Source organism: Selenomonas ruminantium subsp. ruminantium ATCC 12561 (assembly GCF_000424065.1).
GTDB classification, from domain to species: domain Bacteria; phylum Bacillota; class Negativicutes; order Selenomonadales; family Selenomonadaceae; genus Selenomonas_A; species Selenomonas_A ruminantium.
On the sequence record NZ_KE384127.1, the window covers coordinates 1 to 57,671 of the forward strand.

Annotated in this window: 50 protein-coding genes and 3 tRNA genes (1 of these 53 running past the window's edge); 51 read left to right on the forward strand and 2 right to left on the reverse strand. The window is 49.9% G+C overall.

The window, feature by feature from the left end; genetic code table 11:
- Positions 1-323, reverse strand: a 323-nt coding sequence (locus G598_RS0115490) for an RNA-guided endonuclease InsQ/TnpB family protein (RefSeq protein ID WP_026766930.1), incomplete at its 3' end; no start/stop codon positions are given.
- 225 nt (positions 324-548) lie between these two features.
- Here G598_RS0115490 and G598_RS0115495 point away from each other — a divergent pair.
- Complete coding sequence (locus G598_RS0115495) at positions 549-1,430, forward strand: DMT family transporter (RefSeq protein ID WP_026767685.1); 882 nt, start codon at positions 549-551, stop codon at positions 1,428-1,430.
- Positions 1,431-1,663: 233 nt separating this feature from the next.
- Positions 1,664-2,020, forward strand: a complete 357-nt coding sequence (locus G598_RS0115500) for a cupin domain-containing protein (RefSeq protein WP_026767686.1) — start codon at positions 1,664-1,666, stop codon at positions 2,018-2,020.
- A 121-nt stretch (positions 2,021-2,141) separates the two neighbouring features.
- Here G598_RS0115500 and G598_RS0115505 read toward each other — a convergent pair whose 3' ends face one another.
- Entirely contained in the window at positions 2,142-2,345 is a 204-nt protein-coding gene (locus G598_RS0115505; protein ID WP_026767687.1) for a DUF1858 domain-containing protein, read from the reverse strand.
- 170 nt (positions 2,346-2,515) lie between these two features.
- Between G598_RS0115505 and G598_RS0115510 the strand changes: the two genes are divergently transcribed.
- From G598_RS0115510 to G598_RS0115750, 49 genes are all read left to right on the forward strand, one after another.
- Positions 2,516-3,346, forward strand: a complete 831-nt coding sequence (locus G598_RS0115510; protein WP_026767688.1) for a polysaccharide deacetylase family protein — start codon at positions 2,516-2,518, stop codon at positions 3,344-3,346.
- 440 nt (positions 3,347-3,786) lie between these two features.
- Positions 3,787-4,224, forward strand: a complete 438-nt coding sequence (gene mraZ / locus G598_RS0115515) for a division/cell wall cluster transcriptional repressor MraZ (protein WP_026767689.1) — start codon at positions 3,787-3,789, stop codon at positions 4,222-4,224.
- A 26-nt stretch (positions 4,225-4,250) separates the two neighbouring features.
- On the forward strand, positions 4,251-5,222 hold the full coding sequence (gene rsmH / locus G598_RS0115520) for a 16S rRNA (cytosine(1402)-N(4))-methyltransferase RsmH (protein WP_026767690.1): 972 nt from the start codon (positions 4,251-4,253) through the stop codon (positions 5,220-5,222).
- Positions 5,212-5,592, forward strand: a complete 381-nt coding sequence (locus tag G598_RS0115525) for a septum formation initiator family protein (RefSeq protein WP_026767691.1) — start codon at positions 5,212-5,214, stop codon at positions 5,590-5,592. The genes rsmH and G598_RS0115525 overlap by 11 nt, the downstream gene beginning before the upstream one ends.
- Positions 5,593-5,725: 133 nt before the next feature.
- A complete protein-coding gene (locus tag G598_RS0115530) occupies positions 5,726-7,225 on the forward strand; it encodes a UDP-N-acetylmuramoyl-L-alanyl-D-glutamate--2,6-diaminopimelate ligase (protein WP_026767692.1) in 1,500 nt (499 codons plus the stop codon).
- A 3-nt stretch (positions 7,226-7,228) separates the two neighbouring features.
- The gene (locus G598_RS0115535) at positions 7,229-8,596 is read left to right on the forward strand and encodes a UDP-N-acetylmuramoyl-tripeptide--D-alanyl-D-alanine ligase (protein WP_026767693.1); all 1,368 of its coding nucleotides are present in this window, start codon (positions 7,229-7,231) and stop codon (positions 8,594-8,596) included.
- 27 nt (positions 8,597-8,623) lie between these two features.
- Complete coding sequence (gene mraY, locus G598_RS0115540; RefSeq protein WP_026767694.1) at positions 8,624-9,574, forward strand: phospho-N-acetylmuramoyl-pentapeptide-transferase; 951 nt, start codon at positions 8,624-8,626, stop codon at positions 9,572-9,574.
- Positions 9,575-9,590: 16 nt separating this feature from the next.
- The gene (gene murD / locus G598_RS0115545) at positions 9,591-10,952 is read left to right on the forward strand and encodes a UDP-N-acetylmuramoyl-L-alanine--D-glutamate ligase (RefSeq protein ID WP_026767695.1); all 1,362 of its coding nucleotides are present in this window, start codon (positions 9,591-9,593) and stop codon (positions 10,950-10,952) included.
- Between the two features lie 11 nt (positions 10,953-10,963).
- The gene (gene murG, locus G598_RS0115550; RefSeq protein ID WP_026767696.1) at positions 10,964-12,079 is read left to right on the forward strand and encodes an undecaprenyldiphospho-muramoylpentapeptide beta-N-acetylglucosaminyltransferase; all 1,116 of its coding nucleotides are present in this window, start codon (positions 10,964-10,966) and stop codon (positions 12,077-12,079) included.
- A gap of 1 nt (position 12,080) precedes the next feature.
- A complete protein-coding gene (gene murC, locus G598_RS0115555) occupies positions 12,081-13,472 on the forward strand; it encodes a UDP-N-acetylmuramate--L-alanine ligase (protein WP_026767697.1) in 1,392 nt (463 codons plus the stop codon).
- A 21-nt stretch (positions 13,473-13,493) separates the two neighbouring features.
- On the forward strand, positions 13,494-14,426 hold the full coding sequence (locus G598_RS0115560) for a D-alanine--D-alanine ligase family protein (RefSeq protein WP_026767698.1): 933 nt from the start codon (positions 13,494-13,496) through the stop codon (positions 14,424-14,426).
- Between the two features lie 44 nt (positions 14,427-14,470).
- Positions 14,471-15,277 carry a cell division protein FtsQ/DivIB gene (locus G598_RS0115565; protein ID WP_080657067.1) on the forward strand — a complete coding sequence of 269 codons (807 nt, stop codon included), beginning with the start codon at positions 14,471-14,473 and terminating at the stop codon, positions 15,275-15,277.
- Positions 15,278-15,559: 282 nt separating this feature from the next.
- A complete protein-coding gene (gene ftsZ / locus G598_RS18275; RefSeq protein WP_245582842.1) occupies positions 15,560-16,702 on the forward strand; it encodes a cell division protein FtsZ in 1,143 nt (380 codons plus the stop codon).
- Positions 16,703-16,779: 77 nt separating this feature from the next.
- A tRNA-Tyr gene (locus G598_RS0115575) sits at positions 16,780-16,865 on the forward strand.
- A 4-nt stretch (positions 16,866-16,869) separates the two neighbouring features.
- Positions 16,870-16,946 (forward strand) — tRNA-Met (locus tag G598_RS0115580).
- A gap of 564 nt (positions 16,947-17,510) precedes the next feature.
- Entirely contained in the window at positions 17,511-18,125 is a 615-nt protein-coding gene (locus G598_RS18280; protein WP_037364790.1) for a peptidoglycan recognition protein family protein, read from the forward strand.
- A 14-nt stretch (positions 18,126-18,139) separates the two neighbouring features.
- Positions 18,140-18,478, forward strand: coding sequence for a hypothetical protein (locus G598_RS0115590; RefSeq protein WP_026767700.1), 339 nt, complete (start codon positions 18,140-18,142; stop codon positions 18,476-18,478).
- Positions 18,479-18,828: 350 nt separating this feature from the next.
- Positions 18,829-19,983, forward strand: a complete 1,155-nt coding sequence (locus G598_RS0115595; protein ID WP_026767701.1) for a glucose-1-phosphate adenylyltransferase — start codon at positions 18,829-18,831, stop codon at positions 19,981-19,983.
- Positions 19,984-20,030: 47 nt separating this feature from the next.
- Positions 20,031-21,137 carry a glucose-1-phosphate adenylyltransferase subunit GlgD gene (gene glgD, locus G598_RS0115600; RefSeq protein WP_026767702.1) on the forward strand — a complete coding sequence of 369 codons (1,107 nt, stop codon included), beginning with the start codon at positions 20,031-20,033 and terminating at the stop codon, positions 21,135-21,137.
- 107 nt (positions 21,138-21,244) lie between these two features.
- Positions 21,245-23,719, forward strand: coding sequence for a glycogen/starch/alpha-glucan phosphorylase (locus tag G598_RS0115605; protein WP_026767703.1), 2,475 nt, complete (start codon positions 21,245-21,247; stop codon positions 23,717-23,719).
- A 21-nt stretch (positions 23,720-23,740) separates the two neighbouring features.
- Entirely contained in the window at positions 23,741-25,924 is a 2,184-nt protein-coding gene (glgB, locus tag G598_RS0115610) for a 1,4-alpha-glucan branching protein GlgB (protein ID WP_026767704.1), read from the forward strand.
- A gap of 35 nt (positions 25,925-25,959) precedes the next feature.
- A complete protein-coding gene (glgA, locus tag G598_RS0115615) occupies positions 25,960-27,396 on the forward strand; it encodes a glycogen synthase GlgA (RefSeq protein WP_026767705.1) in 1,437 nt (478 codons plus the stop codon).
- 75 nt (positions 27,397-27,471) lie between these two features.
- Entirely contained in the window at positions 27,472-30,945 is a 3,474-nt protein-coding gene (gene malQ / locus G598_RS0115620) for a 4-alpha-glucanotransferase (protein WP_037364793.1), read from the forward strand.
- A 621-nt stretch (positions 30,946-31,566) separates the two neighbouring features.
- Positions 31,567-33,099, forward strand: a complete 1,533-nt coding sequence (gene guaA / locus G598_RS0115625) for a glutamine-hydrolyzing GMP synthase (RefSeq protein WP_080657072.1) — start codon at positions 31,567-31,569, stop codon at positions 33,097-33,099.
- 104 nt (positions 33,100-33,203) lie between these two features.
- Positions 33,204-33,560 carry a hypothetical protein gene (locus G598_RS0115630; protein WP_026767708.1) on the forward strand — a complete coding sequence of 119 codons (357 nt, stop codon included), beginning with the start codon at positions 33,204-33,206 and terminating at the stop codon, positions 33,558-33,560.
- A gap of 229 nt (positions 33,561-33,789) precedes the next feature.
- Positions 33,790-34,452 carry a trimeric intracellular cation channel family protein gene (locus G598_RS0115635; RefSeq protein ID WP_026767709.1) on the forward strand — a complete coding sequence of 221 codons (663 nt, stop codon included), beginning with the start codon at positions 33,790-33,792 and terminating at the stop codon, positions 34,450-34,452.
- A 336-nt stretch (positions 34,453-34,788) separates the two neighbouring features.
- Entirely contained in the window at positions 34,789-35,931 is a 1,143-nt protein-coding gene (ftsZ, locus tag G598_RS0115640) for a cell division protein FtsZ (protein ID WP_026767710.1), read from the forward strand.
- Entirely contained in the window at positions 35,912-36,697 is a 786-nt protein-coding gene (locus G598_RS0115645; protein ID WP_051180431.1) for a tRNA threonylcarbamoyladenosine dehydratase, read from the forward strand. Before ftsZ (G598_RS0115640) ends, G598_RS0115645 begins: the two co-directional genes overlap by 20 nt.
- A gap of 11 nt (positions 36,698-36,708) precedes the next feature.
- Positions 36,709-37,674 (forward strand): NAD(P)H-dependent glycerol-3-phosphate dehydrogenase, encoded by a 966-nt coding sequence (locus tag G598_RS0115650; RefSeq protein ID WP_026767712.1) that lies wholly within the window; start codon positions 36,709-36,711, stop codon positions 37,672-37,674.
- Positions 37,675-37,719: 45 nt separating this feature from the next.
- Positions 37,720-39,471 (forward strand): sensor domain-containing diguanylate cyclase, encoded by a 1,752-nt coding sequence (locus G598_RS18285; RefSeq protein WP_080657068.1) that lies wholly within the window; start codon positions 37,720-37,722, stop codon positions 39,469-39,471.
- 114 nt (positions 39,472-39,585) lie between these two features.
- Positions 39,586-39,858 carry a DUF4321 domain-containing protein gene (locus G598_RS0115660; protein WP_026767713.1) on the forward strand — a complete coding sequence of 91 codons (273 nt, stop codon included), beginning with the start codon at positions 39,586-39,588 and terminating at the stop codon, positions 39,856-39,858.
- Between the two features lie 16 nt (positions 39,859-39,874).
- Positions 39,875-40,465 carry a Maf family protein gene (locus G598_RS0115665; protein ID WP_026767714.1) on the forward strand — a complete coding sequence of 197 codons (591 nt, stop codon included), beginning with the start codon at positions 39,875-39,877 and terminating at the stop codon, positions 40,463-40,465.
- Positions 40,434-41,123, forward strand: a complete 690-nt coding sequence (gene radC, locus G598_RS0115670; protein ID WP_026767715.1) for a RadC family protein — start codon at positions 40,434-40,436, stop codon at positions 41,121-41,123. The genes G598_RS0115665 and radC overlap by 32 nt, the downstream gene beginning before the upstream one ends.
- Before the next feature lie 158 nt (positions 41,124-41,281).
- Positions 41,282-42,322, forward strand: coding sequence for a rod shape-determining protein (locus G598_RS0115675; RefSeq protein WP_026767716.1), 1,041 nt, complete (start codon positions 41,282-41,284; stop codon positions 42,320-42,322).
- Between the two features lie 11 nt (positions 42,323-42,333).
- Positions 42,334-43,284 (forward strand): rod shape-determining protein MreC, encoded by a 951-nt coding sequence (mreC, locus tag G598_RS0115680; RefSeq protein ID WP_026767717.1) that lies wholly within the window; start codon positions 42,334-42,336, stop codon positions 43,282-43,284.
- Positions 43,281-43,781 (forward strand): rod shape-determining protein MreD, encoded by a 501-nt coding sequence (mreD, locus tag G598_RS0115685; RefSeq protein ID WP_026767718.1) that lies wholly within the window; start codon positions 43,281-43,283, stop codon positions 43,779-43,781. Before mreC ends, mreD begins: the two co-directional genes overlap by 4 nt.
- Positions 43,782-43,825: 44 nt before the next feature.
- Entirely contained in the window at positions 43,826-45,619 is a 1,794-nt protein-coding gene (gene mrdA / locus G598_RS0115690) for a penicillin-binding protein 2 (protein WP_026767719.1), read from the forward strand.
- 42 nt (positions 45,620-45,661) lie between these two features.
- Entirely contained in the window at positions 45,662-46,333 is a 672-nt protein-coding gene (gene minC, locus G598_RS0115695) for a septum site-determining protein MinC (RefSeq protein WP_026767720.1), read from the forward strand.
- Positions 46,330-47,121 (forward strand): septum site-determining protein MinD, encoded by a 792-nt coding sequence (gene minD, locus G598_RS0115700; RefSeq protein WP_026767721.1) that lies wholly within the window; start codon positions 46,330-46,332, stop codon positions 47,119-47,121. Before minC ends, minD begins: the two co-directional genes overlap by 4 nt.
- Positions 47,122-47,134: 13 nt before the next feature.
- A complete protein-coding gene (gene minE / locus G598_RS0115705; RefSeq protein WP_026767722.1) occupies positions 47,135-47,407 on the forward strand; it encodes a cell division topological specificity factor MinE in 273 nt (90 codons plus the stop codon).
- Between the two features lie 16 nt (positions 47,408-47,423).
- Positions 47,424-48,527, forward strand: a complete 1,104-nt coding sequence (rodA, locus tag G598_RS0115710) for a rod shape-determining protein RodA (protein ID WP_026767723.1) — start codon at positions 47,424-47,426, stop codon at positions 48,525-48,527.
- A gap of 77 nt (positions 48,528-48,604) precedes the next feature.
- Positions 48,605-51,217, forward strand: a complete 2,613-nt coding sequence (locus G598_RS0115715; protein WP_026767724.1) for a TIGR03960 family B12-binding radical SAM protein — start codon at positions 48,605-48,607, stop codon at positions 51,215-51,217.
- A 235-nt stretch (positions 51,218-51,452) separates the two neighbouring features.
- A complete protein-coding gene (locus G598_RS0115720; protein WP_026767725.1) occupies positions 51,453-52,898 on the forward strand; it encodes an Rne/Rng family ribonuclease in 1,446 nt (481 codons plus the stop codon).
- Between the two features lie 15 nt (positions 52,899-52,913).
- On the forward strand, positions 52,914-54,281 hold the full coding sequence (locus G598_RS0115725; RefSeq protein WP_245582840.1) for an SGNH/GDSL hydrolase family protein: 1,368 nt from the start codon (positions 52,914-52,916) through the stop codon (positions 54,279-54,281).
- 133 nt (positions 54,282-54,414) lie between these two features.
- Positions 54,415-55,431, forward strand: coding sequence for a hypothetical protein (locus tag G598_RS0115730; protein ID WP_026767727.1), 1,017 nt, complete (start codon positions 54,415-54,417; stop codon positions 55,429-55,431).
- Between the two features lie 99 nt (positions 55,432-55,530).
- The gene (locus tag G598_RS0115735; protein WP_026767728.1) at positions 55,531-56,556 is read left to right on the forward strand and encodes an HD-GYP domain-containing protein; all 1,026 of its coding nucleotides are present in this window, start codon (positions 55,531-55,533) and stop codon (positions 56,554-56,556) included.
- Positions 56,557-56,661: 105 nt separating this feature from the next.
- Positions 56,662-57,231 (forward strand): hypothetical protein, encoded by a 570-nt coding sequence (locus G598_RS0115740; RefSeq protein WP_026767729.1) that lies wholly within the window; start codon positions 56,662-56,664, stop codon positions 57,229-57,231.
- 71 nt (positions 57,232-57,302) lie between these two features.
- Positions 57,303-57,378 (forward strand) — tRNA-Thr (locus G598_RS0115745).
- 133 nt (positions 57,379-57,511) lie between these two features.
- Positions 57,512-57,671, forward strand: the 5' end (the start) of a protein-coding gene (locus G598_RS0115750; protein WP_026767730.1) for a coiled-coil domain-containing protein. It continues 827 nt past the right edge of the window; 160 of the gene's 987 nt are visible here — the first part of the coding sequence; its start codon is at positions 57,512-57,514; its stop codon lies off the right edge, out of view.

Here is a 57,671-nt window from a genome sequence, read left to right on the forward strand (position 1 = left end):
GTAGAGTATGAGCAGTGTCCTGTCTTCTTAGACTTGAAGTGCGGTTTGCCGAAATGTTTTCGGTTGCTAAAAAAATTGTTGTATGCCTTGTTCAGGTTCATCTGTGCATTTGCAAGAGCAAGACTGTCAATTTCCTTCAGCCAAGGAAATTCTTCCTTATATTGTGCCGGGGTATTGTTCAGTTTCTTACCTGTCTCTTTGTAGTAGTCAAGGCGGTCGCCAAGCATCTTGTTATAGATGAATCGAACACAGCCGAAAGTCTTAGCAAACATATGCTTTTGTTCAGGTGTTGGATATAACCTATATCGGTATGCCTTATTCACTATAATCACCGCCTTCCTACCAATATTTTATCACAAAAAAGTCACAAAGTATCGTATGGCTCAATTACTTACGTAAATTCGCCATACCCGCCTTCATCCCCCACCTAAGAGGTTGAGGACTTCTGGCGGATTAGGTTAAATATGTTGCTGGGATAGGGCTGGACTTATCGGCAACTCCTTGTTACGATAAGGATGGATTTATACGAGGACGAAAGGTGTACAGTTATGAATGAACGGAAAAAAGGCTTGCTTATGGTGTGCCTGGGGGCGTCCATGTGGGGAGCCAGCGGCGTAGCCGGACAATATCTGCTGCAGGATTGCGGCCTTACCGCGGGCTGGCTGGTGGTGTCGCGTATGCTGCTGGCGGGTGTGATTTTGCTGGCGGCAGATGTTTTTCAGTATCGGGAAAGCATTTTGCGTGTCTGGCGGGACAAGAAGGATGCGTGGGATTTGGTGCTGTTTGCAATTTTAGGCTTGCTGGCTGTGCAGTATACCTATTTTGCCAGCATCAAGTGCGGTAATGCGGCGGCAGCTACGGTGCTGCAATATCTGATGCCGATATTCATTGTGGGTTATACGGCGGTGACTGGCCGCAAATGGCCGCAATTCATTGAAGTAATCTGTGTGACGATGGCTATAGGCGGTACGTTTTTGTTGGTGACGCATGGCAATGTGCATGAGTTGTCCATACCGTTGCCGGCTTTGTTATGGGGGCTGTCTTCGGCGGTAGCGGCAGCGGTTTATACCATGAAGCCGAAACGACTGATTCGCAAATGGCGGCCGACACTCATTATCGGCTGGGGCATGCTGGTGGGCGGCGTTTTTCTGACACCGTTCTGCCCGCCCTGGCAGGTTCCTGGGGCATGGACAGTTCTTTCGGGGCTCATCTATGCGTATGTCATTATTTTTGGTACGGTGGTGGCCTTTGGCTGTTATCTGGGCAGCATCAAGTATATTCAGCCGGCAGAAGCGTCCATTCTGGGGGCGGTGGAGCCGTTGGCGGCTATTCTGTTGTCTATAACGTTTCTGCATGCCAGTTTTGGATTTATGGATATTTTGGGAACGGCATTGATTATCAGCACAGTATTTTTGCTGGCAAAAAGATAGATACGGCTATTATTTGGCAACAGCCCGTGACAGCTTATTCCTGCGCTGGTACGCGTTAGGCGCGTAAAGTGCATAGGAACAAGCCGCTGCGGGCTGTTGAATTTATATATTTTTTCGATGTAAGTGTTGACATTACAGCTAAAAGCTGTTATTCTTACATTGTAATCAATTTGCTTACAACAAAAGCGTATTTTATAAACGTATGATTTCATGTGTATTTGGAGGAGAATAAGATGGCAAATTTCAACAAAGTAAGCGTATCCAATGAGACAAGAACGGAACTGCATGATAAATTGCAGCTGACCGGTGCCGAGGTAAGCATAAACAATCTGCCCGCAGGTGCAGGCGTTCCTTTTGTGCATTACCACAAGAAGAATGAGGAAATCTATTTCATCACGGCCGGCAAGGGCAAGGCTGTGATTGACGGGGAAACGGTGGAACTTTGCGCAGGTGACTGGCTGAGTATTTCACCGGCAGCACGCCGTCAGTTCTTTGCCGCAGAAAATGAAGGCATCAGTTATATCTGCATGCAGGTGAAGGAAAATTCACTGGAAGAATATACGGCGGCTGATGCTGGCATCGAACAGTAAAACTGCATAGACAAGACCGGCGCATTGTAATACGAGGTATCTCAATGCGCCTTTTTTCTGCTGGCAAAAAAAGACTGCGGTTCCCAATAGGTGGAATCGCAGTCTTTGGGGTTATATCCAATCAGGCTTCAGCACCAACAGCTTCGTTCAGGTTGCTGATGAGGGCCTCGATGTCAATACCATGCGCCAGAGCGCCCTGTTCGATGTTTTCGAAGTGAGCGGCAGCACAGCCCAGGCAGCCCATGCCGGCGTTAACGAATACTTCAACGGTATCCGGGTACTTCTGTACAACTTCGATGATGCTCATATCTTTAGTAATAGCCATTATAACCTCCTGCGCTAAGCGCGATAAAACAAATTAACTGACACAGGAATTATAACATAGTTGTACGGGGGTTACAAGAAACAAATGTTACGGAAAGCCGTTATTTTTTTGTGGTTTTTTGGCGGGAAATGCGGTAGAATGACAGATGACTATAGATGTGGAGGCGGATTATGGTTTTGCGGCGAAGATTTGGTTGGCGCTATATTATAATGATAGTTTTTATGCTGATTGCGGCGGGGGCGGCTTTTTTTTGGCAGCAGCCTAAGCCATTGCAGGCGACTATGGTGGCCGATAGTGAAAATGGCACGAAGGTTTTGGTGCTTAACTACCATAAGATAGACCATACGTTTATTTCGTTGGCGGTGCGGCCAGAGGATTTTGATAACCAGATGAAGTATCTGCGGGATAATGGCTATCATACCATCAATCCGGATGAGCTTTATGAGGCGTTGGCGGGAAATGGAACGCTGCCGGAGAATCCGGTTCTCATTACGTTTGATGATGGGTATGAGGACAACTACGCCAATGCATATCCTATCCTCAAAAAATACGGGTTCAAGGCAACTATCTTTGTGGTGACCGGCTTTTTGGATAAACATAAGAAGGGATATCTCAGTTGGGATGAGGCTCGTGAGATGAACAAGAATGGTATCAATATCGAGTCACATACAGTTAATCATCGTTCGATGACTGACCTCAGCGATGATGAACTGCGGGCTGAACTGGTGGAATCCAAGAAAAAGGCGGAAGCTGAGCTGGGGCATGAGGTGAATTACATTGCCTATCCCACCGGCACCTATAACCTGCATATCGCGCAGATGGTGAAAGAGGCAGGTTATAAGGCAGCCTTTACCATTAAGTATGGGAATGTGGATAAGGCCAGCAATATTTATGCGCTGGAACGAGTGCCGATTTTCCATACGGAGGAGACCAATAAGGACTTTATCGAACGGATAAGGTATCAGCCGATATTTGAGAGTTTTGGGTGGATGAAGAATTAAGACTCGTTCATTACATCGTAGTATAAAGACGCCCGCGGGGCTGATAATATTTTTCCTTCGCCATAGACAAGCTTGTCAAAAGCTGCGGAAAAACATTATCAGCCCCGCGGGCTTAATGCGTACATTATTACAGCGATTTAGCTAACATCTATATGGAAAGCCGCCGTGAGGTGTCAAGTCGGGGGGACACAACTACTTATCTGGAAGTGCAAAGCCAAAGGCAGGAGGGGGCGGGGATGGCTTTCGGCAGCGTTTGACAAGCCTGTCTAAGCAGCCGAAAGTTATCCCCGCCCCCTCCTGCCGGTCTGGTGTATCGAACAATTTTTAGTTGCCTGCAAGGAAGTCTTGCTATTCGTGTAGATATGCTATAAAATATAAGAAGGAAAGTGGAGAAAAGTGGTAGAAAGTGGCAGGCAGTGTACTAAAGGTGGTGTGGCAGGATGTTTATGGGAGAATATACCCATGCTATTGACGCGAAAGGGCGTATCATTCTGCCGGCGGATTTTCGTCAGGAGTTGGGCGTTACCTTTATCATCACCAAAGGGTTTGACAAGTGCTTGTTTCTCTATGGCCAGCAGGCTTGGGAGGAATTGGCGGGCAAACTGCGTGCGCTGCCGATTTCCAGACCAGAAGCGCGGGCGGTGAACCGCTTTTTTTTCTCCGGGGCGCGTACGCTCGAATGTGATAAGCAGGGAAGGTTTTTGATTCCCGCCAACCTGCGCAACCATGCACAGATTGCCTTAAAGCAGGATGTTATCCTGACTGGTGTGGACAATCGCATTGAGGTATGGAGCAAGGATAATTGGAATGCCTACAGTGGTGAGGTAGAGCCTGAGGTTACGGCGATTGCTGCGACACTGGCCGACTTAGGCATATAAGGACAAAGGAAAGGATTACAGAAAGCATGGAGTTTCATCATATCAGTGTGATGCTGGAGGAGACGGTAAAAGGTCTCGTGACAACTAAAGACGGAACCTATGTGGACTGTACTTTGGGTGGCGGCGGTCATTCCAGTCGGATTGCCTCAATGCTTACGGAAAATGGGCGCCTTATCGGTATTGACCAGGATGCGGCAGCCATCAGTGCCGCATCGGAACGGCTGAAAGATGCAAGATGCCGGGTGGATATCGTTCACAGCAACTTCCGCAATCTGGAGCAGATTCTTGCGGATGAGAATGCTCCTCTTGTGGACGGTGTGGTTTTTGATTTAGGGGTTTCTTCCCATCAGATTGATACGGCAGAACGCGGGTTTTCTTATATCCAGGATGCACCGCTTGATATGCGCATGAACCCCGAGACCGATTTCAGTGCTTATGATGTGGTGAACAGTTACGAGGAAAAAGAACTGAACCGTATTTTCAAAGAATATGGCGAGGAGCGCTGGAGCAAGCGTATTGCGCAGTTTATCGTGCAGGAACGGGCGAGTAAGCCGATTGAAACCACCGGGGAACTCGTGGATATTATCTGCAAGGCTGTGCCCAAGGCCGTGCGGCAGGCAGCGGGTGGCCACCCGGCAAAGCGAGTTTTTCAGGCTATCCGCATTGAGGTCAATGACGAGCTGGGCATTTTGGAAACGGCATTCCGTACGGCAGTGAACCATTTGAAGCCGGGCGGGCGCATTGCCATTATCACGTTTCATTCGCTGGAAGACCGGATTGCCAAGAACGTGCTGAAGGAGCTTTCCCGTGGCTGCATATGCCCGCCGGAACTGCCGGTATGTATGTGCAATCATCAGCCGGAGATCAAGATAATCGGCAAGCCGATCCAGGCAACGAGTGATGAACTGGAACATAATTCCCGCTCCAAGAGTGCGAAGCTGCGCATAGCAGAAAAGTTACCATTAAATGAAAAGGGGGCAGATGACCATGCTGGCTAGACAGGAAGAATATTACGAAGAAGAACAGCGTGTCCTTACCCCTGAAGAAGAGGAAAAGGAGCTGCGAAAAACACCGAAGGAACCGCTGTTTAAGACGGTTCTGGATACACGGTTGCGTTCGCATGGCCAGTTGCTGTTTTTGACCATGACGGTCCTGGCACTTTTGGTTACGGTGGGCAGCGGCATCAGTGCCAGCCGCGGCTATGAGCTGGTGGCTATCCAGCAGCAGGCTGACCAAAAGGAACAGGAAAATGAGCGGCTGAAGATTGAGATTGCCAAGCTGAAGTCACCAGACAGAATCAAGGCCATTGCACAGGATCAGCTGGGCATGGAAGTGCCGCGTCAGACGTATTTTAGCAGTGAGAAATAAAATATGAGTAAAAAGCGCAAAGTTACAGGATTTTTAGTAGAAAAATCCTGTAATTTTTTTTGCCTATGGCAAAATTTATGCGTTGGCGTTATAATAAAAAACGGTTCGCATTATCAGGCGAGGGAGGATATATATGAAGACTTTGACGCAGTTAGCAGAACTCGTGGAAGGTTCTGTAATTACAGGCGATGGCAATATAGAAATTACGGGGATTGAACACGATTCCCGTAAGGCCGGCGAGGGCACATTGTTTGTGTGCATTGCCGGTTTCCATGTGGATGGACATAAGTTTATTCCGCAGGCCGCAGCGCAGGGGGCAAAGGCCATTTTGACCACCCGCTCTGTAGATGAAGTGGAAGTGCCGGAAGGTGTGGCGGTACTGCAGGTGCCGGAGCTCAAAACGGCTCTGGATACGATTGTGCCGTTTTTCCATGATTATCCTGCACAAAAGATGCGGGTAATCGGCATTACGGGGACGAATGGCAAGACCACGACCAGTTATCTTATCCGCGCGATTTTGCGCGAGGCCGGTTACAAGGTGGGCCTTATCGGCACGATTCAGATTATGATGGAGGAAGAAGTATTCCCCATTCACAATACAACGCCGGATGTGGTGGAATTGCAGCACACGCTGGCCATCATGCGGGACAAAGGCATGGATTATGTCGTGATGGAAGTTTCCTCTCATGCCCTCGACCAGAACCGCGTGGCCGGTATCGAATTTGATACGGCGGTGTTCTCCAATCTCACGCAGGACCATTTGGACTATCATAAGACGTTGGAAAATTACAAGCTGGCCAAGGCCAAGCTTTTTGACCTGCTCGGTAAAGCAGGTGTCAAGGAAAACAAGACGGCCGTGGTCAATGCCGACGATGAAGCTGGCAAGACCATGCTCGAGCATGCCAAGTGCCGCCGTTTGACCTATGGTATCGAAAACAAGGCTTCCCTGCAGGCAACCAATGTGGAAGTTTTGGCCAGCGGGGCAAATTTCACCCTGACTGAAGACTTCCTGGGTAAGCTGGATTTGCAGCTGCATATCACGGGTATCTTCAATGTTTATAATGTCATGGCTGCTGTGGGCGCTGCCATTGCGGAAAAGATTGACCCCGCAGTAATTGAGAAAGCCCTGCTGAATTTCACCAGTGTGCCGGGCCGCTTTGAACTCGTGAAGGCGGGACAGGATTTCTCCATTATCGTGGATTATGCGCATACGCCGGACGGAGTGGAAAATGTGCTCAATACGGCCCGCCGCATTGCCAAGAAGAAGATTATTGCGGTGTTTGGCTGCGGCGGCGACCGCGACCGCACGAAGCGTCCGATTATGGGCAGACTGGCAGCAGAACTTGCCGATGTGGTTATTGCGACTTCTGACAATCCGCGCAGTGAAGACCCGGCGTTTATCCTGAGCGAAGTCGAAGCCGGCGTGAAGGAAACCATCGGCGATAAGCATCATGAATGCATTATCGACAGGCGCGAGGCCATCTTCCGTGCCGTGGAACTTGCCGAAACGGATGATATCGTGATTATCCTGGGCAAGGGCCATGAGGATTATCAGATTCTGAAGGATAAGACGATTCACTTTGACGATAAGGAAGTTGCCCGCGAGGCCGTGGCAGCGAAAAAAGGAGCCTGACGGATGTTTACGCTTAATGAGATTGTAAAGGCCACTAGCGCCAAAGTATATAAGGAAGAGAAGAAAGAATTCAGCGCCATTGTTACCGATACGCGCAAAATCAGCGAAGGTGTGCTCTTTGTGGCCCTCAAGGGCGAGCGCTTTAACGGTGAGGATTTTGCGGCTGAGGCTTTGGAAAAAGGCGCAGCCGGTGTGGTGGTCAGCGAAGCTTGTGATGAAAAGCAGCTGGAAAAATGTCAGGGCACGGTTCTGCAGGTAAAGGACACCTTGCTGTCTTATCAGCTGATGGCCAAGGCATGGCGTGAAAAGTTCCCGCAAATCCCCGTGGTGGCGATTACCGGTTCCAACGGCAAGACTACGACGAAGGATTTGACGGCGGCTGTGCTGTCGGCCAAGGGCGCGGTGCTCAAGACGCAGGCCAACTTCAACAACGAAATCGGCCTGCCGCTGACCCTGCTGGGACTAAAAGCAGAACATACGGCCGCTGTCGTGGAAATCGGCATGCGCGGTTTCCATCAGATTGAAGCGTTGGCGCCGATTGCCGCCCCGCAGATTGGCATTGTGACCAATGTGGGCGAAACCCATATGGAACTTCTAGGCTCTTTGGAAAATATCGCCAAGGCCAAGCAGGAACTCGTGGAGGCGATTCCTGCCGGCGGCACGGTTATTTTAAATGCCGATAATAAATATGTGGCTGGTATGCGTGCAGCGGTTAAGGAGGGCGTAAAGGTCATCACCTTCGGTCTGGAACAGGAAGCCGATGTCAAGGGCGAGGCTATTCATACGGAAGGCAATGTGACGAAGTTCATGGTGACTTACGCCAATGAACGCCATGAATATGAAGTTAATATGGTGGGCCGTCATAATGTTTACAATACGCTGGCCGCCATTGCCGCAGGTTTTGCTATGGGCTTGACGCCGTCTGAGGTGCGTGAAGGTCTTTCCCATCTTGAAGCCACAAAGATGCGCTTTGAACTGCAAAAGGTTAAAGAATGGAACGTCGTAAACGATGCTTATAATGCCAGCCCCATGTCGATGACGGCAGCCATCAACACCTTGTCGGAACTTACAAAGGGCCGCAAGATTGCGGTGCTCGGCGATATGCTCGAATTGGGCAGTGTATCGGAAGAGGCACATCTGCATGTGGGCGAGGAAGTGGCTGAACATGGGTTCACGGCGCTCGTTACGCGCGGCGAAATGGGTGAATTTATCGCTAAAGGTGCCGAAAACAAGGGGATGACGGCAGTTTACCGCTGCGCAAGCCATGAAGAAGCGGCAGAAAAGCTCCATGAACTTCTGCAGCCCGGCGATACGCTGCTCTTTAAGGGCTCCCGTGGCATGACTATGGAAAAGATTATTGATTTACTTTGATGAAATTTAGATAGTGAGGCATTACAATTGGATAGCTTTATATTGGCGGCGCTTATTGCCGCAGGTTTCGTTTTGCTGACCGGGCCGTTTTTCATCCCGGAACTGCATAAGTTGAAGTTCGGTCAGAGCATTCGTGAGGAAGGTCCGGCAAGCCATCAGGCAAAGAGCGGCACGCCGACTATGGGCGGCATTATGATTATCCTGGGCATTACCATTGCGACTTTGGTTGCAGCACCGCTTTCCACGGAAATCATATTGGCACTCTTTATCATGCTGGGGCATTTCCTGCTGGGCTTTCTGGATGACTACATCAAAGTGGTCAAGAAGCGCAACTTAGGCTTAAAGGCTAAACAGAAACTGTTGGGGCAAATCATCATTGCCATCGTGACCATGATTATTGGTACGCGCATGTTGGGCATTGATACGACGATTTGGGTGCCGGTGCTCGACAGCCATATCAATATTGGCGCAGGCTATTATGCCTTTGTGCCCTTTGTGATGGTGGGCATGAGCAATGCCGTGAACCTCACCGATGGCCTGGATGGGCTGGCTTCCGGTACGGTGGCCATTGCCGCCAGCTCCTATGCGGTGGTCTGCACGCTCTTAGGTCATAGCGATTTGGCCATCTTTGCCACGGCGGTTGCCGCCGCCTGTGTGGGCTTCCTGCGCTTCAATGCGCATCCGGCCAAGGTGTTTATGGGCGATACGGGGTCGTTAGCTTTGGGCGGTGCTATGGCGGCGCTGGGCATTCTAACCCATACGGAGCTCTTGCTGGGGCTTATCGGCATTATATTTGTCTGTGAGGCAATGTCGGTTATCATTCAGGTGGCATCCTTTCAGTCCACGGGCAAGCGCGTTTTCCGCATGAGCCCCATTCATCATCATTTTGAATTGGGCGGCTGGTCCGAATGGAAAGTGGTCTTTGTCTTTTGGACGGTAGGTCTTATCGGCAGCATTATGGCACTGAAACTGTTATGATTTAGGGGGATTCACAATGGATTTAACGGGCAAAAAGGTACTGATTATCGGGGCAGGCATCAGTGGTTTTGCAGCGGCGAAAATCACCCGCCGTTTAGGAGCGCAGGTGACCTTGAGCGACGCCAAGAACGAGGCGGATTTGACCGATGATTTTGATGAGCTGCGGGATATGGGGATTAACTGTGTGTTCGGCCCGCAGGCGGAGGAACTCTTGGACGGGGTGAGCCTCGTCATCGTTTCTCCTGCTGTGCCGGCCCGTATTCCCTTGATTCAGGCTGCTTACAAGCGGAAAATCCGGGTGGCCAGCGAAGTGGAACTGGCCTATCGGCTCAAAAAGGCACCCATCTGTGCCGTAACGGGGACCAATGGCAAGACGACTACCGTTACGCTCTTGGGCCTGCTGCTCGAAAGCCATTATAGCAAGGTCGGCGTGGGCGGCAATATCGGCGTGCCGCTTTCGGAGGTGGCGTTGGAGATTCCGGCAGACGGCTATATCGCCGCTGAGATTTCCAGTTATCAGATGGAGGTCACCGAGGAATTCCATCCCCATGTGGCCACAGTCTTAAACGTCACACCTGACCATATCGTGCGCCATGGTTCGATGGAGGAATATCAGCGCATGAAGGAGCGCATGTTTGCGCAGCAGAAGGGCAAGGATTTCCTCGTGCTCAACTACGATGATGAGCGGGTGAAGGATATGGCAAACCGCGCCAGTGCCCATGTGGTCTTTTTCAGCCGTCAGGTGCATCTCCATGAGGGGGCATATCTTGAAGGCGATATGCTGACCATTGCCTGGAAGGGTGAAGATTATCCGCTGTGCAGCATTGGCGAGCTGGGCATCAAGGGCGCGCACAATGTGGAAAATGCGCTGGCGGCAGCCATGACGGCCTTTTTGGCCGGCTGCACGGCGGACGAAATGATTCCGGTGCTCAAATCCTTCCGTGGCGTGGAGCACCGTATTGAATACGTCCGCACGCTGGACGGCGTGGAGTACTATAACGACTCCAAGGCGACGAATACGGATTCGGCTATCAAAGCGCTGGAAACCTTCGAAAACGGCATTGTGCTGCTGGCAGGCGGCGACGATAAAATGACGGATTTGACGGATTTCCTGACCCGCGTAAAAGAGCGTGTCACGGATTTGGTGCTGCTTGGTGCTGCTGCTGACCGTTTTGAGCAGGAAGCCATAAAGCAAGGGTACCCCGCTGAGCATATCCACCGCGCAGGCTTTTCGATGGACGAGGCGGTCAAAATCGCGCATTCTTTAGCCAAAGCACCGCAGGTAGTACTGCTGTCGCCTGCCTGTGCCAGCTTTGATATGTATAACGGCATGGCGGAACGCGGCCGTAACTTCAAGGATTTAGTAAATAAATTGTAAGAGGGATGAAGATGAAGATAATTATTTCCGGTGGCGGTACTGGCGGGCATATTTACCCCGCGCTGACCATTATGCGCACCATTGAGGAAAAATATCCGGAGGCCAGCTTCCTGTATGTCGGTACGCACAAAGGGCTGGAGGCCGATATTATCCCCAAGGAAAATATCCCTTTTGCGACAGTGGATATTCAGGGGTTCAAGCGCAGCCTGTCGCCTGCTAACTTCGTGCGGGCAGGCTTAGCGGCTGTGGGCGTGGCCAAAGCCATGAATGTGGTTAGAAAGTTCAAGCCCGATGCGGTCATTGGTACGGGCGGCTATGTCTGCGGGCCGGTACTCATGGCGGCCAGTATGCTCGGTATTCCGACACTGATTCAGGAGCAGAATGTGGTGCCGGGCATCACCAACAAGATTCTTTCCAAGTTCGTCACCCGCATTGCGGCGGGCACGCCGGAGGCGGAGAAGCATTTTCCGGCAGGCAAGGTAACCTGCACCGGCAATCCCATCCGCAAGGCCGTGCTCACGGCGACAAGGGAGGAAGGCGCCAAGGCCTTTGGCTTTGACCCGGCAAAAAAAACGGTGCTGATTTCCGGCGGCAGCCGCGGCGCGCGCAGCATCAATAACGCTATGGTGGATGTGCTGGCAGCGGCGGCTAAACAAACCGAAGTACAGTATCTTCATGTGACCGGGAAGCTCGATTATGAGGACATCATCAGCCGCCTGCAGGAAAAAGGCGTAAATCTGGCTGAAACGCCTAATGTAAAGGTGGAGCCCTACCTCTACAATATGCCGCAGGCCATGGCTATGGCGGATTTAGTGGTGTACCGGGCAGGCGCGACAGGCCTTGCCGAACTCACCGCACGTGGGATTCCGTCAATCCTGATTCCCTATCCTTATGCGGCGGAGAATCATCAGGAACACAATGCGCGGGCTTTGGAGGCGGCTGGCGCAGCCAGAGTAATTTTGAATCGGGATTTAAAGAGCGATATTTTGCAAAGCACCTTGCAGGAGCTTTTGGCAGATGAAGATAAACTTGCGGCAATGGCCAAGGCCAGCAAGGCGTTGGGCAAGCCGCAGGCGGCAGAGGATATTGCCGAAATGGTTATTGAGATGACACAGGGGAGAAAATGAAATGAAACGGCTGAAAGAGCTAAAGGATATTGAGAAAATTCATTTTGTAGGCATTGGCGGTGCCGGTATGAGCCCGCTGGCCAAGATTATGGTGGAACTGGGCTATGAAGTCACCGGCTCCGATAGGGCAGATTCCGAAGTGATTCAGAACCTCAAAAAATTGGGGGCAAAAATCACATTGGATGGTCAAAAGGGCGAAAACGTCAAGGGAGCCGATGCCATCGTGGTATCCACGGCGATTCCCTTTGACAATCCCGAAGTGCTGGCGGCTCGTGACCTGGGCATTCGCAAGCTGCACCGCTCCGATATCAATGCGGCGCTCGTCAATGAGTACAAGGGGATTGCCGTAGCCGGGGCGCATGGCAAGACCACGACGACCTCTATGCTTGGCGTGGCACTGACTAAGGCCGGCGTATCCCCGACGGTGGTCGTGGGCGGCGAAATGCCGGACCTCGGTACGAATGCGATTTTGGGTGAAAGCGAATACCTGACTTCGGAAGCCGATGAAAGCGATGGTTCCTTCCTGAAGCTGCACCCGCATATCGCGGTGGTCACCAATGTGGAAGATGACCATATGGATCACTACGGCACGATGGAGAACATCATCAAGGCCTTCACGCAGTTCATTCAGAATGTGGACAAGGAAACGGGCTATGCCGTGCTGTGCTTCGATAACGAAAACCTGCGCAATATCGCCAAGGTCGTTGACCGCAAGTTCTACACTTATGCCATTGATCATGAAGCCGACTACACGGCCAAGAACATCAAGACCAATGGCAAGGGCATTGCCTTTGATGTGATGCATGGTGAGGAGATGTTAGGCCATGTTTCGCTGAACATTCCGGGCCGTCATAACGTGCTCAATGCGCTTGCCTGCATTGTGACAGGACTGAGCATGGGCGTGGAGTTTGAGAAACTTGCCGCCGGTTTGGCTGAGTTCCACGGCGCAAAACGCCGTTTCCAGACCAAGGGCCGTGCTAATGGCGTTTGGGTGGTGGACGATTATGCGCACCATCCGACGGAAATCGCGGCTACGCTCAAGGCAGCCAAGGAACTTAATCCCAAGCGTCTGGTATGCGTGTTCCAGCCGCACCGCTATTCCCGCACGCAGCTTTTGCACGAGGAATTTGGCAAGGCGTTTGTCTCCGCTGATTTGCTTATCCTTACAGATATCTACAGTGCCGGTGAAGCACCGATTGAGGGCATCAACGGGGAAACTATCCTGAATGAAGTGCGCAAGCAGTCCGGTCAGGATGTCATCTACATTCCACAGAGGGAACGGCTGGCGAAGTATTTGGAGGACGAAGTGCAAGATGGCGATTTGATCATCACCATGGGGGCCGGGGATATCTATAAGACCGGTGAAGAATTAGTGGAATTACTCAATAAGTAAGATTGGAAAGCAGGATTATAAATGAAGCAGGATAAAATCGTAGTTGTTATGGGTGGTACTTCCACCGAAGCCGAAGTTTCCCGCCGTACGGGTGCAGCAATTCTCTCAGCACTGCAGCAAAAGGGCTATAATGCCGAAGGCATGGAGCTCAACCCCAAGACCTTTGCTATGGATATTCAAAAAGCCGGTGCCAAGATGGTCTTCAATGCGCTGCATGGCAAGTTTGGTGAAGACGGTCTGCTGCAGGGAACGCTCGATATGCTCGGTATTCCCTACACGGGTTCCGGCGTGCTGGCAGCAGCTGTCACCATGGACAAGGCTGCCTCCAAGCGTGTATTCATCAGCGAAGGCATTTCCACGCCGAAATGCCATACCTATAACAGCTTCGAGCAGAAGCGGGACTTGGCTGGCGAAATCCTCGCTGAATTCGGCCTGCCGGTCGTGGTCAAGGCTGCTTCCCAGGGCTCGAGCATTGGCGTGTATATCGTGGAAAAAGAGGAAGAACTGGCCGGTGCCATCAAAGAGGCCTTTTCCTATAATGATGAAGTTCTCGTGGAAGAATTCATCAAGGGCCGGGAAATGACCGTAGCCGTTTGGGGTGATGAAGATAAGAAGGAAGCCTTCCCGATTATCGAAATCACGACCACTTCCGGCCGTTATGATTACAACAGCAAATATACCAAAGGCGCCTCGACGCATATCATTCCGGCACCAATCAGCGAAGAAAAGACCCGTGAATTGCAGGATCTGGCCATCAAGACCTATACGGCCTGCGGCTGCAAAGGGGTAGCTCGCGTGGATATGATGTACAGCGAGGATGAAACGCCGTACGTTATCGAAGTGAATTCCGTACCGGGCATGACGGAAGTTTCCCTGGTGCCGGATGCTGCCCGGGCTATGGGCGTTGAATTTCCGGAACTGTGTGAACGCATTCTGCAGTTGGCCGGTTTCTAAAACGGTTTTAGCGGCAGGGCATGGAAAGGAGGCAAAGCAGCATAATGGATGAAAAAGAAATACCGGGAGAGGTACATGTTCCGTCAAGAAAGCGTCGCCGCAGTCCCCGCCGTTTAATAAAGGGACTGGCATTTCTGGCGATTTGCGGCGGTTTGATGTCCATTGTTGTGTACTCGCCTCTTTTTACCCTGCAGCGGGTGGTATTGCATGGCAATGCTTACCTGAATGAGGAAGATATTCTCACCAGCGGGCGGTTGCATAAAGGAGAACCTATCTTCCAATTGGAAACCGATGCAGTCACCCAGAATCTTATGAAGGATTTGCGGATAGAAAGTGCGATGGTACGGCGGCGGTTTCCGGATACTTTGGAAATTGAGCTGAAAGAGCGGATGCCGGTGGCGACCGTTGCCTGTGACTATGGTTATCTGGATTTTGACCGGCAGGGAAAGGTTATCGGCAGTTATAAATCTCTGCGGAAGATGCCGATTCCCCTGATTGCCGGCGTCAAGATGCATGATATGTATATCGGCGATGACAATAAGGACCCGAATGTCGGCAAAATCCTGGAATTTTTGTCGCTGTTGGATGCGGATTCGCTGAACAGCCTGTCCGAGGTCAATGTCACAAATCCCAATGCGGTTATGGCTTATACCAATCAGGCTGTGCAGATTCGTCTGGGGAATTTTGACCGTTGGGAAGAAAAGGCCAAGCTTACGCGTGATTTTTTGCTGAGCTTGCCGCATGCCCGCCATCAGATTGAGTATGTGGATTTTAGTTATACGGCGCCGTTTATCCGGCTGAAGGAACAGCTGAAGGATGCGGAGATACAGGTGAATAAAGGGGCTCAGTAGGGCTTACATCGATGTGGTAAGACGCCTGGTGACGGATAACTTTTCCTCTGCGCAGGCTTGTCAAACGCGTTGGGAAAGCATCATCCGTCACCGGGCTTTTTTCGTATTCGATGGCGACAGTCCCTATGTTTGCGGAGATTCCTCTATTGCTTTTTTTGTATTTTTTTTGTGAAAGTTATAGCATTATGCGCTGATAAATGATAGAATTAAGGAGTATATTTGTGTAAGTTAGGAATCCTCGTGGACGCAATACCGTTTCCACAGGATATAGATACAATCATCATGGGGGTTAACGCTGTGTTTGAATTAGAGGAAAATGGCCTTGATCAGTTGGCCAAGATCAAAGTAATTGGTGTAGGCGGCGGCGGAAGCAACGCTGTCAACCGCATGATAAATTTTGGACTGCAGGGGGTCGAATTTATTGCGGTGAATACAGATGCACAGGCGCTTTTGAAGTCCTTGGCTCCAAAGCGCATGCAGATTGGCGAGAAACTCACCCGGGGATTAGGTGCTGGTGCTCGTCCGGAAATTGGACAGAAAGCGGCTGAAGAAAGCCGTGATGATATTTTGGAAGCCCTGCGCGGGGCTGATATGGTATTTGTTACCGCAGGTATGGGGGGCGGTACGGGCACTGGTGCGGCACCTGTAGTTGCAGAGTGTGCCCGGGAAATCGGTGCCTTAACGGTAGGTGTTGTCACGAAACCCTTCGGCTTTGAAGGGAAAAAACGTGGGCGTAACGCAGAATCCGGTATTGCCAACCTGAAGCAGCATGTTGATACGATCATTACCATTCCCAATGACCGCCTGATGCAGGTGGTGGACAAGAAGACGCCAATCACGCAGGCTTTCCAGCTCGCAGATGATGTTTTGCGCCAAGGCGTTAAGGGCATTTCGGATTTGATTGCCCTGCCTGGATTGGTTAACCTGGACTTTGCTGATGTGCAGAGTGTTATGAGTAATGCTGGTTCGGCGTTGATGGGTATTGGTGAGGCTTCCGGCGAAGGGGCTGCTATTGAAGCTGCTAAGGCGGCAATCGCTTCTCCGCTTCTGGAAACCAGCATTGATGGTGCAAGAGGCATTCTTCTCAATGTTACTGGTGCTGAAGAAAATCTCAGCATGTATGAAATTCAGGAAGCTTCGGAAGCAATTCATGGTGCTGCCGATAGTCAGGCCAATATCATTTGGGGTGCATCTATTGACAATACGATGGGCGACAAGGTACGCGTTACCGTTATTGCCACAGGGTTTGATGCACCGGAAACGCAGGCAGCACCCGCAGCGGATCAGCCGATTATGCCCAATACGGGACTCAATCTTGGCGGCATGCCGAATCCGGCAGCGCCAGCCGCTCCGGCTGATACACAGCAGACGGTTACCCCGACTGCTGATTTCATCGATATTCCGGTGTGGATGCAAAAAAAATAATTATTTAAAAATATTATTGACAAGCGTTAAGAATGAAGATATAATATATCATGTTCTTAACGCTTGTTGCGTTATATGGGTAGGTGGCCGAGTGGTTAAAGGCAACAGACTGTAAATCTGTCATCTTCGGATTACGATGGTTCGAATCCATCCCTGCCCACCACTTTGGCGGCATAGCTCAGTTGGCTAGAGCATGCGGTTCATACCCGCAGTGTCAGGAGTTCAAATCTCTTTGCCGCCACCAAATAGAAGTCATGAGCACATCGCGAGGTGTGCTTTTTCTTTGCGCAGCTATAAGGTTTACATCGTTCTGCGAAGGACGCCCGTGGGGATAATATTACTTTCGTTCACTTAGACAGGCTTGTCAAACGTTCCCGAAAGCAATATTATCCCCACGGGCTGGGGCTTGCGTGATAGTGCGTGCTACGAAGAACGCCCACGGGGATAGGATTACTTTCGTTCACTTAGACAGGCTTGTCAAACGTTCTCGAAAGCAATCCTATCCCCGCGGACTGGTGCTTGCCTTGTATGAGCACTAATTGTGTCTGCTGATGAAGGATGGTTTGTTGGTGCAGATATGCGAATGAGCTTGTCGCCGGGGGCGGGTGGGGGATGTTTTTCCGACGCGTTTGACAAGCCTGTCTAAGCAGAGGAAAAATATTCCCCACCCGCCCCTGGCGACGTCACGAATTATGTCACGAACTTAAATTAGTTCTAAAGTCCCTAATACATAAGCGCTTTTTATCATTTTTTTTTCAGAAATGAGGGCTATAATATATAGCGTTATTGGTAAGATTGGGATGGTGGCATGAAGCGCAGAGATTTCTTAAAGAATTTAATACTGTTAGGTACAGGTTCGGTACTGCTGCCACAACTGTGGACTGTGAAGGCAGCAGAGGCGGCCTGGAAGACGGATGGAAATGCTCTGGGGGGACGTGACCCCTTGCTGGGCATTCCTATTCAGGAGACGGATTTTGAATTTTCTTCTCTGCAGAATCGTGAAACGACCGATGCGATTGTCATCCATCATGTAGGTAACACCAATCGGGATGTGTCAGCTGCAGAAATTGACCGCTGGCATAAGAATAATGGCTGGGCGGGCATCGGCTATCACTTTGTTATCCGCAAAGATGGGACCATTGAGCGGGGACGTCCTATGGATATGCTGGGAGCACATTGCTATGGTGAGAACTGGCATACCATTGGGGTGAATATCGTAGGCGAGTTTGATAATCATGAGCCGGAACCGGAGCAGATGCAGTCGGCGGCAAAACTATTGGCTGCTTTGTGCCACTACTATGGGATTGAACCGAATCGTCAGCATATTGTTGGCCATCGGGATTTTAATGCTACGGCATGTCCGGGACAGAACCTTTACGATAAGCTCCCGCGCCTGGTAACTTTAACGCGTAAATACTATTAAAGGCTGGTGGAGAAATGCATTACCGCTGGTTTGTCGATGAGGAAAAGCAGACCGATGCGTATGGTATGCCGGTGAGTCGGGCAGAGTATGATGAGGCTCTGCATCCGCAGAAAACACCACTATACCAGCCCAAGGAAATGCTGGCAATTGCTGTTGTGGCTGGTATTTTGCTTTATGAGTGGTTCGCTGGTGACAGTGCGCCGGTCATGTATATGTGCGTGTCGTTTTTGACTTTTGAATTGCGTCCGCTGGCCAAGCTATGCCTGGGGAAAAACGGACGTGCTGTGAGCAATGCGCTGACAGGCTTCAGTGTAGCTATGTTTATGGGGACTTTGGTGTGGACTTTTTTTTAGGGCATATATTCGATTAAATTTTCACACATTTACCAAAAATAAATATAAAAAATTATTTATATTTTTTATTGCACTAGCAGGAAAATACGGATGGACAGCGAATAATGATAAAATAGAGATTAGTTATTAGTGAAAGGCAGTCTGTTTATCGTTGCGTTCTGTCTCTACCATGATATATGTCATAATAGCATGACAAATGTAATATTTTTATTTTCTGCAGAAAATACATAGAAAATAGCAGAAAAATTGTATACTAACAGATGAAAATCTGTTAAAATATATATAAAAAGTAAACCGTAGTCGAATAAGGGGAGATTATTGTTTACTATGATATCCAAGGGGGATTTTTTATGAGAAAGACAGAATGCTTGGCCATGATTTTGGCTGGTGGTCAGGGCAGCCGCCTCGGCGCGCTAACAAAGAAAATTGCAAAACCAGCTGTACCGTTTGGCGGAAAGTATCGCATTATCGACTTTCCGCTTAGTAACTGTGCAAATTCCGGCATAGACAAGGTCGGTGTACTGACCCAGTATCGCCCGCTGGAACTGCATAACTATCTGGCTTCCGGCAGCGCTTGGGACTTAGACCAGAAAAATGGCGGTATTTTCATTCTGCCGCCGTATGCCCGTGAAAAAGGTGCAGATTGGTATCAGGGTACTGCTGATGCAATTTATCAGAACCTTAACTTCATTGACTTAGCCGATCCTGAGTATGTTCTCATTCTGTCTGGTGACCACATCTACACCATGGATTATTCCTGGATGTTGGAAGCGCATAAGATGAACAAAGCTGAGGCAACCATCGGTGTTATCGAAGTTCCTTGGGAAGAAGCACCGCGCTTCGGTATCATGAACACGGACAAGACGGGCCGTATCGAAGAATTCGAAGAAAAACCCGCCAACCCCAAGAGCAATTTGGCTTCCATGGGTATCTATGTATTCAATAAGAATTTCCTCAAAAAATATTTGGAAGAAGATGCTAAGGACGAAACCAGCAGCCATGATTTCGGTAAGAACATCATTCCGAAGATGCTGAAGGATAAGGCCCGTCTGTATTCCTATGCTTTTGAAGGTTATTGGAAAGATGTGGGCACGATTGAAAGCCTTTGGCAGGCCAATATGGACCTTCTGCAGGATCAGCCGCCATTTGATCTCAAAGGCGAAAAGAAAATTTATTCCTCCAATGAGTCCATGCCGCCACACTATATTGGCCCCGATGCCAAGGTGAAAAATTCCATGATCAGTGAAGGTTCCATGGTTTTGGGTGAAGTAGAAAACTCGGTTATTTTCCCTGGCGTGCGCATTGGCAAAGGGGTTAAGGTAACGAATTCCGTTATCATGCCCTCTACGGTCATCCGCGATGGCGCAGTAGTGGATTATGCAATTCTGGCGCAGAATTGTGAAGTAGCTGCTGGTGCCAAGGTTACGGGACAGCTGGGTGCTATCACGGTGGTAGCTGAAGGCGAAACCGTTGAAGCAGAAGCCAGCGGCAAACAGGCCGGCTGAGCCTTTCCCTATCGTTACAGCCTAGATACAGCAAGGAGTGGAAGAAATTGAAAGATGTAATGGGGATTATTAATCTTCAAGAAGATAATAAATTAATTCGTGAACTTACGGATAAACGCGCTGTGGAGTCCATGCCATTTGCAGGCCGGTATCGTCTGATTGACTTTACCCTGTCGAGTATGGTCAATTCCGGTATTTTGAACGTGGGTGTTATGCTTCCGGACAAGCCGCGTTCCGTGCTGGATCATCTTCGTTCCGGTAAGGATTGGGATTTGGCCCGTCGTCATGACGGCCTGTTCTACCTGCCGTCCCCAAGTGAAGAAGAGAGCATCCGTAAAGGCGATTTGAAGAATTTTTATCATAATCTGGATTTCTTCGAGCATAGCAGTCAGAAATATGTACTCCTGACCAGCGGCAGCTTCGTTTATAACGTAGACTTCTCCCAGATGCTGCGCTTCCATCAGAACACCTCGGCGGATATCACGATGGTGTACTACACGGCAAAGGAAGAGCAGCCGGGCCGCAATGTGGTCTTAGAGACAGCAGAGAACGGACTGGTAACGGATATGGCCGAAAAACCGGCCATTTACGATGACTCCAAGGTAGCGATGAACGTTTACCTCATCGAGAAGCGCATTTTTGTTGAACTGGTGCGTTATACCTACGAGCATGGCGGTCAGGACCTTCTGATGGACGGCATTATCCGCCGGGCAAATGAGTATAATATTTATGCTTGTGAGCACGATGGCTATGTTGCCCATGTGGATTCTACCACTGCATACTATAAAGCGAACATGGATCTTCTGCAGCCGGAGGTTTGGGAGGAGCTCTTCATGGGCAATAATTCCATCTATACCAAAGGCAAGGATGAAGTACCAGTTCAATATAAGGAGACAGCAAAGGTTAAAAATTCGCTGATTGCCAATGGCTGCGTTATTCGCGGCGAGGTCGAAAACAGCATTTTATTCCGTGGTGTCACCGTAGGCAAGGGCGTAAAAATCAAGAATTCCATTATCATGCAGAAATGTGATATACAGGATGGTTCCTTGGTGGAAAATGTCATCTGCGACAAAAACGTGGTTATCTCGAAGGAAAAATGGCTTAAAGGGGCCAATAATTACCCGCTGATTATCACGAAGAACGTCGTAATCTGATATTTAGGAAGGCCGTTGTAATGAGGCAATATGCCTGTAACGGGCATAGAACCAAGTTATGACGGCCTTTATTGTTGTGTTGAGGCTGAAAAAAGGGAGTGTTTTTTTTGGCAAAGAAGAAAACTAATGCTAATGATGCAGAGTTTAAAAAAATCAAGGAGAATTTGAAAGCCCGGTTCATCAATGCTGCACATATCATGTGGGGACGTGAACTGGACGAATTGTCGGAAAACGAAATCTATCAGACCGTAGCCGCTGTGGCGAAGATGTATATTTCGGAAAATTGGATTAAGACCAACAAGGCTTATATGGAACGTGAGGAAAAGCAGATTTACTATTTCTCCATTGAGTTCCTGATGGGCCGTCTCTTGAAATCCAATCTGATCAATCTGGGCATTGAGGAAGCGGTTAAGGAAGCGCTGGGCGACTTCAAGCTGAATCTGGACAAGGTTTATGAAGAAGAACCCGATGCGGGCCTTGGCAACGGCGGTCTGGGCAGACTTGCTGCCTGCTTTATCGATTCCATGGCAGCACATCATCTGCCGGGCCATGGCTGCTCCATCCGTTATCAGTACGGCTTGTTTGAGCAGAAAATCATTGATGGCAACCAGGTAGAAATCCCTGACAATTGGCTGAAGAACGGCTTTGCCTGGGAGTACCGCAAACCGGATAAAGCGGTTGATGTCAAGTTCTACGGCAATGCCTACATGAAGGAAATGCCGGACGGCAGCCTGAAGCTCGTGCATGAGAACCCCATGGTGGTTATGGCTGTTCCTTATGATGTGCCTATCGTTGGCTATCATAACAGCACGGTCAACAATCTGCGCCTTTGGAATGCAGAAGTTAATCGTGACTTCTCCGATTATGGCTATCTCACGCAGGAGCAGATTCGTCAGAAGAACGAATACCGCCTGTTCGTCGAGAGTATTACCCGTTACCTCTATCCGGATGACAGCACCTGGGAAGGCCGCAAGATGCGCCTGATTCAGGAATACTTCATGACCTCTGCCGGCGTGCAGAGTATTGTCCGTCACTACAAGAAGACGGGTATGAAGATCAAGGATTTCAGCCAGAAGATTGCTATTCATATCAATGATACGCATCCGGCAGTAGCTGTTCCGGAACTCATGCGTATCCTGATTGATGAGGAAGGTCTGGAATGGAGTGAGGCATGGGCAATTACCAAAAATACCATTGCTTATACGAACCATACCATCATGCCGGAAGCACTGGAAACCTGGCCGGTGGATATGTTCAAGGAACTGCTGCCGCGCGTCTACATGATTATCGAGGAAATCAATCGCCGTCATCTCGAAGATGTGCGCGACCGCTATCCGAACAACGATGCCAAAGTACAGGCACTGTCCATTCTGGAAAACGGCATGGTTCATATGGCCAGACTCGCCATCGTGGGCGGTCACAGTGTAAACGGTGTGGCCAAGATTCATTCCGATATCTTGAAGGCTTCCACGCTGCATGATTTCTACGAATACAATCCGAAGATGTTCAACAACAAGACCAACGGCATCACGCATCGCCGCTGGCTGATGGGCGCTAACCCGGAACTGGCTGGACTCATTGATGAGACATTGGGCAGCCGCCGTTGGCACCGTTATCCGGAACAGCTGGATTTGTTGAATGATTTCGTCAACGATAAACCGTTCCTGGCTGAACTGGGCAAAATCAAACATCTGCGTAAAGAGCGTCTGGCACAGTATATCCTGGAGCATAACCTCATTAAGGTAAATCCGGACAGCATCTTTGATATTCAGGTAAAGAGAATCCATTCCTACAAGCGTCAGCTGATGAATATTCTCCATATCATGCATCAGTATCATATGCTGAAAACCAGCAGTGGTTATGATATGCTGCCGACTACCTATATCTTCGGCGGGAAGGCTGCACCGGGGTATTACATCGCGAAGGAAACCATTCGCCTGATTAATGCCGTAGCAGCGAAGGTCAACAACGACAAGTCCATCAAGGATAAGATGAAGGTTGTTTTCATTGAGAACTTTGGTGTGTCGATTGGTGAAATCGTCTATCCGGCAGCGGATGTCAGTGAGCAGATTTCTACGGCTTCGAAGGAAGCTTCCGGTACCGGCAACATGAAGTTCATGATGAATGGTGCGATAACCCTGGGGACTATGGACGGTGCTAATGTAGAAATCCGTGAAGCAGTCGGCGGCGACCATGGCGGTGATGATCATTGCGTTATCTTTGGTCTGCGGGCAGAAGATGTATTGACTTATTATATGACGGGTACTTATTCTGCCTGGGATGAATACAACAACAATGAGATGGTGCGTTTCGTCATGAATCAGCTCATCGATGGCACCTATGGGGATTTCCGTTCCCTCTATGATTACCTTATCCATGGCAACGATGAGTTCTTCATTTTGAAAGATCTCAGTTCCTATGCCTGGGGGCATGAAGAAATCATGCGCCGCTATAAGGATAAGCTTGGCTGGCTGAAATCTTCGGCTATGAATATCGCCAACTCCGGTCAGTTCTCGTCTGACCGCACCATTGACGAATATGCAAACGAAATCTGGCATGTGAAACCCGTCAGAATTTCGTAAACCAATCCAAGGGGGATTACTTTGAAAACGTCTGATTTGAGCGAGTTCGACCGTTATCTGTTTCATCAGGGAACAAATTATCACGCCTATGAAATGCTGGGAGCGCATTTTGTCAAACATAAAGGCAAAAAGGGAATCCGTTTTGCTGTTTGGGCGCCTCATGCCAAATCGGTAAGCGTGGTGGGAGATTTCAACGGCTGGGATACCCGGGTAACGCCCATGCATAAAATTGGCGATGGGGAAATATGGACGGCTTTTGTGGAAAAACTGGGGGAAGGCGAGCTTTATAAGTACGCTATTGAACCCCAGTGGGGCGGTCCCCATATCATGAAAGCAGACCCGTATGGGTTTTATGCGGAAAAGAAGCCGCAGACGGCTTCCCGCACGTTCGATATGAACCATTATAAATGGGGCGATGATGCCTGGAAAGTACAGAAAAACAGAGAATCTTCCTACGAGCGTCCTATGCTGACCTATGAAGTTCATTTAGGTTCCTGGCGGCGTACTGCAGAGGGGGAATACCTCTCCTATCGCGAAGCTGCCGACCAGCTTATCGCTTATGTGAAGGATATGAATTATACGCATATCGAATTCATGCCATTATGTGAGCATCCCTTTGACGGTTCCTGGGGCTATCAGGCCACGGGCTATTATGCCGTGACCAGCCGCTACGGTACGCCGGATGATTTCCGTTATCTGGTGGATACTGCCCATCAGCAGGGAATAGGCATCATCATGGACTGGGTGCCGGGCCATTTCTGTAAAGATGAGCAGGGGCTGCGTCACTTTGATGGTCAGAATCTATACGAGTCTGATAATGTGCAGCGGGCGGAAAACTGGGAGTGGGGAACCACGAACTTTGACTACGGCCGCACGGAGGTGCAGAGCTTCCTTATCTCCAATGCCATGTTCTGGTTTGAGGAATTCCATATTGACGGCCTGCGCATCGATGCGGTGGCCAATATGCTCTATCTCGACTATGGCCGTAAGGAAGGCGAATGGATGCCTAACAAATACGGCGATACGGGAAATCTGGAAGCAATGGATTTCCTCAAGAAGCTCAATGAAGCCATTTTTAAATTCCATCCTCAGGCGCTGATGATTGCGGAGGAGTCTACTTCCTGGCCGCTTATCTCCAAGCCTGTCTATATGGGAGGCATGGGCTTTAATTACAAGTGGAACATGGGCTGGATGAACGACATGCTGAAGTATGTGAGCCTTGATCCCGTTTATCGCAAATGGAACCATGATAAGGTTACGTTCTCCTTTATGTATGCTTTCTCGGAAAACTTTGTGCTGCCGCTTTCTCATGATGAAGTGGTGCATGGCAAGTGTTCGCTCATCGGCAAAATGCCCGGTGATTACTGGCAAAAATTTGCCGGACTCCGTAGTTTCTTTGGCTATTGGATGGCTCATCCGGGTAAAAAACTGCTCTTTATGGGGGGCGAGTTTGCCCAGTTTATCGAATGGAATTTTGATGATGAACTGGATTGGAAACTCATCAAGGAATTTGACATGCATCGCCGCATGCAGGCCTATTCCAGAGCCTTGAACAAATTCTATGTGGATACCCGTGCTTTTTGGCAGGTGGATTTTGACTGGAATGGCTTCCAATGGATTGATCCGAATGATAATAACAACAGTGTTGTGTCCTTTATCCGCAAGGCGGAGGACAGTAATGACTTCGTTATCGTCATCAGCAATTTTACACCGGAAGTTCATGAAGGATACCGCATCGGCGTTCCGGCAAAGGGAAGCTATATCGAGGTCTTCAACTCAGACGGTGAGGACTTTGGTGGCAGCGGCGTAAGGAATGTCGGAGAGATTCAGAGTCAGGACAAACCCTGGCATAATCGGGAGCAATCCATCAAGCTGACGGTTCCGCCGCTGGCAACCATTTATCTGCGGCTCAAGCGGCAGGATGGTTCTGGCGTTTCCTTTCCTGAGGAATCTGAGCAGGTAGAGGCAAAAGGCTTTGAAGATGATGGGGAAAAATCCTCGTCCTCGACAGCTGCTCAAGCGGAAAAAGCGTCAGCAAGAAAAGCAGCCCCCAAAAAGAAAACAACAAACAGAAAGACTACTGGAAAAACAAGCAGAAAACCTGCGGCTGTTCCTAAAGCCACCCGGGCAAGGGCAGCCTCGAAGACTGCAACCCGTAAGAGTGCGGCTAAGACTCTGGTGGAGGAAGCCGCTGTTAATGCCTGATATAGAGGCAATAAAGGTTAGGGAGGAAATCCGAAATGAAAGTTCTTTATGTAGCATCGGAAGCAGTACCTTTTGTCAAAACGGGCGGCCTGGCAGATGTAGCCGGGTCCCTGCCCAAAGCACTTCTGAAGGAAGATGTGGACATTCGTGTCATCATGCCGAAATACGGCGCGATTGGCAAGGAATATATCGACAGCATGGAACATATCTATGACGGTGAACTGGAAGTTGCCTGGCGCAGCAAGTACATCGGCCTGGACAAGCTTGTTCTGGAAAATGTTACCTATTATTTCGTCGATAATCAGGAATACTTCAATCGCGAAGGTTTCTATGGTTACGATGATGATGCCGAGCGCTTCTCCTTCTTCAGCCGGGCTGTGCTGAACCTCCTGCCCGCAATGGATTTCTGGCCGGATGTCATTCATTCCAATGACTGGCATGCAGGCCTTGTCAACGTGTTCCTGAAACTGGAGCATATGGATGATGAACGCTATCAGAACATCAAGACGCTCTACACCATCCACAACCTCAAATATCAGGGCGTGTTCCCGAAGGATATCATGCCGGACGTTTTGGGGCTGGATTGGAAGTATTTCAACAATGGCGATTTGGAATTCTTCGATGCCGTAAACTTCATGAAGGGCGGTATCATCTATGCCGATTATGTTTCCACGGTCAGCAAGACCTACGCCAAGGAAATTCAGTATGAATACTTCGGCGAGCATTTAGACGGTCTGCTGCGCAGCCGCAAGGATGACCTCTTTGGCATCGTCAACGGTATCGACTATGATGTCTATAACCCCATGACGGATAAGAACCTGTTTGAAACCTATGATGTGGACAGCCAGGACCGCAAGATGGACAACAAAGTGGCGCTGCAGAAACTTTTGGGCCTGCCGGAAGGCCGCCGCACGCCGGTGGTTGCCCTCGTTTCCCGTCTCGTTGCAGCCAAAGGTCTTGACCTCATCGTGCGCATGATGGATGAAATCCTCATGCATGAAGATATTCAGTTCATCGTACTGGGGACAGGCGACAAGGAATACGAAGACTGGTTCAAGGGGCTGGCTTGGCGTTTCCCGCATAAGGTTTCCGCTAACATCCGCTTCTCCAATGAACTGGCGCAGCGCATCTATGCTGGTGCGGACATCTTCCTGATGCCGTCCAACTACGAACCCTGCGGCATTGGTCAGATTGTAGCTATGCGCTACGGCACGATTCCGGTGGTTCGTGAAACGGGTGGTCTTAAGGATACGGTACAGCAGTATGATAAATACACGCAGACCGGTAATGGTTTCGTATTCAGTGATTACAATGCGCACGAAATGATGTACGCACTGAAGAAGGCACTTGGTTCCTATGGCAACTATGCCGAGTGGAATCAGATTGTGCATAATGCCATGGCTGCGGACTTTAGCTGGACCAATTCGGCCAAGGAATACAAGAAGCTCTACGAGCAGCTGGCAAACAAATAAGATTGGTATACATGAAGCGGGGCGGCAATTATTTGCCGCCCTTAATCACAAGTGAATGTGGAAGGAGGGATTTCATTGCTTACACGAAATGAGGTAGAGCATAACTCCCACAATGTGTACTATCGCAGTCCGTCAGGGGCTGCTGAAGCAGGAAGTACAGTGCGGCTGGGATTGAAAATCAAGTCGAAACAGCAAATCAATCAGGTATTGCTCAGATTGTGGCAGGACCAGCAGGGAGAGAAACTTCTGCCCTTGACCAGTAAAGAGCCTCAAGGGGCGGAAACCCGTTATTTTTCACTGAATTTGGAGATGCCGGAAAAAGGCTGTCTGCTTTGGTATTATTTTATTATTTCCTGCAGTGATGGCACCTGCTATTATGGCAACAAGATGGAACACTGGGGCGGACAGGGCGATGTGTATCCCAATGTGCCGCCATCTTATCAGATTACTGTTTACAATAAGGGGGCCAAGACGCCGGACTGGTTCAAGCATGCGGTCATGTACCAGATTTTCCCGGATAGATTCTATCGTCAGGGCGATAAGCTCATCGAAAAAGAAGGTGCGGTCTATCATGCCAGCTGGACAGATGACCCCGTTTATTACAAGGACCCCGATACCAAGGAAATCGTAGCCTATGATTTTTATGGCGGCAATATTGCCGGTATAATGGCCAAGCTGGACTACTTGAAAGAATTGGGCATCAGCGTCATTTATTTTAATCCGGTGTTTGAATCGGAAAGCAATCATCATTATGATACGGGGGATTATCATAAGATAGATCCCATTTTAGGGACGAATGAGGAGTTCCATGATTTGGTGGAACTGGCTAAGAAAAAAGGAATCCGCATTATTCTGGATGGTGTATTCAGCCATACGGGCAGCAACAGCCGTTATTTTAACCGCAAGGGCAAATATGAGGGCGTAGGGGCATTTCAGTCAGAAAAATCACCTTATTATGAATGGTATAACTTCCGCAATTTTCCCTATGAGTACGAGTGCTGGTGGAATTTTGACACCCTGCCCAATGTGACGGAAACCACGCCATCATACATGGACTTCATCTACCGCGCTCCGGACAGCGTGCTCCATCATTGGCTGAGAGAAGGCATTGCCGGCTGGCGTCTGGACGTTATTGATGAACTGCCAGAGCCTTTTTCACAGGGCTTCTATGCAGAGCTGAAAAAGACGGACAAAGATGCCGTGATGATTGGCGAGGTCTGGGAAGATGCATCCAATAAAATCGCTTATGGTTCGCAGCGGAAATACCTCTGCGGGCAGGAAATGGATTCGGCGATGAACTATCCCTTCCGCAAGATTTTGCTCGATTTTCTGCTGGGCTATATCACGGCCCATAATGCTATGATGCAGTTCGAGAGCCTGCGGGAAAATTATCCGCCGGAAAACTTCTATGCCATGATGAATCTGATTGGCAGCCATGATGTACAGCGGGCGATTACCATTTTGGGTGAGACGCCTTACTATGATGGCATGCCTGCTGTTGAACAGTGCCGGGCCAAACTTTCGCCGGAAATGTATAAGGTGGGCAAGGCACGTTTAAAGATGGCGGCGCTGTTCCAGATGTCCTATCCCGGTGTTCCCTGTATTTACTATGGGGACGAAATCGGCATGGAAGGGTTCAAAGACCCGACCAACCGCCGTCCTTATAAATGGACGGGCGGCGATGAAGAACTGCGGGGATACTACCGGACCATCATCAAGGCCCGCAATGAACATGATGCTCTGCAGACTGGCGAACTTTTGCCGCTTACGGCAGAGAGAGATGTGCTGGCCTTTGCCCGCGTGGTGCGCAGCGGCCATGATGTCTTTGGCGCGGATGCGGATAACGGCGCTTATATTGCCATCTTTAACCGCAGCTGTACGGAAAAACATACGGTTACTTTAGATATCAGCGATTTTGCTGATGGCACTTTTGTTGATATGGTAATGGACAAGGAGCATAAGCCAGAGCGGCTGGTTTCTGTTCGGGGAAAACTTACCGTAAAGGTGCCGCCACTTACCGGCAGATTGCTGGAATATGAGCCTATGCCTAAGAAATATGAACGTGGTGCAGGAATTCTCCTGCATCCGACATCGTTGCCGTCTAAGTATGGTGTGGGCGATTTTGGCAAGGAAGCCTATAAATTTGTGGACTTTTTGGCGGCAGCCGGACAGAAAGTTTGGCAGATTTTGCCGCTGGGGCCTGTGGGCTTTGGTTACTCGCCGTATCAGTCGCCGTCGGCCTTTGCGGGTAATCCGCTGCTAATTGATATAGATGACCTGCTGAAAAATGAATGGCTGACTCCGGCTGAAGCGCGGGTGCCTTATACCAGCAAGTCGTCCTTTATCGACTTTGAACGGGTCATGGCCTTTAAGCTCAAATGCTTCAAGCGGGCTTGGACAGCATTCCAAAAATCTAAGGACATAGAGCTAAAAGGGCAGTTCGAGGCCTTTGTGGAAGAAGAAGCATACTGGCTGGACGATTATGCACTCTTTGATGCAGCCAAGAAGGAGTACAAAAACAAGGCCTGGTTTGAGTGGCCGGAAGCTATCCGCAGCCGTGATGCCAAGGCGCTTAAGAAACTGGCCGAACGTCTGGAAGAGAATATCGGTTATGCCAAATTCGTGCAGTTTATCTTCCATAAACAATGGCAGAAGCTTCATGAATACGCCAAGAATAAAGGCATCAAGATTATGGGGGATATGCCCATTTTCATCTCGCATGACAGCGCTGATGTATGGGCCAACCAAAAACTCTTTGACCTGAATGTGGATGGTACGGCTAAAACAGTAGCGGGTGTACCTCCCGATTATTTCAGTGCCACCGGACAGCTTTGGGGCAATCCGCAGTACGATTGGAAGGCCATGGAGCAGGAAGATTATAGCTGGTGGAAGAAGCGCTTCAAGAATCTGTCCAAGCTGGTGGATATGGTGCGCATTGACCATTTCCGCGGCTTTGAGTCCTATTGGGAAGTGGACGGCAAGGCAGAAACGGCCATCAACGGCCATTGGCGTAAGGGGCCGGGCAAGAAATTCTTCAACATCATCAAACAGGAAATCGGCGATATGGAAATCGTGGCTGAAGATTTGGGCATCATCACCGATGAGGTGGAGGCCCTGCGGGAGGCCTGCGGTTTCCCCGGCATGAAGGTGCTGCACTTCACCCTGCATTTCAACGAGCAGGGGAGGCTCGGCTGTGTGGCGCCGGAAAACAGCATCGTCTATACCGGTACGCATGACAATAATACGACTGTGGGCTGGTATGAACACGATATTGACGAATCCACCCGTGCGGCGGTGGCATCACTGTTGCACAAGAAGATTGACCGGCCCAAGGATATCGCCAAAGGATTGCTAAGGTTCGCCTGGGCCTCCGAGGCACGGCTGGCCATTGCGCCCATGCAGGACATCTTGGGGCTTGATGAACGCGGCCGTATGAATACGCCGGGTACGGTGGGACTCAATTGGAAATGGTGCCTGAAGCCTGATTATCTGCTGGAATTGGAACCGGCAGAACTGAAGGCTATGTGTAAGAAGTATGGGCGCTGTTAGGGTGTCAGGTTGACATCGAGGTGCTAAGGCGCTCGCCGGCTGATAATACTTTCCCTTTGCTTAGACAGGCTTGTCAAAAGCTGCGGAAAGGTATCACCGGCCGCCGCGCTTAGTGCCTACAATTACATCTATATGCTAAGACGCCCGAGGGGGCCGGTCATATTTTTCCTTTGCTTAGACAAGCTTGTCAAACGCGACGGAAAAACACGACCAGCCCCCTCGGGCTTAGTGCATGCATTACATGGATATGTAAAGGCGCACGTCGGCCGGTAATATCTTTCCTTCGCCATAGACAGGCTTGTCAAAAGCTGCGGAAAGGTATCACCGGCCGCCGCGCTTAGTGCGTACAGAATTACAGCGTGGTGCTAAGGCGCCCGGTGGCTGATAATGCTTTCCCTCTGCTTAGGCAGGCTTGCCAAACGCGACGGGAAAGCATCATCAGCCACCGGGCTTATTGCGTACAGGATTACAGTGTAGTGCTAAGACGTCCGTCGGCTTGTATTCGTATCGTTTGTTGACGCTTTTGGCTTTTATTTCCGTAGTCCTTATGTTATAATCTTAAAAAAGCTTTATGGATATAGTACACAGGAGGACGATATTTTGAGCAAGCCGGCAAATGAAATGATTTTGGTGTTGGATTTCGGCGGGCAGTACAATCAGCTGATTGCCCGGCGGGTACGGGAAAATCATGTTTACTGTGAGGTGCATCCGCATACCCTGTCTTTGGATGCGATTCGGGAAATGGCGCCCAAGGGGATTATCCTCACCGGCGGCCCCAATAGTGTTTATAAGGAAGATTCTGCTACCTGCAGTGAAGAACTTTTTAAGCTGGGTATTCCTGTATTGGGCATTTGCTATGGCTCCCAGCTTATGGCACACAAACTGGGCGGCAAGGTAGATACGGCTCCGACCAGCGAATACGGCAAGACGGAAGTTACGGTAAAAGCACAGGATTCAAAACTCTTTGCCGGTGTCGATACGAAAACCATCTGCTGGATGAGTCATACGGACTATATCGCCAAGGCACCTGCTTCCTTTACGGTGACAGCGGATACGCCGGTATGTCCTGTGGCGGCTATGGAAAATGCAGCCGAAAATCTTTATGCTGTCCAGTTCCATCCGGAAGTTATGCATACGGTGCAGGGGCAGATTATGCTCAAGAACTTTGTCTATAATGTCTGCGGCTGCGTTGGCGATTGGAAGATGGATTCTTTTGTGGAAAAGACCATTGCTGAACTCAAGGAAAAAATCGGTAAGGGCAAGGCACTCTGCGCCCTGTCCGGCGGCGTGGATTCTTCTGTCGCTGCTGTGCTCATGTCCAAGGCAATCGGCAAGCAGCTGACCTGTGTATTCGTTGACCACGGTCTCTTGCGCAAGGATGAAGGCGACCAGGTGGAAGCTGTGTTTGGTGAGAACGGCCCCTATGATGTGAACTTTATCCGCGTTAATGCCAAAGACCGTTTCTATGCCAAATTGAAGGGCGTAACCGAACCGGAAGCCAAGCGCAAGATTATCGGCGAGGAATTTATCCGCGTGTTCGAGGAAGAAGCCAAGAAGATTGGTGCCGTAGACTTTTTGGTACAGGGTACCATCTATCCGGATGTGATTGAAAGCGGTCTGGGCAAATCGGCTGTGATTAAATCCCATCACAATGTAGGCGGCCTGCCGGACTTTGTGGACTTCAAGGAAATCGTAGAGCCTTTGCGCCTGTTGTTTAAGGACGAAGTGCGCAATGCCGGCCGTGAGCTGGGCATTCCCGAATATCTCGTCAGCCGCCAGCCGTTCCCCGGACCGGGACTCGGCATCCGCATTATCGGTGAAGTCACCGAGGAAAAGGTAAAAATCGTGCAGGAAGCCGATGCCATCTATCGTGAGGAAGTGGCCAAGGCTGGTGCCGATAAGAATCTGGGGCAGTATTTTGCCGCGCTTACGAATATGCGTTCTGTAGGTGTTATGGGCGATGGCCGTACCTATGATTATGCTATTGCTCTGCGGGCGGTTATGACTTCGGACTTTATGACCGCGGAAAGCGCTCAGCTTCCGTGGGAAGTGTTGCAGGCGGTTACGACCCGTATCGTCAATGAAGTCAAGGGCGTAAACCGGGTGATGTATGACTGCACCGGCAAACCGCCTGCAACCATTGAGTTTGAATAATTAATTTTGGATTAAAATTTGTGAACAACTATTAATTTTTCCTGCATTTATGCGATAGTATAAGTGCAGGATTTTTTTCTGACTAGGGAAGAAAGGAGGCCCTTATGAGTATCAATACCATTGCTGCCGCCAGCAGTCTGAATTATTGGCAGCAGCAGGAGCATGTCCGTACAGATTACAATCTGCATTCGGCGGCAGGTACCTTTGGTCAGATTCTGGCTAAGCTCACAGCTGCGCAGACAGAAACAGGCGCAGATGTGGAACGCGGAGTTGCACCGGTGACACTGACCAAATTGCTTTCGGATGGTTCGTTGGTTATTCTGAAGGTGGAAGGCAATCAGGTGATTTCCGAAGCCAAGCTGGATGGAACGAACGTATTGGCACAGCAGCTTATGCGGGGATACGCTGCGCCGCTTGCCGATGGTACAGCAGCTGATGCGGGCATTAACACAACTGTTTGATTTTGCTCAAATCAGACTAAGGGATTGATAAGGCAAGACTCGCCGTGTGGATGCGGTGGGAAAGGGATTTCGTGATAATGGAATATCGTATGTGAAGGCAGCACGCTCGTGAGGTGATGAGGGTGCTGCCTTTTTCGTGTATCATTATAAATAAGTAAGAATGGCTTGACTCGTTAGATTTTCATAGTACAATAGCAATGATGATTTTTAGAAAGGACTCAAAAACTTTATGGATAGTCTGACCTGGGGAATTTTTGATATTATGGGCACCATTGCGTTTGCGATATCGGGAGCGATGGTGGCTATTCAGCGCAAGATGGATATTTTTGGCACGATTGTGCTGGCGGTGCTTACGGCCGTGGGCGGCGGTATGGTGCGTGATGTGCTTGTGGGGATTACCCCGCCGATGGCGTTGTGCAATATTACGGACTTTATGCTGTCGATGATCATTGCGGTTGTGGTGTCCCTGGTCTATAGTTTTTGGCCGTATTCCCCGCCGCATAAATATTTTATGCTCTGGCTTTATAATATGTTTGATACGGTAGGCTTGGCTTCCTTTACGATTACGGGAATGCTGACCGGCCTGGCGCGGGAGGCGGGCAATCCCTATGTGCTGCCGGTGCTGTTGGGGGTAATCACCGCAGTAGGCGGCGGTGTTTTGCGGGATTTGATGGCGCATCGCATGCCGGGGGTGTTGTATAAGGATATTTATGCGACAGCGGCACTCATTGGTGCGGTGATTTCCTGTGCACTGCAGAATTATGTGGATACGGTGACTATGGCCTGGATTTGTTTTGTGCTGGTGATTGGCATCCGCTTTGGAGCCTTGTACTATGGCTGGCATCTCTTTCATCCGCGGGCTAATTGGCGGCGGCACAAACGGACGGGGTAAATTTTATTATTGCTATTTCAGATGGACAAGAGTATAATAAATGCAACGGTTTACACAGGGTGCTAGATGCGAAAAACTTTGCTGGATGCACGGTAAGGAGTGTGTAACGTGAAGCTTGACAGCTTGAAGTTGGTTTTAGCTTGTTTGGCAGTAGTTCTTTTTAGCTGATACTGTGGACGGGCAGCTGAGAAGGGGAGCAGGGGACACGCAGGTACCCTGCTCTTTTCATTTGCAGATAATGTCCGTGTATGGTAAAATTTTCACTAGTGGGCAGGAATCTGCTCGGGCAATGACGAATAATTGTTAAGATATGAGCCTTAGAGAGGGGAATACTCCATGACCACAGAGGATATATTGATTAAACCGAAAATCAAAATAAAGGTATTTGGTGTTGGCGGCGGCGGCAACAGCGTTCTCATGCGCATGGGCCAGCATAATGAACTGGATATTGAATTGTATGCGGTAAATACGGATGCGAAGCAGTTGCGGCAGGTTGAGCAGTTTGGGGTCAACTGCATTCAGATTGGTGAATCACTGACGCGTGGCCGGGGAACTGGTGGCAATATTCAGCTCGGTGAGCAGGCTGCAAAAAATGATGCAGCCAAATTACAGGCTGCCTTAAACGGCGCGGATATGGTTTTCATTACGGCTGGCATGGGGGGCGGTACCGGTACAGGTGCTGCGCCGCTTATCGCTCGTCTGGCCAAGGAAATGGGAATCCTTTCTGTGGGTGTGGTAACCGTACCATTTTCCTTTGAAGGCAATCGCAAGAAAAAGGTGGCACAGGATGGCATTACCAAGATGCAGTCTCAAATGGATGCCTTGATTGCTGTGGAGAATGACAATCTGTCCAAGCTGCCGGAAAATCGAAAAATGTCTTTGGTACAGGCTTTTGAATGTGCGGACAATATCCTCAAGCAGGCCATTAACTGCGTAGCAGAACTGATTCTTACTACCGGGGTCATCAATGTGGACTTTGCCGATGTCACCACCATTTTCCGCCAGAGTGAGAGCAGTGATGCGCTCTTAGGCATTGGTGTCAGTCAGCGCAGTGCTGTTGATGCGGTGAAGATTGCAGCAGAAAGCCCGCTTATTGACAAGGAACTGTCCGGAGCAAGGGGCATTATTCTTAACCTTACCGGGGATTGCAATTTGAGCCTGTTTGATGTTGATGAAGCTTCCCGCTATATTGTGAAACATACGGACCCTGAGGTGAATATCATCCTGGGTACGGTGGAAAACAATGAGATGGACGGCGCTGTACAGGCGACCATCATTGCTACGGATTTTGCCGATAGTGTAGTGATGAAAGCGCCCACGGTAAAGGTACCGGAAAGCACCCTTAAGCAGGAGACTTTACAGGAGAAGAGCTTCCAAATGGAGGTGCCTTCTTTTATGAATAAGCAAACGGCGGGGGGAACTTCAAGACCATTCGCTATTCCCGCCTTTAAATTGACAGATGGGCTGGATAAGAAGTAAGTGGCAGAAAGGTAGAATATTGAGTTCGATACATAGATTTTCCCGTTCTGAGCTGATTTTGGGACGGGCCGGACTGGAGAAACTGGCTAAGGCCCGTGTGGCTGTATTTGGCATTGGCGGTGTTGGTTCGTATGTTACAGAAGGGCTGGCCAGGGCCGGTGTCGGTCATTTCGTGCTGGTGGATAATGATGTGGTGAGCCTTACCAACATCAATCGTCAGCTGCATTCCCTGACCTCCACGGTAGGACAGCAAAAGACGGAATTGATGAAAGCACGGATTATGGACATCAATCCGGAGGCAGAAGTGCAGGTAATCAATGCGTTTTATCTGCCGGATACTGCCGACCGTTTTTTTGTGGACAAGTATGATTATGTGGTCGATGCCATTGATACAGTGGCGGGGAAAATCAGTCTGGCCGTGGAATGCCAAAAGCGGCAGCTGCCGCTCATTGCCAGCATGGGCGCAGGCAATAAGGTAGACCCCACGCGTTTTGAGGTGGCGGATATCTATAAGACCAGCGTTGATCCACTGGCCAGAGTCATGCGCAAAAAGCTCAAGGAAAAAGGCATAAAAAAACTCAAAGTGGTGTATTCGAAGGAAGAACCGCGTAAAATCATTTTGCCCGCTGATGGGCAGGCTGAGAAAAAAGGCAGTGCCGGCAGAACCGCACCGGGGAGTATTTCGTTTGTGCCATCGGTAGCCGGCCTGATTATTGCCGGTGAGGTCGTCAAAGATTTGACGGGAAATTTTGGTAGTAGTAAGTGAGGGACAGATCAATGAAGGTTGCAGTGTTAGGCTGTGGACGTTGGGGCTCTTTTCATGCCTGGTATGCCCAGCGGATTGGTCATCAGGTCATGCTGTGGGGGCGCGAAGGATCAGCCCATTTAAAGGTCCTGCGGGATACGCGGCAAAATGAATATCTGACCATGCCGGAAGATGTGGAACTTACGGACGATTTGGCCCGTGCTGTGGAATTCGGTGAAGTGCTGATTATCTCCATCAGCTCGCAAAAACTCAGGGAGTTCTGTGGCCGCTTAAAGGAATTGCCGAATCTTGGGCAAAAGAAGTTTGTTCTCTGCATGAAGGGGCTGGAAATTGGTACGGGCAAACGCCTGACCACGGTTGTGGGAGAGGTGCTGGGCACAGATAAACAGGTCGCTGTCTGGGTAGGCCCCGGTCATGTACAGGATTTTGTACGGGGGATTCCCAACTGTATGGTGATTGCTTCCAAGGAAATGCAACTGACCCGGGATTTGGTGACGGCATTTGCCAGTCCCTTGATTCGCTTTTATTATGGTGAAGATTTACTGGGGACGGAAATCGGCGCTGCGGCGAAAAATGTGATGGGACTGGCTGCAGGAATGCTCGATGGTCTGGGCTATAGCAGCTTAAAGGGCGCTTTGATGGCCCGAGGGACGAAAGAGCTTTCCCGCCTGATTGAAAAGATGGGCGGCGATAAGATGACGGTGTATGGCCTGTCCCATTTGGGGGACTATGAAGCAACCCTCTTTTCTCCGTTCAGCAATAACCGCCGCTTTGGTGAGGAATTTGTCAAGGGCGAGACTTTTGGCAAACTGGCCGAAGGCGTGTATACGGTAGCGGCACTTATGGATATTGCCCGGGAGTATCATTTGGAGCTGCCTATTTGTGCGTTGGTTTATGCAATCGTTCATGAGCATAAAGAACCCAAGGACGAACTATTGAAACTATTTTTGCGGGATACAAAGACGGAACAGGAGTGAGCCTGTCAGCTGCTGATTGAGGGCAGACACGAGGGCTGAAGACAGATGAAACAAATACCATACGCGATAAATACAATTAAAGAATTGCAGGTTTGCGTGGAACAGGTGCGGGAAGAAAGCCGCAAGCTGAACGTGTCCAGCATGCTGGTATCGGTATTTACGGATACAGCCAAGAAAGCGATGCTGGAGGATATTCAGAAGAATATCTTGTCCGTGTTTCCTGAAGCCCAGTTAATAGGTTCTGTTTCCAGCGGGGAAATCGTCAATGGCCAGCTTATGGATCAGGGCGTAGTGGTGAATTTTACCCTTTTTGAGGAATCTGTGGTACGAGTTTTTGCCTATGATTTTCATGAGAAAAGCAGTAATACATCAGGACGTGAATTGTTGTCTGTCTTACAGGCCGATAAGGAAGCAGCGGCAGTGGAAATCATCTCGGCCGGCTTCCATTTGGACATCAATCCGTTCTTTAAGCAGCTTTCGTCAGCCCGGCGGAAAATCTGTTTCTTTGGCGGTCTGGCTGATGATGGCAGTCTGGGCAAGAATGGTATGGTGTTTACGCAGAATGCGCAGCTCCGCAATGGCGTGGTGGCTGCTGTGTTCAGCGGGAGCAGTCTCCATGTGCAGACAGCTTCCAGCTTTGGCTGGAAGCCTTTAGGGCGTACGATGACGGTAACCAGAATGGAAGGCGATTTTTGTCTGCAGGAATTGGACGGCCGTCCGCCGCTGGAAGTTTTTGAACGCTATTTGGGGATACGGAATACAGAGCGCTTTTTGGTAGAAGCATTAACCTTTCCGTTTTATTTTGAGCGCCATGGCACTGTGCTTGCCCGTCACCCCCGCCGCTGCCGGGAGGACGGCAGCATGATGTTCGGCGCTGATTTGCGGGTCGGTGAGCAGCTGCGGCTGGCTTACGGCGACCCTGGAGACATTATCGATAATGCCATGGCACTGCAGGAGAAAATGGCCAGCTTTAAGCCGGAAGCCATCTTTGTGGTGAGCTGCGTGGCCCGGTGGATGCTTTTGGGCAGCGATACGGAAAAGGAACTGGCCATCAGCAAGCATCTGGCTCCTTCGGCCGGGTTTTACGCTTATGGTGAATTCATGCGTGACGATAATGGCGATATCATGGTATCCAACATGACGTTGATGACCGGAGGCATGCGGGAAGGGATGCAAATGGGCAGACAGTCCAATATCATACCGCCCCGGCCAAAACTCAACAAGCATCGTATACTTATGGCGCGGCTGGTGCATTTCCTTGAGCGAACGACTCAGGAATTAGAGGAGTCCAACCGTCAGCTGACCCATCTGGCACAGATGGACCGGCTTACGGGGCTCTTTAACCGTGGTGAAACGGAGCATACATTAAAACAGATGCTGTTGCAGGCGCATGAGCTTGGTGAACCGCTGTCTGTGTTGATGATGGATGTGGATGATTTCAAGACCATCAACGATACTTACGGACATGCCGTAGGCGATGAAACCTTAAAACTTATTGCAGCAGTGCTGCATAAGAATACCCGCCGGGGGACAGATGTTCCCGGACGTTGGGGCGGAGATGAGTTCTTCGTTATTTTTTCCGGCATTGCCAGTGATAAAACACGGGAGGTTGCCGAGCGCATTGCCCATTTGATTGAACATAAGTCTGCGCTGCCTGATGGTTCGCGGGTTACGGTCAGCATTGGCGTAGTGACGGCAGCTTCGGATGATACACCGGATACACTCTTTAAGCGTGCGGATGCGGCGCTTTATGATGCCAAATTGATTCGTGGCAAAAATAATGTGGTCGTACATTGAGGTAAGCCTGTGGGTTCGGTGAGAATCCATGGGCTTAATTTATAATTATTGTCTTTTTAAGCAGGACTATTTACGGTAATATCGTATAAATGTACATTAAAGGAGGATTCTTTTGTGGTAAAATTAGGTGGACATGATTATGGCATGGCCATTTTATTTGTGGGAATTGGTGCAATTTCAGGTGGCGTTTTTGGGCAGCTGCTTACTGGTGTGGAGGCCTTGAGCAGTATAATGCCTTATCTAATCAATACCTTTCCGGTGTTTGAAACCCAGACCTTTACGATTAATCTGTATGTGCTTCAGCTGACTTTAGGTCTGGGCTTTGCCCCGAATCTCATGAGTATTTTGGGGATTGTGATTGCGCTGATTCTATTTCGCCGTTATTGATTAAGGAGGTTATATTATGTTTATTTTGGCATCAGGTTCGCCACGGAGAAAGGAACTCCTTCAGCAGATTAATGTTCGTTTTGACATCCGCATCAGTACCGCAGAGGAATTTTCCGGGGATGAATTTGCACCAACGGAGCTGGTGGTAAAAAATGCCGCCGCCAAGGCTAAGGCTGTGGCACGGCTCTATCCTAATCAAGCGGTTCTCGGCGCGGATACGGTGGTCGCACTGGACGGACATACTTATGGAAAACCGAACAACCGTGAAGAGGCTGTGCAGATGCTCAAGAAATTTTCCGGCAGAACCCATCAGGTACACACGGGCATTGCCTGGATGTACAATGGCCATCTGTTTACCGATGTGGTGACGACGGATGTGGAGTTTGCCCTCATGGCCGATACGGAAATCGAGCGCTATGTGGACAGCGGTGAGCCGATGGATAAGGCCGGTGCTTATGCTATTCAGGGCGGCGCGGCAGAATTCATCGTGGGCATTCATGGCTCGTATTCCAATGTTGTAGGATTGCCACTCAATGCGGTTGTACGGCTTGCGCGAAAGGCAGGCGTAAATTTGTATGGCGATTATGGTGAGGGATTTGCCCCCTGAGGAACGGCCAAGAGAAAAGCTTTTACTGCAGGGGCCGCGGGCGCTTAGCAATGCAGAGCTTTTGGCCATTTTATTGCGCAGCGGCACGAAAAAGAAGTCGGTGCTGCGCATAGCTGAGGAGATTTTGGCGCATATCAAGGAGCAGGGGCTTTCCGCTATGGTGCATATCTCGGCAGTAGAACTGGCTAAGATTGACGGTGTGGGAAAAGTAAAGGCAGCCACCCTGCAGGCTGCTGTTGAACTGGGGCGGCGGCTGTCTATGCAAAGTGCCGGAAAAATTCAGGTGATTCATGGCCCTGAAGATGTAGCACAGTTTGCCCTGCCGCGGTTTCGTTTTGAGCAGAAGGAACATTTTGCGGTCATGCTCCTGAATACCAAGAATCATATCATCGGTATGCCGGAGGTATCGGTGGGCAGTTTATCGGCCTCGGTAGTACACCCCCGCGAGGTCTTTCGGGCTGCCATTGACTATGCGGCGGCCGCTATGATTCTGCTGCACAATCACCCCAGCGGTGACCCTACGCCCAGCCGGGAGGACATTGCCGTAACGGACCGTCTGGTCAAGGCGGGCAAGGTGATGGATATTCCCGTTCTTGACCATGTGGTGCTGGGCAGGGAGACGTTTACCAGCTTCAAGGAGAAGGGGCTTATACATTAATGAAATTTGTTGTAATTTTATAGGAAAAAAATACATTTGCCTGTTATCAAAATAACTATCTTGTGTTACAATAAGATAGTTATTTTTTTATGAAATATGCGCGGCAGAAGATGCGGCATACATATATGGTTTTTTTCTGAAGGGAGTTTTTGGACAAAATGTGGAGTCTGTTTGGTGGTTTTTCACACGATATGGGCATTGACCTGGGCACGGCGAATACGCTGGTTCATGTGAAGGGCAGAGGAATTGTACTGCGTGAGCCTTCCGTAGTGGCAATCAAGAGTGACTCGGGAGAAGTTCTGGCTGTAGGCGAGGAAGCAAAGCAGATGATTGGGCGTACTCCGGGCAATATCGTTGCTATTCGTCCGATGAAAGACGGCGTTATTGCGGACTTTGATGTAACGCAGGCTATGCTTAAGTATTTCATTCGCAAGGCCATGAACACGAAATCCTTTGTACGTCCCCGGGTAGTTGTAGGTGTGCCCTCTGGTGTCACGGAAGTGGAAAAACGTGCGGTAATCGATGCTGCTCAGCAGGCTGGTGCCCGTGAGGCGTATCTTATCGAAGAACCTATGGCAGCAGCTATTGGTGCAGGCCTGCCGGTAGAGGAAGCTACGGGCAGCATGGTGGTCGACATCGGCGGCGGCACGACGGAAATCGCCGTTATTTCGCTGGGCGGTATTGTTACCAGCCGTTCCATCCGCATTGGCGGCGATGAAATGGATAACGCCATCATGCAGTACATCAAGCGCATGTACAATCTCATGATTGGTGAGCGCACGGCAGAAGAAATCAAGATGACCATCGGTACGGCTATCGTTACGCCGGAAGCCGATAAAACCATGGACATCCGCGGCCGTGATCTGGTATCCGGTCTGCCGAAGAACCTGACCATTCAGGCCAAGGAAATCCGTGAAGCCCTCAACGATCCCATCTATAAGATTATCGATGCAGTGAAGGGCACGCTCGAAAAGACTCCGCCAGAACTGGCTGCTGATGTCATGGATCACGGCATCATGATGACGGGCGGCGGTGCGCTTCTCACGAATCTGGACAAGCTCCTCTCCCATGAGACGGGTATGCCGGTACTCGTCTCGGAAGATGCGCTTTCCTGCGTAGGTGAAGGCACGGGCCGTTCGCTGGAAAACATCGAGCTCTTGAAGCGCGTGGTCATGATCAGCAAGAAGCTGAGAAGTTAAGAAGCTGAAAAATGAGTAATCATGTAAGAAAAGATAAGGAAGACGGACGCAAGGGCTGGGCCATGGCGTTTGTTGTGGTCAGTCTCTTTTGCATCATTTTTTTTGCAGCCCGGGGACGTTTTCAGGCACCGGTGAGCAGTCAGGCGGTATCTTTGGCATTGTCGCCTTTTCAGCAGGCCGTGTCCTGGGTGGCCAATGAAATTCGTTATGTAACGGGCGCAGTCTGGGAAATATCCACGCTTTACGAACAGAATAAAATGCTGCGTAATGAAGTGGAGCAGCTGCGAGGGATAAATCTGCAGGCCAATGAAGCTTTGGCAGAAAATGAACGGCTTAGGAAGATGATTGGCTACCAGCAAGCGGCACATCAGTTTGATATGGTGGCGGCCAGAGTTATCGGCCGAGAATCGGATACCTGGTCCCGCATGATTGTCATTGACCGGGGAACCATGAACGGCATTGCCAATGATATGCCGGTCGTTACGCCGCAGGGGCTGGTCGGCCGGGTGGTGGAAGCTGGCATGAATTCCTCGAAGGTGCAGTTGATTCTTGACCCACGTTCTTCGGTAGGGACAATCGTGCAACGGGCAGAATCACGCGTAACGGGAATTGTGCAGGGGGATATGGATAATCCGACCATGCCCCAGATGGTGAATATTCCCAAGAATGCCGATGTCGTGGAAGGTGATGTCATTGTCACCTCCGGCTTTGGTGGCATTTACCCCAAAGGAATTATCGTCGGTTTGGTGAGCAGCCTGAAAAATGATGATGGTGGCTTGTTGAAGATTGGCATTCTGGAATCTGCGGTGGACTTCCAAAAGCTGGAAGATGTGCAGGTTATAACGGCTTCCCGTGAGGCTCCGCCAGAACCAATCAAACCGCCCATGCAGACGCCTGGAACAGAAACCGATCCGGTAACGGGAGAAAAACTGACCAATCAAAAGGCGGAGGAGCAGAAATGAGTTATTTTGGCAAAATGGTGATTTTTGTCGTGGCCCTCTATGTTCTGCAGACGTCGTTTTTCCCCTTGATTGCTTATCATTGCATCAGCCCGGATTTTATGCTGCTCATTACGGTATCCTTTGCTTTTTTGCGGGGGACGGAAAAGGGCACACTGATGGGCTTTATCACGGGCCTAATGACGGATTTGGCGACGGGAACGTTTTTTGGCATACATGCTTTTTCCTATATGCTCATGGGAAATCTGTGCGGGCGCTTTGCCAATCGTGTTTACAAGGAGCAGTTTTTCTTGCCGGTGTTTGCATCTTTAGGGGTAACTGCGCTAAACTATTTTATTTTGGCGTTACTTATGGTATTATTAGGTTATCGCTTTAATCCAATCAGCAATGTGCAGACGACACTGCTGCCTATGCTGATTTATCAGCTGGCGTTTGCCTATCCGGTGCATTATTTGACCTACAAATTGGATAAAAACATCAGCATAAATGAAACAAATTGATTAAGGCACCGACACGGTGCCTTATTTTATGGGAGAGATACTTTTTGGTCGAAAATGACGAATTTGGCGGCCGGCTGAAAGTTCTTGGCTGGCTGTCTGTGCTGGTGATTGCTGTGCTTATTGGCCGGGCCGGTTACCTGCAGATTTATGAGGGCGAATATTATTCCCGGCTGGCGGAGGGCAACCGTATCCGCATTATTCCCACCATGGCTCCGCGGGGAACCTTCTTTGACCGCAATGGGGAGCTTTTGGTGCAGAACCGTCCGGGGTTTGCCGTATCCCTTATGCCGGTAATGACCAAAATCGATCCGGTGGTGATTGACCGTGTCGCGGAACTTTTGAAGGTGCCGGTGGAGGAAATCAACAAAAAAATCGAATCCCATACGGGGTTTGACCCCATTCGGATTAAGGCCGATGTTACCCCGGATATTGTCACCATCATCGAGGAACAAAAGACGAACTATCCTGGTGTCATCATCGAGGTACAGCCTATCCGCGACTACATGAACAAAGAAGAAGCGGCGCATACCTATGGCTATGTCAGTGAAATAAATGACATGGAACTGGAAAAGAAAAAAGATGAGGGCTACAAGAGCGGCGATATCATTGGTAAATTCGGTCTGGAAAAGATTTACGATAAAGAGCTGCGCGGGGAAAATGGCGGTCAGCAGGTGGAAGTCGATGTGACGGGCAAGCCCGTACAGATTATTGGCAATAAACCGCCGACGCCCGGTGATGACCTTTATCTGACCATTGACAAAAATCTTCAGACGGCAGCAGAAAAGGCCGTGGACGAGCAGTTAAAGCAGATTCATGCCAATGCGGCAGCCGTAGTGGCGATGAATCCGCAGACCGGTGAAATCCTCGCGATGGTCAGCCGTCCCGCCTTTGACCCGAATCTGTTTGCGCATGGGATATCCTCGAAGGATTGGAATAAGCTGAACAACAATCCCTATCATCCTATGGATAACAAGGCCATAACCGGTGAGTATCCGCCGGGCTCAACGTTCAAGATCATCACGGGTACGGCAGCGCTTACGGAAGGCGTGGTAAGTCCTTCGGAACTGATTATGGACAGTGGTCATCATTGGATTATTCCCAAGGGCAATGCCGAGGGCGAAGCATTGGGCCTTATCAACTTCCAGCAGGCTATGGCGCATTCCGATAACGTGTATTTCTATGAAATGGGTAACCGTCTGGGCATTGACCGTTTGGAAAAATACGCCCGGATGTTTGGCCTAGGAAAGACTACGGGGATTGACCTTCCCTATGAAGCGGATGGCCTGGTGGCTAACCGCCGCTATAAGGAAAAGAACTTCGAAGACGGGGAATGGTATCTGTCGGAAACCTTCGATGCGGCCATCGGGCAGGGGTTCAATCTGGTAACTCCCTTGCAGGCGGCTATGGTCATGGGGGAGATTGCGGCCAATGGCAAGCGTTATAAGCCGCATTTGGTCAATCGCATTGTAGCCCCCGATGGCAGTACGGTAAAGGAGTTCCAGCCGGAACTTTTGGGAACGCTGGATGTACGTCCGGAGGTTATCTCTTTGGTACAGGCCGGGCTGCATGATGTTACCAAGTATGGTACGGCAGCCGGTATTTTCCGGGGCTTTCCCATTGAGATTGCCGGTAAGACTGGTACTGCGGAGAATTCCCATGGCCGTGACCATGGCTGGTTTGTGGCCTATGGCCCCTTTGACAATCCCGATATCGTAGTGGCGGTAATCGTGGAACAGGGCGGCTTTGGTTCGCAGTCGGCCGTGCCAATTGGCCGTAAAGTATTGGAAGCCTGGTTCGGTTTGAATAAGCCGGAGCCGGCGGCCAAACCAAAACAATAAAGATGTAAGTAAGACTATATTGATATAGAAATGAGGGCAGCCATGAGTGAGGATATTGTAAAAATCAAGGGAACTTCCCTTGGCTTACAGCTGAGCTTTGCCCCGGAAGCATCCTTTGAAGATGTGCGGGAGAACCTGAGGGCGAAATTGGAATCAGGCACGACATTTTTTTTGCGGGGAACACTGGTGCTCATTCCGCGGGATGTTTTTATGGGCAGTGAGCGTGATGAACTTCAACGGCTTTTCCATGATTATGGCCTTATCTGCCGTACGCAGAAGCCGGAGCCACAGCCGGAGGAAAAGTTTGAACTGCGGCCTGCAGTGAGGCCGCAGTCTGCTCCGTCAAGCAGCCAGCCGGAGGAATTAAAGCCTCAGGAAATGGTGGTCATAAACAAAACCTTGCGGGGCGGTCAGGAAATCCGCACAAAATCATCGGTGCTGGTTTGTGGCAATGTGAATCCCGGTGCACAAATCATCGCTGGTGGCAGCATTGATATCCGGGGGACCTGCAGAGGTCTGGTACATGCTGGTGCTTATGGGGACAGTACAGCCTTTATTATCGCTGACCACTTGATGCCGACACAGATCCGGATATCGAATTTAATCGCTCGTTCTCCAGATGAAATGGAAAAGACAGAACATGCAGAACGCGCATCCATAAAGGATGGTCAAATCGTAATCGAACCAATAGAAAGGCAGGATAAGACAATATGAGCGAAATCTATGTAATTACCTCTGGCAAAGGCGGTGTTGGCAAGACTACGACCACGGCTAATCTGGGTATGGGACTTGCTATGCGGGGCAAGAAGGTTGTATTGGTGGATACCGATACGGGCCTTCGCAATCTCGACCTGTTGTTGGGGCTGGAAAACCGCATTATGTACGACCTTATTGATGTAACGGAGGGACGGGTGGCTTACAAGAAAGCTTTGGTACGCCACAAAAAATACGATAATCTGTTCCTGCTGCCGACTTCCCAGGTCAAGGACAAGATGGCCGTAAATCCGGAACAGCTCGTAAAGCTCTGCAGCGATTTGCGTCAGGAATTTGACTATATTCTCATTGACTGTCCGGCAGGTATTGAACAGGGCTTCAAGACGGCTATCGCTGCTGCCGACACGGCACTTGTGGTTACGATGCCGGAGATTTCCGCTGTGCGCGATGCCGATAAGATTATCGGCGAACTCGGCCGTGCTGACAAGGATAACATCAAGCTTATCGTCAACCGCATTCGTCCGCAGATGGTCGAAGACGGCGATATGCTCGATATGGAAGCCATTAACGATATCCTCTCTCTGGACTGCATCGGGCAGGTGCCTGATGATTTGAAGGTTGTTACCAGTACCAATAAGGGTGAACCTTGCGTGACCATGAGTGACAGTGAAGCCGGTCAGGCTTACCGTAACATCGTAGGCCGCATGCTGGGTGAAGATATTCCCTTTATGGAATTCCATAAAGAAGGCGGCTGGTGGAAACGCCTTAAACGTATGTTCAGACGATGAGAGGAGGGGTTATATGTTGGAGGCATTGATGAAAATTTTTGGCAAGAAAGAAGAAACCGGTAAAATTGCCCGGGATCGCTTAAAGGTAGTGCTTATCCATGACCGCGCCAATATCTCTCCCGAAGTTATGGACAACCTGAAAAACGACATCATCAAGGTGATTTCCAATTATATGGAAATCAATCAGCAGGATATGGATATCTCTCTGGCTAACGATGATGATTCCGTGGCCTTGGTGGCCAATATCCCGGTCAGCCGTATGAAGCATGACAAGGGGGAGCACTGAGAGAAGATAGAGTGGTATGACAAAATCGATTTTGCGCCGTACGGACATCACCTTGCTGGCAGCCACGGCGGGCATTCTGGTGATGAGTATCATCATTATCGGCAGTGCTACGCACATCAATACGCCCGGTGAAGAGCGGTATTGGTTCGTTGCCCGGCAGGGAATCTTTGCGGCGGTAAACATCGCTATGGCAGCTTTTTTGATGAACTTTGATTATAAGATACTGCAGGGCTATGGCAACAAGCTCTACATCTTTAATCTCATCATGCTGCTGGCGGTTATGTTGGTGGGACAATCGGCCTTAGGCGCTCAGCGTTGGATTTCCATCGGCCCCATCAGTATTCAGCCTTCGGAGTTTTCCAAAATCATTATGATTATCTCGTTGGCGGCGATGCTGGAAGATCGCGTGGGAAAACTCAACAATATCCATGATTTGCTGCCGGTGGCGGCTTATGTGGGGGTACCGTTCCTGTTGGTTCTGAAGCAGCCGGATTTAGGTACATCGCTGGTATTTATGGCTATTTTCTTTGGTATGGTCTTTGTCTGTGGTATCAATCTGCGGCTCTTAGGCGGGATATTTGCCACAGGCATTGCAATGATGCCATTGCTTTGGCATTTTTTGAAAGACTATCAGAAAATGCGTATCATGGTCTTTATGGACCCCAATGTGGACCCACTGGGGTCGGGGTATCATATCATCCAGTCCAAAATTGCCATTGGCTCTGGTATGCTCTTTGGTAAAGGTCTTTTCGAGGGTACGCAGAGCCAGCTGGACTTTTTGCCGGAAAATCACACGGACTTTATCTTTGCTGTAGTAGGTGAGGAACTGGGCTTTATCGGTGTCGTGGTTCTGCTCCTGTTGTATCTCGTGGTACTGTGGCGCGGCGTGCAGATCGCCCAGGATGCCAGCGATATCTTTGGCCGTCTGCTGGCGGTAGGCATCACGTCCATGCTGGCCTTCCATGTGCTGGTCAATGTGGGCATGACCTTGGGCATCATGCCGGTTACGGGTATTCCGCTGCCCCTCATGAGCTACGGGGTAAGCTCGCTGACCACCAATATCGTGGCGATAGCGATATTACTAAATATACAACTTAGAAAAAAGAAATTAGAATTCTAGGGAAGGCTCCTTACGGAGCCTTCTCTTAAATCTTATTAGGAACTGAATGTAAAAGATGTATGGAGGAATTTAACGAAATGGTACAACTCAATCATGAGGTGCTCCAGTCGGTGCTAAAGCCGTCCCGCTATACGGGGGGCGAATGGAATGCAGTGGTTAAGGATTGGGATAAGGTAGACTGCACTTTCGCGCTGGCCCTGCCCGATGTTTATGAAGTGGGCATGAGCAATCTGGGACTCGCGATTCTCTACGAAATCCTGAATCGGGAAACGGGCATTGCCGCCGAGCGTGTCTATGCGCCTTGGACGGATATGGAAGCGGAGATGCGGGCACGCAATATCCCGCTGTTCTCGCTGGAAACGAAGCATGAGCTTATCGCTTTTGATTTCTTCGGCTTTTCCCTGCAGTATGAGATGATTTACTCCAACGTGCTCAATATGCTGGATTTGGCGGGGATTCCCCTTTGGAGCAAAGACCGTGGCGAAGATATGCCCTTTATCGTGGGCGGCGGCCCCTGCGTCTACAACGTAGAGCCGATTGCCGACTTCTTTGACTTCTTTATCGTCGGCGAAGGTGAAGAAGTGATTGTCGAGGTGTCCAAGGCCTTTATCGAATGGAAGAAGGCAGGGCGCACTGGCGGGCGCAGAGGGTTCCTTGAACGTCTGCTGACCATTGAGGGTATCTATGTGCCGTTCTTCTACGAGCCGAAATACACGGCAGATGGGGCCTTTGAAAAGCTCGAACCACTGCATGAAAACGCGAAGACCCTTATCTATAAGCGTGTCTGCAAGAATATGGATGAGGCCATGAGCGTAGAGCATCCTTTGGTGCCGTCCATGGATATCGTCCACAATCGCGCCATGCTCGAACTCTTCCGCGGCTGTTCCCGTGGCTGCCGTTTCTGTCAGGCGGGTATCTGCTACCGTCCGGCACGCGAACGCACGGAAGAAAAGCTCAAAAAAATGGCCAGAGGTTTGGTGGACAGCACGGGCTACAATGAAATGAGCCTGACTTCGCTGTCCTCGGCAGATTATTCCTGCCTGGGGCGCCTGGTGGATGATTTGATGCTCGGTTTTAAAGACGAGGAAGTGAGCTTCTCGCTGCCGTCTCTGCGCATTGACAGTTTTTCCATTGATTTGGCACATAAGATGCAGCAGGTCAGAAAGTCCGGTCTGACCTTTGCGCCCGAAGCAGGCACGCAGCGTCTGCGCGATGTCATCAACAAGGGCGTTACGGAAGAAAACCTCATGAACGCCTGCGCTTCGGCCTTCAAGCAGGGCTGGAAACAGGTTAAGCTCTACTTTATGATGGGCCTGCCGACGGAAACCGATGAAGATGTTATCGGCATTGCCAAGCTCGCGAAAAAAGTCGTTGACCTCTATACGGAAATCAAGGGCAAGCGGGGCGTCAAGGTCACGGTATCCGTTTCCTGCTTCGTGCCGAAACCCTATACGCCGTTCCAGTGGTTCGGGCAGCTGCCCATTGAAGAATTCCAGCGACGTCAGGAGCTCTTGAAGGAGCATATCACCGACCGCGCGATTACCTTTAACTATCACGATGCCCGCCTGTCCGTTATCGAAGGCGTGTTTGCCCGTGGCGACCGCCGTCTTTCGAAGGTTCTCTATCAGGCATGGCAGGACGGTGCCAAGTTCGATGGCTGGACGGATTTGTACCAGCATGAAACATGGCTCAAAGCGATGGAAAAATGCGGCATTGATGGGAAATATTACAGCCAGCGCACGCGTAACTTTAATGAGGCACTGCCTTGGGCGATTACCTCGCCGGGCGTCAATACGGAGTTCCTGCTGCGTGAGTGGCATAAGGCCATGCAGGCGGCACTCACCGAAGACTGCCGCCGGGGCAAGTGCTCGGCTTGCGGTATCTGCCCGAACTTAGGCGTTCATGTGATGGACTATGCCAAGGAAGAAGCAGAACGCGGCTATCAGTCGCCGGAACTGCCTGCGAAAGTCCATCGTGACCCCAAGGATTCCGGTCGTCCGCGCACGCTCTATAAATACCGCGCGGAAATCACCAAGGGCGAAGATTTGCGCTATGTGTCGCATCTGGATTATGCCAATATCTTCATTCGTGCGTTCAAGCGCTCCGGCCTGCCGATGGCGTATTCCGAGGGCTTCAACCACCATATGAAGGTCGCCTTTGCGTCAGCCTTGTCCTTGGGCGTGACGAGTCAGGCGGAATACATGGAGTTTGAACTCTTAAAGCCGGTCTGTCAGCCGGAAGTCTTTGATAAATTAAAAGCCCAGCTGCCGCCGGGGATTGAACTTACGGAACTGCGGGAAGTCAGGACCAAGCAGAAGGCCATGATGGCACAGGCTACGGAAGCGCGGTATCGTGCGGTCATGCCGCTGCAGGGTGAATTAGCGCTTGCGCATGCGGCGGTGAAGAAGTACAATGAAGCTGGTGAAGTTCAGTTTCAGCGTGTTACGCCGAAGAAGAAACGGGATATTGAGCTCAAGGCTTATATGAAAAAGCCGGTGGAAGTTTCTGCCGAAGGCGATATGCTGATTTTGGATATCGATATTGCGATTACGGACAGCGGCAGTGTGAAGCCGATTGAGGTAATCGGTGCGCTCATTGAGCAGTTCGCGATGCCTGCGAAGGCAGCTGAGGCGAAAATCTGTCGGACGGCGATGCTGGCTGACGGGAAAAGGCTTGTGGAACTTGTATAGTTAGTGCGCGGTACTTTTCTTTGGCGCAAAGAAAAGTACCCAAATACCCATTCGGGCACAGGCGAAAACGTGGCCTGAAATCCCGTCCGGGGATTTACGGCCACCTGCGCTCATCCTTGAGCGCTGGGTAACGATATAGCATATTATCTTATTCGTGGTTAAAGAAAAGCAAACTACTTCTCCCATTTTGGGGGGCGGATGAGGTGGAAATACGTTGAGTAGGGGAGGTGAATGGATGAAATCTATTTTAGTAACTGTGGTGCCTGAAGAAACCAAATTGGCGATTCTTGAAGATGGAAAGTTGTCTTCTATCGAGGTGGAGCGTGCTACGCATTCGCATCTTGTCGGCAATATCTACAAGGGGCAGGTGCAGAATGTCCTGCCGGGTATGCAGGCGGCGTTTGTCGATATTGGCACGGGCAAGAATGCCTTTATGTATATCGGCGATGGTCTGCCGTCTGATGTGAAGCAGGCGCTTCCCCGGCCACAGAAGATTCATATTGGCCAGCAGCTTCCCGTGCAGATTATCAAGGACGCCACAGGCTCTAAGGGGCCGCGGGCCACGACCCATATCACCCTGCCGGGGCGCAATGTGGTGCTTTTGCCTACGGCGGCTTATATCGGTATGTCCCGGCGGATTGAGGATGAAGTGGAGCGCAGCCGGCTCCATGAAATTGCTGCCAAAATCTGCCCTGAAGGTATGGGCCTTATCATTCGTACGGTGGCGGCAGGCGTTTCGGAAGCTGCCCTGCGGGAAGATGTGGAGTACCTCTCTAAGCTCTGGCATTCCCTGATGGCCCGCTTTAAGATGAAAAGCAAGGGGGCGAATCTCCTGTACCGTGATGCAGATTTGATTATCCGCACGGTGCGGGATAGCTTAACCCATGATGTGGATTCCATGCTGATTGATAATCGGGCGGTCTATCAGCGGGTGCGGGATTTTGTGCAGCTGTTATCTCCGGAACTTACGGAAAGAATCCGTTATTATGACAGCCGGGAACCGCTGTTTAAGCATTATGGTATAGATGAGGAACTGGATAATCTGGGAGGGCGTACTGTAGAACTGAAATCCGGCGGCTTTTTGGTCATTGATAAGACCGAGGCGCTGACGGTAATTGATGTGAACACAGGCAAGTATACAGGTACGACCAATCTGGGCGAAACCGTCTATGCTGCCAATCAGGAAGCTGCGGAGGAAATCATGCGGCAGCTGCGCCTGCGCGATATTGGCGGCATCATCATCGTGGATTTTATCGATATGGAGAAGGACGAGCAGAAGGAGCTGCTGCTTGAGCATCTGCGGGAGCTGGCGAAGTCTGACCCCACCAAGACCAACATTGTGGATATTACCAGCCTGGGCCTTGTGGAAATCACGCGCAAAAAATCCCGGCAGAATCTAGACAGCATCATCTATAGTGAATGTCCCATCTGCCGCGGGCGGGGCCGGGTGGAGTCCCCCGAGACGGTGAGTATCCGCATCGCAGCGGATATTCGCCGCATGGAGCATAAGGCACATGCCGAAGACGGCTATGAAATCGAAGTCCACGAAACGGTGGCAGAGGAACTCCGGCATAATCAGCTGCTCATGAATTTAGCCGCTGAATTTGCCATGGACATAAAAGTGACCGCTGCGCCGGGAATGCATCCGGAAAATTATGCCATCAATATGATGCGCACTTGATTGAGGAGGTCGTTGGTGATAGTGAAAAAAAAGCGTTTACTGGCAGGCGTAATGGCTTTGATGGCTGCAGTGACAATCAATATGGGCGATGTACAGGCTGCTGATGATAGTGCTGCTGTGCGGATAAAATTTGGTCAGACCGCGGAGAAAGCGCAGCCTGTGCCGTCTGAGAATAAAGGACAGGTGGCTATGCCGATAAAAAATGTGCAATTGGTCTGGAAGGAAATTCCCAGTGCTGTGCGTTATCAGGTGGTTATTTTGAAATCTGCTGAAGATACAGCTGATAATATCGCCCTGACCTACAGTCAGATATATACCAATGGCGTGACGCTGGATTTAAGTTCTTTTGGTGAAGAAGCAGCCGGTTTTTACTGGAAGGTTTGTCCCTTGGACTACAATGGCAATCCAGTGGGTAATCTGCATTTTTCCAAGCCCAAACCCATAACCGAGGGAGGGACGTTGAATGTGACTGCTCCTCGTCCGACTACGCAGTTTGAACGCATGGATTATATGCCGCTTTATCCGGTTTTTTCCTGGATACCTTACGGCAGGGCCAAACAGCATGAAGTAAAGGTTTATCAGGTAACCGACCAGGGGGATAAACTCATTCGCACGCTGCAGGGCGGAGAATATGATGTTTATGAAGATGGCGGTTACAGTGTGCCGGGAAAATATTATTGGCAGGTGCGTTCGCTGAATGATGATGGCAGTGCTTTGAGCGGCTGGTCGGAGAAAAGCTACTTTACCGTGGAAAGTGAAAAAGCACCTATTGCGGCGCTGGGAGACAGCATCACCCACGGTGGCGGGGCTATGTCCGTATCGCCGGGCTATTTGCTTTATGATTGGGAGTCCTACAGTCAGGTGCCTGTGAAGAATTTAGGTTTTAGCGGCAATACCACAGAAGCGATGCTCGAACGCTTTGAACGCGATGTGTTACCGGCTTCACCGCGTGTGCTGGTGGTTATGGGCGGGGTAAATGATTATCGCGGTGGAACTTTTGGGGCCCATACGGTGGCCAATTTGCAGGCCATCAAGGAAAAATGCGAGGCCTATGGGATAATTGTCGTGTTCCTGACGGCTACGCCGATCAATCCGACCATGATGGTCAGCCGTGCCCAGATCGAGCAGCCGCCCTATGACTGGCAGATGCATCAGCAGTATATCAATGCCTGGGTGATGAAGCAGCAGTATCATGTCGATGTATCTACGGCACTTACCGACAGCCTGGGCAATCTGCGCAGCACCTATACGACAGATGGTCTGCATCCGGATTATTATGGGAAGAAATACATCGGTGAACAGGTCGGGCGTTATCTGCAGATGCATTTTGCCTGGATAACGAACACGCTGACCAAAAAGCCGATTCCTGAATACAGTTACTGAATTTAGCAAAGGGCGCTGCGGCGCCTTTTATTTTTAACCAAAATTTAATGACTAAATCAACATATTTGCTTAAATTCCGTAGTATAATATACGATATAATCAATAGAAATCAAGGGGAAAGGCGGGGGTTGACTTGAAACAGGTTATTCTAGGAATTATACTGGGATTGGTTTGTCTGCTGCCGGTTAATGGACTGGCTGCACCACAGCAGATAACGGCCAGCGGCGTATATATCATGGGGGAAAATGATTCGCCGAAGATTGCCAAGGATGCGGCCCGGCAGGAAGCCATGCGTTCTGCTACGGAAAAAGCCGGTGTCTATGTGGAAAGCTATTCCAAAACGCAGAATATGGAATTGACGGCTGATGATGTCAAGGTCATTTCCGGGGCTGTACTGAAAGTATTGCGGGAACAGGCTGTGCCAGAGCTGTCGGCGGGAGTCTGGAAATACACCGTAACATTGACCTGCGAAGTGGATACCGATAATATTGACTTGAAGTCCATGATGGAAAATCGCAGCAAACTGGAAAAATTGCAGAAGGAACGGGACGCACTAAAGAAGCAGAACGAAGAACTGCTGGAAAGATACAAGCAGGCACAGGGACAGGAAAAGGAAAAAATCGGTTCGGAATTGGAATCGCAATATTCCCTGCAGGATATTTTTGACCGTTGTGCGGTGATGATTCAACAGGGAGAACAGCGCAGAGCCATCTTTGAACTGAATAAGGTCATTGGCGATACCAAGGTTACGGACAGCCCTTTGGCCTACGCATACTATTTGCGTGGTCGTGCTTATTATGAACGCAATATGGATACAGAGGCGTTGACGGATTTTGCCTCTGCGGAGAGAACGCCGCACAACAATTCCATTTATCCCATCTGGCGGGTTAACTACTATCAGGGGTTGATTTATTCCGACAGGCGTCAGTGGGAAAAGGCTTATTGGGAATTGGAACAGGCCTGGGAAGACTGTGGCCATAGTGATAAGGAAGTTGAGTCGGCCATGCTCCGGGCCAAACGTCATGCCTATCCGGAACAGTATCCGGAAAGACAGCCGGCCAATAATGGGGGGAACCATGGCGGCAGCACGGAAGTAGATTGGGGGAAAGTAGTTTCCGATGTGCTTATCGGTATTTTACGCGAGGGATAAATTTATAGATAAATGCTTGATTTTTTAGCGAAAATAAGGCAAAATATGGCAGAGAATTGTTTTTAGGCAAGGAAGAATAATTTTATGCAAATATCCCAGATGAGACAGACTGTGGTTCTGCTCGTGGACGGCAATGAGGGAGACCGTCAAAGACTTCATCAAATACTGGACCCCAGAGTGAAACTGAAGGAAGTTGCCTCAGGCAGGGAGGCTCTGTCTTATATAAAACAACATAATGTCACTTTGGTGCTGCTGGCTTCGAAGCTGCCGGATATGGGCGGCTTTGAAGTTTTGCGCAAAATTCATCAGGAACCGCGGTTTAAGGATTTGCCGGTTATCATGATTGTACAGGACCAAAGTCAAAAGGCCGAAGCAGCCGTGGCGATGGCCGGGGGCTTTGATATCATTCGCAAGCCCTTTATTCCTATTATTGTGGTGAAAAAGGTGGAGCAGGTACTGGAACTGGAGTATCTGCACAGCAACCTCAAGGAGGAAGTACATCGGCAGACCCAGCTGGCGGAGGACCGGCTGGCGTCTAGTGAACGGCTTTTTGAGGAAACGGTTATGGCCCTGGCGAAGACTATCGATGCCAAGGATGCCTATACCCGTGGTCATTCCCAGCGGGTGGCCCGTTATGCCCGTCATATTGCCTATAAATTGGGCTGGCTTGAGGAGGAGCAGCGCAGGATTTATTTTATGGGGCTTTTGCATGATATCGGCAAAATAGGTGTCCCGGAGGCGATCATCAATAAGACCACCCATCTTACCGATGAGGAATATGACAAGATAAAGCAGCATACGGTCATTGGCTCGGAAATCCTGGATTTGGTCGCGGAATTTCCGGAACTGGCCATTGGTGCGCGTTCACATCATGAACGTTACGATGGCAAGGGCTATCCAGATGGTTTTGCAGGCAGTCAGATTCCGGTTTATGCACGGGTTATTGCCGTGGCCGATGCTTATGATGCGATGACTTCCCGGCGCAGTTACCGCGATGTATTGCCACAGGACGTGGTGCGTGGTGAAATCGTCAAGGGGCGGGGGACACAGTTTGACCCACAGTTCGCTGATGTTATGCTGCAGATCATTGATGAAGATGATGAATATATGCTCCATGAACGGTGACGCATGACCTTTTTATGTATTATAAATTCATGTATGCAGGGAGGAATATTTCCCCATCTGTGGAATTATAATTAAGTAGTCAATTTTAGAAGGAGTGTTTCACTTATGAATCGATTGGTAAAATTGTTCGCGTGTGCATTGTTTGCATCTGCAATTATTGGTGGAAGTTCACCGGTATTCGCGATGAATGTTACTGGCGTCAGTCAGGCGATGACCATCGGAACGAAAACTGTTACGGCAAATGATGAGATGGGCGATAAGATAAAGTTTGTATCAGATGGCAAGGTACTGCGTTTGATGAGTGCAGACGGCACGAAAGATTTCCTGTCTTTTAACAGCTTTGATGGCATTTACAGCGGTGTGGATTACAGCGTAAGAGCCATTGAAACGACTGACCCAACCATGCGTTTGTTTGAGATTTCGGCTACCCGTGGGGGCAAGAGCTGCGGCTACTGGCTGGTGGGCAACCATATCGGCGGTGCCTGGACAACTTATGTATCCTGGAACAGCTTTGCTAACCTGGGCTTCCGTACCGACCGTTGGCATGACCTCAAGGCCACCATTGAAAATCAGCAGCTGGTCATCACCAGTTACAGCGCCCGGGGGAATATGGACTGGCGTGCACAGGTGTTTTGGAATGAAAAGGACGGCTGGTTTGGTCTGAAAAGATTTTAAAAAAAAATATTGACAAAGATGCCCGCTCTCGGCTATAATATAATCTGTCAGTCACGAGAGCCACAAATATTGCTGATTTAGCTCAGTTGGTAGAGCAGCTCATTCGTAATGAGCAGGTCGTAGGTTCGAATCCTATAATCAGCTCCATAAAGATTTCAGGCCTCACATTTGTGGGGCCTTTTTGTTGTAAAATTTTTTTGCAGAATTGGAAAAGCCATTAACTATATGCCCTTTTTGTCGATAACATGAGTAGAGAGTTTTTGATAAGGAGGGAGATTCAATGGCAATGATAGCCCGTGTGGCAGAGGATAAGCAAAATTTATTGCAGCCAAAAAATGTCTGGCAGAAGATGCAGCAGGATACGTCCCTGCGCAAGGAAAAGGAAGACACGGTAATCGGCAAGGCGGCGGAGGTCTACATCAGCAAGGCGGGGAAGAAAT

What these genes read in the sequence shown, in the direction of transcription:
- G598_RS0115495 (WP_026767685.1), top strand. Translation starts at nt 549, where the DNA reads ATGAATGAACGGAAAAAAGGCTTGCTTATGGTGTGCCTGGGGGCGTCC.
- G598_RS0115500 (WP_026767686.1), top strand. Translation starts at nt 1,664, where the DNA reads ATGGCAAATTTCAACAAAGTAAGCGTATCCAATGAGACAAGAACGGAA.
- G598_RS0115505 (WP_026767687.1), bottom strand. Translation starts at nt 2,345, where the DNA reads ATGGCTATTACTAAAGATATGAGCATCATCGAAGTTGTACAGAAGTAC.
- G598_RS0115510 (WP_026767688.1), top strand. Translation starts at nt 2,516, where the DNA reads ATGGTTTTGCGGCGAAGATTTGGTTGGCGCTATATTATAATGATAGTT.
- mraZ (WP_026767689.1), top strand. Translation starts at nt 3,787, where the DNA reads ATGTTTATGGGAGAATATACCCATGCTATTGACGCGAAAGGGCGTATC.
- rsmH (WP_026767690.1), top strand. Translation starts at nt 4,251, where the DNA reads ATGGAGTTTCATCATATCAGTGTGATGCTGGAGGAGACGGTAAAAGGT.
- G598_RS0115525 (WP_026767691.1), top strand. Translation starts at nt 5,212, where the DNA reads ATGCTGGCTAGACAGGAAGAATATTACGAAGAAGAACAGCGTGTCCTT.
- G598_RS0115530 (WP_026767692.1), top strand. Translation starts at nt 5,726, where the DNA reads ATGAAGACTTTGACGCAGTTAGCAGAACTCGTGGAAGGTTCTGTAATT.
- G598_RS0115535 (WP_026767693.1), top strand. Translation starts at nt 7,229, where the DNA reads ATGTTTACGCTTAATGAGATTGTAAAGGCCACTAGCGCCAAAGTATAT.
- murD (WP_026767695.1), top strand. Translation starts at nt 9,591, where the DNA reads ATGGATTTAACGGGCAAAAAGGTACTGATTATCGGGGCAGGCATCAGT.
- murG (WP_026767696.1), top strand. Translation starts at nt 10,964, where the DNA reads ATGAAGATAATTATTTCCGGTGGCGGTACTGGCGGGCATATTTACCCC.
- murC (WP_026767697.1), top strand. Translation starts at nt 12,081, where the DNA reads ATGAAACGGCTGAAAGAGCTAAAGGATATTGAGAAAATTCATTTTGTA.
- G598_RS0115560 (WP_026767698.1), top strand. Translation starts at nt 13,494, where the DNA reads ATGAAGCAGGATAAAATCGTAGTTGTTATGGGTGGTACTTCCACCGAA.
- G598_RS0115565 (WP_080657067.1), top strand. Translation starts at nt 14,471, where the DNA reads ATGGATGAAAAAGAAATACCGGGAGAGGTACATGTTCCGTCAAGAAAG.
- ftsZ (WP_245582842.1), top strand. Translation starts at nt 15,560, where the DNA reads ATGGGGGTTAACGCTGTGTTTGAATTAGAGGAAAATGGCCTTGATCAG.
- G598_RS18280 (WP_037364790.1), top strand. Translation starts at nt 17,511, where the DNA reads ATGAAGCGCAGAGATTTCTTAAAGAATTTAATACTGTTAGGTACAGGT.
- G598_RS0115590 (WP_026767700.1), top strand. Translation starts at nt 18,140, where the DNA reads ATGCATTACCGCTGGTTTGTCGATGAGGAAAAGCAGACCGATGCGTAT.
- G598_RS0115595 (WP_026767701.1), top strand. Translation starts at nt 18,829, where the DNA reads ATGAGAAAGACAGAATGCTTGGCCATGATTTTGGCTGGTGGTCAGGGC.
- glgA (WP_026767705.1), top strand. Translation starts at nt 25,960, where the DNA reads ATGAAAGTTCTTTATGTAGCATCGGAAGCAGTACCTTTTGTCAAAACG.
- guaA (WP_080657072.1), top strand. Translation starts at nt 31,567, where the DNA reads ATGATTTTGGTGTTGGATTTCGGCGGGCAGTACAATCAGCTGATTGCC.
- G598_RS0115630 (WP_026767708.1), top strand. Translation starts at nt 33,204, where the DNA reads ATGAGTATCAATACCATTGCTGCCGCCAGCAGTCTGAATTATTGGCAG.
- G598_RS0115635 (WP_026767709.1), top strand. Translation starts at nt 33,790, where the DNA reads ATGGATAGTCTGACCTGGGGAATTTTTGATATTATGGGCACCATTGCG.
- ftsZ (WP_026767710.1), top strand. Translation starts at nt 34,789, where the DNA reads ATGACCACAGAGGATATATTGATTAAACCGAAAATCAAAATAAAGGTA.
- G598_RS0115645 (WP_051180431.1), top strand. Translation starts at nt 35,912, where the DNA reads ATGGGCTGGATAAGAAGTAAGTGGCAGAAAGGTAGAATATTGAGTTCG.
- G598_RS0115650 (WP_026767712.1), top strand. Translation starts at nt 36,709, where the DNA reads ATGAAGGTTGCAGTGTTAGGCTGTGGACGTTGGGGCTCTTTTCATGCC.
- G598_RS18285 (WP_080657068.1), top strand. Translation starts at nt 37,720, where the DNA reads ATGAAACAAATACCATACGCGATAAATACAATTAAAGAATTGCAGGTT.
- G598_RS0115665 (WP_026767714.1), top strand. Translation starts at nt 39,875, where the DNA reads ATGTTTATTTTGGCATCAGGTTCGCCACGGAGAAAGGAACTCCTTCAG.
- radC (WP_026767715.1), top strand. Translation starts at nt 40,434, where the DNA reads ATGGCGATTATGGTGAGGGATTTGCCCCCTGAGGAACGGCCAAGAGAA.
- G598_RS0115675 (WP_026767716.1), top strand. Translation starts at nt 41,282, where the DNA reads ATGTGGAGTCTGTTTGGTGGTTTTTCACACGATATGGGCATTGACCTG.
- mreC (WP_026767717.1), top strand. Translation starts at nt 42,334, where the DNA reads ATGAGTAATCATGTAAGAAAAGATAAGGAAGACGGACGCAAGGGCTGG.
- mreD (WP_026767718.1), top strand. Translation starts at nt 43,281, where the DNA reads ATGAGTTATTTTGGCAAAATGGTGATTTTTGTCGTGGCCCTCTATGTT.
- minC (WP_026767720.1), top strand. Translation starts at nt 45,662, where the DNA reads ATGAGTGAGGATATTGTAAAAATCAAGGGAACTTCCCTTGGCTTACAG.
- minD (WP_026767721.1), top strand. Translation starts at nt 46,330, where the DNA reads ATGAGCGAAATCTATGTAATTACCTCTGGCAAAGGCGGTGTTGGCAAG.
- minE (WP_026767722.1), top strand. Translation starts at nt 47,135, where the DNA reads ATGTTGGAGGCATTGATGAAAATTTTTGGCAAGAAAGAAGAAACCGGT.
- rodA (WP_026767723.1), top strand. Translation starts at nt 47,424, where the DNA reads ATGACAAAATCGATTTTGCGCCGTACGGACATCACCTTGCTGGCAGCC.
- G598_RS0115715 (WP_026767724.1), top strand. Translation starts at nt 48,605, where the DNA reads ATGGTACAACTCAATCATGAGGTGCTCCAGTCGGTGCTAAAGCCGTCC.
- G598_RS0115720 (WP_026767725.1), top strand. Translation starts at nt 51,453, where the DNA reads ATGAAATCTATTTTAGTAACTGTGGTGCCTGAAGAAACCAAATTGGCG.
- G598_RS0115735 (WP_026767728.1), top strand. Translation starts at nt 55,531, where the DNA reads ATGAGACAGACTGTGGTTCTGCTCGTGGACGGCAATGAGGGAGACCGT.
- G598_RS0115740 (WP_026767729.1), top strand. Translation starts at nt 56,662, where the DNA reads ATGAATCGATTGGTAAAATTGTTCGCGTGTGCATTGTTTGCATCTGCA.